The sequence below is a fragment of the Rugamonas brunnea genome (assembly GCF_014042345.1).
GTDB classification, from domain to species: domain Bacteria; phylum Pseudomonadota; class Gammaproteobacteria; order Burkholderiales; family Burkholderiaceae_D; genus Rugamonas; species Rugamonas brunnea.
On sequence record NZ_JACEZT010000001.1, the window covers coordinates 1 to 57,671 of the forward strand.

Sequence of the window (57,671 nt, forward strand, 5' to 3'; positions counted from 1 at the left end):
CGTGTTGCTGCCCGCCGTGCCGGCCGCGCCGGCACCGCCCGCACCGCCGGCAGCACCGCTGCCACCGGCGCCGCCCGTGGCGCTGCCGCCGGTACCGTTGCTGTCACCGGTGCTGGCCGCACCGCCCGTGCTGGCGCCCGTTGATGCGCTGGACGCCTGGCTCGGTGGCGTGCCTGGCGTCGATTCACCCGACGTGCCGTGGTTGTTGGTTGACGTGGCGCCGCTGGAATTGGCGCCGCCGCCGGCGGGCGAATTGCCGGCCGTGGACGTGCCGCCATAGCCATCGCCGCCGGCCGCGCCGCCTCCGCCCAAGCCACCCATGCCACCTGCCCCGCCCGCGCCACCCGAGGCATTACCGGTGCTGCCGCCCATGCCGCCATTGGCGCCGTTGGCGATACCGCTGCCGCCGCCGGCGCCGCCGGTCGAGCCACCGGCATTGCCGCCTGCGCCACCCGTGGCCAATCCGGTGGCGCCACCCATGCCACCGGCGCCGCCGATGATGTTGCCGCCAGCGCCACCGGCACCGCCGGCGCCACCCGCCGCGCCCGCGCCACCGGCGCCACTGGTGGCGTTGGCGGCCGCACCGCCAGCCCCGCCCATGCCGCCACTGGCGCCGCCGCCAACCGCGTTGCCGTTACTGGCACTGCCGTTGGTGGCGGTGCCGCCGATCCCGCCGGCCGCACCATTGCCGCCAGCAGCGCCACCACCGGCGCCGCCCGTCACGGTGGCCACGCCGCCTGTGCCCATGCCGCCCGTGCCACCGGCCGCTGCGCCACCGGTGGTATTGCCGGCGTTGCTGGCCGTGTTGCCGATGTTCTGGACCGCGTTGTTGCTGACCGAGCCATTCAGGTTGCTGGTGGCCGTGGCGTTGGAATTGTTGAACGAGTTGCTGAATGTGGAGGTGGCGGTGGCGCCGTTGTTGGCGGACACGGCGCCAACAGCGCTGGCGGCAGCGCCGCCCGTGCTGTTATTGTTATTGTTCCTGTTGCTGCTGTCGTTGTTGCGGTTGCTGCTGCTGTCCTGGGTGGCGCTGGCATTGTCGTTGGCGATCGCTCCGGCGCCCGATTGGGCGGTCGACACAGTAGGCGGTGTCGTCTGGGCATACGCGCTGACGCTGAACGCGAGCGCGATGGCTGTACTGATCAGAGTTCTGTTCATGGCTGTTTCCTGGCTTCCAAGGGGTTGATCGGTAATTGCGTGGCCGGGCCAGCATGTGCCCGGCCTGCCAGTCATCGCAAGCTTGATGCCACCTGCCGCGCGACAAGGGCAACTCCTTGAAAAACAAGAACAAATAGTCGCTGGACAAGTGCGTTGGCGCTGCCGCCCCCCGCGCCTGGCCTCGCTGTTCGTCTCATCCATGTGACAAACGCTGGCGGACGGAACGGCGGGCGCCTACCGGGCCAGACCCCGACAACGCAGCGCCGCGTTCAACCCAACGGTAAAAAAATGTCCTGGCGCAAGCCGTAACACGACAGTGACACGCCTGTGACACACGCCGATGACACACGCCGATGACACAGGCCCAGGACACAGGCCTTTGCCGCGCTACGGCTGGCTGGCCCGCGATGGTGGCGCGATACCGTGCTTGGCCAGCAGCCGGTACAGCGTCATGCGCGAGACGCCCAGCTCGCGCGCGGCCACTGTCATGTTGCGCCCGGCCCGCAGCAACGACGCGTCGATGGCATCGCGTTCGGCGCGGCTGCGCGCGTCGCCCAGCGGCGCTCCGTCAGACTGCACGGCGGGTTCGGCCAGCCCCAGGTCGGCGGCCGAAATCAACCGCCCTTCCGCCATCACCATGGCGCGCCGCACCCGGTTGATCAGTTCGCGCACATTGCCAGGCCAGTCATGCTCGCGCAACATCTGCATGGCGCGGCTGCTGAAGCCGCGCAGGCGCGGCGCGCGCTCGGCCCCGTACAGCTGGAAGAAGTGCCCGGCCAGCGCCGCCACATCATCGCGCCGGTCGCGCAGCGGCGGCACGTCCAGCGCCAGCACGTTGAGGCGGTAATACAAGTCCTCGCGGAAGGCGCCACGTTGCACCGCCTGCTGCAACTGCACGTGCGACGCGGCAATCACGCGCACGTCCACTTCCACGCTGCGGGTCGCGCCCACCCGGCAGATGGTCTTCTCCTGCAGGAAACGCAGCAGGTTCGCTTGCAACTCCATCGGCAGATCGCCGATTTCGTCGAGGAACAGGGAGCCGCCGGCGGCCGACTCGATCAACCCTTGCTTCTCGCGTGCCGCGCCGGTGAACGCGCCCCGTTCATACCCGAACAGTTCCGACTGGATCAGGCTGGCCGGCATGGCGCCGCAATTGACGGGGACGAACGGCCCGGCCGCGCGCGGCGAATGCAGGTGCACGGCCTTGGCCACCAGTTCCTTGCCGCTGCCGCTCTCGCCCCAGATCAGCACGGGCGCACTGGCCCCCGCCACCTTGCCGATCTGGCCGCGCAGCCGGACGATGGCCGCGCTGCGTCCGGTCAGCGCCGCGTCCGGCGCGCAGCACGGCCCGTCCGCCGCTTCAGGCGTACCGGACCCGCACTGGCCATCGCCGCCTGACGGCGCGCCGCGCAAGGCCGCCATGCCCTGGGCATGACCGATTGTGTGATGCAGGCGAGCCGCATCGAGCGGCCAGGTGTGGAAGTCCCAGCAGTGCTCGTGCACCAGCGCGCGCCACGCGGGCACGTGCAGCGCCGGCGGATGGAACACCGCGATCCACAACATGTACCAATGCTCGCGCAGGAAGGCGTCGAGCGCCTCCTCGCCGCGCGGATCGGCATCGAACAGCAGCAGTCCGACCGGGGCCGGCTGCACGCGCAGTGCGCGGCGCGCCTCGGCCAGCCCGGCGGCCCGGCACAGCGTCCAGCCCGGCAATGCGGCCGCCGCCGCGTCCAGCACGCCTCGGTCGCCCACGGCCAGGCACAGGATGGGTGTTGGGTTCATAGGCTACCCGATCAGGAGCTCCGCCACCCACACTGAGCGGCGAAACTTGTTTTGACCGGGAAAGCGTCCTATTGTTCCCTTGGAAAGGCAGGCCCGGCAATATCAGGCCGTCGAATCGCTTGCCGCTCCGGCCGCACCCGGATAGAATGCGGGCGGATTTTTTGACTAGCGATATGCCAGCCTGTCAATAGTGAAAAGAAAACAAAACTATAATAACGACGGGGTGATGAGCATGACCGACTATCTGTTGCGGCCGAGTGATCTGCCCACCTGGCGCCAGCGCACCTCGCTGCGCCTGCTGGGCCTGTTTGGCTGGCGCATGTTGTACCGGCCACTGCCGGGTCCGCGCGGCATCGCCGTGATCTATCCCCACACATCGAACTGGGATTTCCCGATCGGCTTACTGGGCAAATGGGCGCTCGACCTGCCCTTCCGCTGGCTGGCCAAGGATAGTCTGTTCAAGTCGCCGCTGGGCAAGTGGTTCCGCTGGCTGGGCGGCGAACCGGTGGAGCGCGGCACACCGAGCGGCACCATCAAAACGCAGGCGGCGCGCATGAACGCAGCCGACTGGTACTGGGTGGGCATCACGCCCGAAGGCACGCGCAGCCATCGTCCCAACTGGAAGAGCGGCTTTTATCACCTGGCGCTGGAGGCGAAGGTGCCGCTGGCCCTGGTCTACATCGACTACCCGAACAAGACGCTGGGCCTGGTCGACCATGTGCACCTGACGGGCGACCAGGAGACCGATATGGCCGCCATCCGCGCCGGCTACGAAGGCCACCTGGGCCTGTACCCGGAGAAGGCGGCGCCCATCGTGCTGTCCGAGCGCCGCCAGGAACCGCGCGACAAATAAAGAGCGAAAAACGAACGTGCGCGTGGCACGCCCGGAAGGGCCGCGCCGCCCGCTCAGGCGATACCGGACGCCGTGGCCGACGCGGCCAGCATCACCCCGGCCGCCGCGATCACCGCCCCGGCCAGCTTGAGCAACAGCGCCGGGCTCACGCGCCCCAGCAAACGCCCGGCCTCCACCAGCAGCGCGCTGCCTGCCAGCAGCCCCATGGCGCTGGCGACCGCCGGCATCTCGTGTCCATGCGCATTGCCATGCAGGATGGCGAACACCGCCAGCATCAGCGCGCCCACGGACGCGGGCAAGCGGGCCGCGACGAAGATCAGTACCCCCATCACCGCCACCGACAGCGCGATGCCCGTCTCCAGTTCCGGAATCTCCAACCCGGCCACGCCGGTCACCACGCCGATGAACAGCATGGCGAGGAAGGCGAGCGGCAGCGCGCGCGCATGCGGCTGGCGCACGCTCCAGATGCCCACGGCCAGCATCGCCAGCACATGGTCCAGCCCCGTGAACGGGTGCATGAAACCGGCCGCGAAGCCATGCCCGTGGACGACTGCGGCGGGATGGGCCAGCGCAGGCACGCACGCCAGCGCCAGCGCGCCGGCCAATAGTGGCTTGAGGTTCTTCATGTCAGCTCCTTTGCAATGTGATGATCTGGTCCCAGCAATCCCTGTTCGCGGATGAAGTCGATCACGGCGGCCACGCCGTCCCCGCTGCGCAGGTTGGTGAACAGGAAGGGGCGCGCGCCGCGCATGCGTTTGGCGTCCTGCGCCATGACGTCGAGGTTGGCGCCCACGTGGGGCGCCAGGTCGGTCTTGTTGATGATGAGCAGATCGGAACGCGTGATGCCGGGGCCGCCCTTGCGCGGGATCTTCTCGCCGCCGGCCACGTCGATCACGTAGATGGTCAGGTCGGACAGCTCGGGGCTGAAGGTGGCGGCCAGGTTGTCGCCGCCCGATTCCACCAGGATCAGGTCCAGGTTGGGGAAATCGGCCTGCATGCGCGCGATCGCTTCCAGGTTGATGGAGGCGTCCTCGCGGATGGCCGTGTGCGGACAGCCGCCCGTCTCCACGCCCATCAGCCGCTCGGCCGGCAGCGCGTCGGCGCACAGCAGGATCTCCATGTCTTCCTTGGTGTAGATGTCGTTGGTGATGACGGCCATGTCGTACTGGTCGCGCATGCCCTTGCACAGCATCTCGCACAGCGCCGTCTTGCCCGAGCCTACGGGGCCGCCTATGCCCACGCGCAGCGGATTGGAAGTGGTTGTCATGTCGGTTCTCTCTTTCACAAATCAGGATCGGTACAGCCGGCTGTACTGCGCCTCGTGGCGCATCGACAGCAGCGACAGGCCGGGCGCCCAGTTGCCCATGTCGTCATCGGCCACGGTTTGCGCATGCTGCGCGGCCGCCTCCAGCTCGGGACGCAGCGACAGCAGCATGCGCTGCCCCGCCACCTGCCCCAGCGGCACGGACTTCACGCACACCAGCACCTGGTTCTCGGCCCAGGCGAACAGCATCGCTTGCAGCGCCGCCTCGTGCGGCAGGTCCAGCGCGGCCACGGCGCAGGCGTAGGCCGCTGGCAGCGGCACTTCGGGCGTTTGCCGCAACAGCGCCAGCAAGTCCGCGTCCGCGATCTCCAGTTGCGCGATCAACTGGGCCAGCGAATAGCCCATCTGGATGGTCTCGGCGCGGAACTCGGCGCTGTCGCGCGAAGCGACGAAGCGTTCCGTCCATACGGCCACGGCGTGCGCGTCGCGCCGCGCGTAGGCCTGCATCAGGCGCCAGCACACGGGCGCTTCCCACTGCGCCATCACCTCGTGCAGGTGGCGCGCGATCCACGCGCGCGCGCTGGCCGCGTCGCGCACCATGCCGCTTTCCAGCGCCGCCTCCAGCCCTTGCGAATAGCTGTACGCGCCAATCGGCAAGGCCGGACTGGCAAACTGCAGCAGATGCAACAGGGCGGAGGCGGAAATCATGCGCTGTCGCCCGGACGGTGTATTTTCTGGCGCAGCGGCACGGGCGCCAGCGGATGGTGGTCATGGTGGCCATGGCCGCCGCCGTAGGCGCCGGACTCCGGCTCGAACGCCGCCATCTCCTCCTCCACCCGCGCGCCCAGGCCGGCCAGCATCTCCTTGAGCACGGCGTCGGCGCGGATGCGCAGGAAGCCATCGCCCACCTGCGCCTGCGTGTGCCGGTTCCCCAGGTGGAAGGCGCAGCGCAGCAGCGCTTGCGCATCGGCGCAGGTGACCTTGTAGGTCGGCTCGTCGGCGGCCACCACCTGCACCACGCGCGCGTCTTCACCCGTGAGCAGGTCACCGTCGCGCAGCACGGTGCCGCGCACGGTGTACACGGCCACATCTTCGCCCGTGCTCAGGGTGGCGCGCAGGCGGCACTTCTCACGCAGCTCATACGGCAGCACCAGCTGGGCGGCGATGGCGCCGATGCCGGTGGCGGACTTCGGCAGTTTCGTGTGCAATGTCAGCATGGATTCCTCGACAGGTTCAGAACAGGAAGTAGCGCTGCGCCATCGGCAGCTCGGCCGCCGCCTCGCACACCAGCAGCTCGCCGTCGGCGCGCACTTCATAGGTTTCGGGATCGACTTCCATCTGCGGCGTGGCGCCGTTGTGGATCATGTCGGCCTTGCGCAGCGCACGCATGTTTTTCGCCACGATCAGCGTCTTGTTCAATTTCAGCTGTTCACCGATGCCCGCGTCGAACGCGGCCTGCGAGACGAAGGTGAACGATTTTTTCAGCCCGCCGCCGAAGGCGCCGAACATCATCCGGTAATGCACGGGTTGCGGCGTGGGGATGGAGGCGTTGGGGTCGCCCATCTGCGCCGCCGCGATCATGCCGCCCTTCAGGATCAGCGACGGCTTGACGCCGAAGAAGGCCGGCTTCCACAGCACCAGGTCGGCGATCTTGCCCGGCTCCAGCGAGCCGACCGCGTGCGCGATGCCGTGCGTGATGGCGGGGTTGATGGTGTACTTGGCGACGTAGCGCTTGACGCGGAAGTTATCGTTGCGGGCCGTGTCCGGCGCCAGCGGGCCGCGCTGGGTCTTCATCTTGTGGGCCGTCTGCCAAGTGCGCAGGATCACCTCGCCCACCCGGCCCATGGCCTGCGAATCGGACGACATCATCGAGATCGCGCCCAGGTCGTGCAGGATATCCTCGGCCGCGATGGTCTCGCGCCGGATGCGCGACTCGGCGAAGGCCACGTCCTCGGCAATGGCCGCGTCCAGGTGGTGGCACACCATCAGCATGTCCAGGTGCTCGTCCAGCGTGTTGACGGTGAACGGGCGGGTGGGATTGGTAGACGATGGCAGCACATTGCCCTGCCCTACGGCCGCGATGATGTCGGGCGCGTGGCCGCCGCCCGCGCCTTCCGTGTGGAAGGTGTGGATGGTGCGGTCCTTGAACGCGGCCAGCGTGTGCTCCAGGAAGCCGCCCTCGTTCAGCGTGTCGCTGTGGATGGCCACCTGCACGTCCATGCGGTCGGCCACGGACAGGCAGTTGTCGATGGCGGCCGGGGTGCTGCCCCAGTCCTCGTGCAGTTTGAGGCCGATGGCGCCGGCCCGCACCTGTTCTTCGAGCGGCGCGGGCAGGCTCACGTTGCCTTTGCCGAGGAAACCCAGGTTCATGGGGAAGGCGTCGGCCGCGCCCAGCATGGCGTGCAGATGCCACGGGCCCGGCGTGCAGGTGGTGGCCGAGGTGCCGGCCGCCGGGCCGGTGCCGCCGCCTATCATAGTCGTCACGCCGCTCATCAGCGCTTCCTCGATCTGCTGCGGGCAGATAAAGTGGATGTGGGTATCGACGCCGCCCGCCGTCACGATCATGCCCTCGCCCGCGATGATCTCGGTGGCGCCGCCGATGGCCATCGTCACGTTGGGCTGGATGTCCGGGTTGCCGGCCTTGCCGATGGCGGCGATCATGCCGTCCTTCAGGCCAATGTCCGCCTTCACGATGCCCCAGTGGTCGACGATGACGGCATTGGTGATGACGGTGTCCATCACCTGCGCATGCACGCGCTGCGACTGGCCCATGCCGTCGCGGATCACTTTGCCGCCGCCGAACTTCACTTCCTCACCATAGGTGGCGTAATCGTGCTCGATCTCGATGAACAACGCGGTGTCGGCCAGCCGGATGCGGTCCCCTGTGGTGGGGCCGAACATCTCGGCATAAGCCTGGCGCGAAATGGTCGCCATGTCATCAGCTCCTGGGTGGCGTGGATTTCAGTTTGCCCTGCACCGCGCCGTTGAAACCATAGACCTCCTGGTCGCCGGCCAGTTTGACCAGTTCAACGGTGCGTTGCTGGCCCGGTTCAAAACGGACAGCGGTACCGGCCGCGATATTCAACCGCATGCCGTAGGCCTTCCAGCGCTCGAACGCCAGCGCGGGATTGACCTCGAAAAAATGGAAGTGCGAGCCGACCTGTATCGGCCGGTCGCCTTGGTTGCGGACCACCACGGTGGCCGTCTCGCGTCCCGCATTCAAATCGATTGCGCCCTCTTCGAGCAGATATTCGCCTGGGATCATGAAGGGCTCCTTAAAAACAATAAAAATTTTGCACATCGGCGGCCGGATGGGCCGCCTTGCGCGGGAAGTACACCGAGATCGTCGGCGCACTCACGGAATCGGGTGATGCACGGTCACCAGCTTGCTCCCGTCCGGGAACGTGGCCTCGACCTGGATATCGGGGATCATTTCGGGCACACCCTCCATCACGTCGGCCCGGGTGAGGATCTTGGCGCCGTCCGACATCAGCTGCGCCACGGTCTTGCCATCGCGCGCGCCTTCCAGGATGGCGCAGGTGATCAGCGCGATGGCCTCCGGATAATTAAGCTTCAGGCCGCGCGCGAGGCGGCGCTCGGCCAGCAGGCCGGCCGTGAAGATCAGCAGTTTGTCTTTTTCGCGTGGGGTCAGGTCCATGATGGTTCCAGTTCAGGTTTGCCAGATGCGCGGCGTGACGGCCTCGCGTCCCAGCAGATGGGGGCGCACGCGGCGCCACACGGCGAGAATGACGCGGCGCGCGGCCTCGCTGTCGTCGCCCAGGTGGCGCGCCACCAGCAGGCCCCTGGTTTGCGTGACGCCGAAGCCCGGATCGTCGGCCAGGTCGGCGCGCAGTTCCGTCAGCACGGAGGCAGGCAGCGGCGGGCCGACGGCGATCAGCGTGGCGCAGACGGTGTGGCCGTTGAGCGTGAGCGGGCTATCGAGCCGGCCGCCCAACAAAGCGCCCTGTTCCCACCAGATCAAGGTGCCGTCGCGGTGGATTTGGGTGCGCTGCGCCACGCGGCCCGTGGTGTAGGTCTCGCCCGAGGCGCGCCGGCCCATGCACAGGATGTCGCAGCCGATGTAGCGGGCGTCCGCCGCCAGGGTGATGGTCTGATCCAGCGCCACGTCGGCCTGGTCGAAGAAGATGGTTTCCTGCGGCAGCCATTCGAGCGATGCGCCCTGCTCCACGTCCAGCCGCAGATGCTGGCGCGAGCGCTTGCCGTTGGCCTTGTACCATTTGGCCGCGCCGGGTGTGGTGAGCAAGGCATGCGCGTTACCGCCCACCGTGGCGGTGATGGAGAGCTGGTCGCCGCCCACCACGCCGCCGGGCGGATGGACGATGATCGCGTGGCACACGGCCCCGCCTTCCGGGTACAGCGCCTTTTGCACCCGCAGCGGGCCGCAGTGCGTGTTGTCGATCAGGCGGGTGGTGCCGGCATCGTCGGCAAATCCGAGCGCGAGACTGGCCTGCCAGGCGCTTTGGCTGGCGGCCAGTCCGGTCGGTGCGATGCAATCAGGCATGGTGGGGCAATCAAAAGTGACAACCCTTACTGATGAGCAATATGCGTGCCAGCGTTTATGTTCAGTTAACCATGCTTAGAGTTAACTTTTCGCACTGGCTTGGCTATTTTGCACCAATTGCGTGCGGAGGAGCTCGTTCTATCGCTTGATCATTTGCGGAGACGACCTATTCGAAGGCCTCCACCGGTTCCTGCAACCGGGCGGGCTGGATAGCCGGTGCCCGTACCACTGGCCGCGCACGCTGAGCCAGTGGCGCGGGCGCCGCCGTCACCGGCCCGGCCAGCTTGAACACGCTGACCATCTGCGCCAGGTGGGTCGCCTGCTCGCGCAGCGCGTCGGCCGCCGCCGCAGCCTGCTCAACCAGCGCCGCATTCTGCTGCGTCACCTGGTCCATCTCGGTGATGGCCTGATGCACCTGCCCGATGCCCAGGCTCTGCTCGTGGCTGGCCGCGCCGATCTCGCCCATGATGTCGGCCACGCGCTTGACGCTGTCGACGACGTCGGCCATCGTGCTGCCCGCCCGCTCCACCAGCTTGCCGCCCACATCCACCTGCTGCACCGAATCGTCGATCAGCGCCTTGATCTCCTTGGCCGCCGTAGCGGAGCGCTGGGCCAGGCTACGCACCTCGCCCGCGACCACAGCGAAGCCGCGTCCCTGCTCGCCCGCGCGGGCCGCCTCCACCGCCGCGTTCAACGCCAGGATATTGGTCTGGAAGGCGATGCCGTCGATCACGCCGATGATGTCGACGATGTTGTTGGACGCGACGTGAATGGCCGCCATGGTATCGACCACCTGGCCCACCACCGCGCCGCCCTGCACCGCGACGGCCGAGGCCGACGCCGCCAGCTCATTGGCCAGCCGCGCGTTGTCCGTGTTCTGGTGCACGGTCGCCGTCAGTTCCTCCATCGACGACGCCGTTTCTTCCAGCGAGCTGGCCTGGTGCTCGGTGCGCACGGACAAGTCCTGGTTACCCTCCGCAATGTCGGCAGTTGCCGCGGCGATGGCGTCGGCGCCGTGGCGCACCTCGCCGACCAGCCGCGTCAGGCTGGCGTTCATGTCGTGCAGCGCCTGCATCAGCTGCGCCGTTTCATCGCGCCCATGCACGTCGATGCGACTGCTCAGGTCACCGGACGCCACCGTGCGGGCGATCTCCACGGCCCGTCGCAGCGGCCGCGTGATGCTGTTGCTGACCATGTAGCCAAAGCCGGCGGCCAGCACCATCGCCAGACCGGCCAGCGTCAGCATGATCGTCGCGCCACTGCTGTATTCGCGCGCCACATCGGCGCCGCCCTGCTCCATCAGATGACCACCGAGCTTGATGAGGTTCTCGACCTGGCTGAAATACAGTTTCTGCTTGCGCAGCAATTCACCGCGCAAGATCGCGTTGGCCTGTTCCTTGTTGCCTGCGGCGACCTGTTGCAAAAACGCATCCTGGCTGACGCGGTAGTCGGCGCGCGCCTGCACCAGCTGGGCAAAAATCTCCCGTCCCTTGGGCGTGGACAGCAGTTTGTCCAGCAAGGCGATATCGGCGCTGACCTCGACCCGGATCGCCTCGATGGAATCCAGATCCTGCTTGATTTGCTGCGGGTCATCCGTCAGCAGTAATTCGCGCAGCGTGATCGCGCTGGCGCTGATGCCCTGCAATATCTTGTTGGCGATGGCGACTTTGGGGTAGCGGTCCTTGACGATCAGTTCCGTGCTCTCGTTAAGCGCGCTCAACCGCGTCACCCCCAGCACCGTCACGCCGGCCAGCAGCAGGATCAAACCAAAAAAGCCGATGGACAAGCGGGTGCCCACTTTAAAGTTACTTAGCAACATATTTTCTACTCGATCAGTTCTTGAAGGTGCGCCTAAGCGGCATGCACAGGGGCGAACAGCTGCCGCAGGCGCATGGATGGCGCGTGCGCCACGCTGGGTTGGACGCGTTGGTACGGGATGGTCGCGGAGGCAACGGAGGGAGCGTCGGTAGCCTTGTGAACTACTAATATATTAGTGATTACAGCATGTTACTTGCTCTCAGTCAACTGATATACTTGAGCAAAACATTCGACTTTAGATGGAACGCCGATGAATAACCCGCTCCCGTTTCGCGATTTGCCTCAGCTCATCGGACGGACCAGGGAAAGCCTGATGCAATATTTTCGGCCGCTGTTGCACCAGTTCGGCATCTCGGAACAACAGTGGCGCATCCTGCGCGGGCTGGCCGAACACGGCGAGCTGGAACCGCGCGAGCTATGCCAGCAATGCGGCATGGTCAGCGCCAGCATGGCCGGTGTGCTGGCACGCATGGAAAAAAGCGGGCTGGTGCTCCGCCACCCGGTGGCCGGCGACAAGCGCCGCGTCATGGTGAGGCTGGCTGCCCATGGCAGCGCGGTGGTGGAACAGATGCTGCCGTTGGTGATGCGGCAGTACGAGCACATCGAGCAGGCATTTGGCGCGGAACGGTTCCAGACGCTGATTGACATGTGCGAGGCGTTCGTCGAACTGGACGCGGACACGCCGACCGCCAACGTTTGAAGATAGAATCGGAAACTCAATCGATAATCGGGAGACCAGCAAATGAACGCGATACGATCGGCCCTGCTGCTCACATGCAGCATCGTTGGCATGCTCGCCCATGCACCTGCTTTCGCCCAGGACTCGTCCGCACGCACCGAGCTGAAGCGCGTTGAGCTGAGCGGCGCGCCCGGCATGGAGGTGATCAGTTCCATCGTGGAGTTCAAACCCGGCGAGGACGTTCCCCCGCACTTCCATCACGGCGTGGAAGCCGCTTACGTGCTGCAGGGGGCGATGCTGCAGACGCCGGGCAAGGCGCCGTCCCTGATCGCCACCGGCACCGCCGTCATGAATCTGCGCGACGTCGTGCATGGCGGCGCCAAAGTCGTGGGCGACACCTCGTTCAAGCTGTTTACGGTCCACGTCGTCGACAAGAACAAGCCGCTGTACGATAGCCCGCATTAAACCGGATTGCGGGGCATAAGACAGGCCCTGGGCTACTTCACCCGCTGCTTTTCCAGCTTGCGCGCCAGCGTGCGCCGGTGCATGCCGAGGCGGCGGGCCGTTTCCGAAATATTGAAGTCGGCTTCGGCCAGCACGGCGTGGATGCGCTCCCACTCCAGCGTCTTGATCGAGGTGGAACGGGCCGTCACTTCGATCTCGGCGCTGCCGGCCACGTGGCCGAAGGCGGCTTCGATGTCGTCCGTGTTGGACGGCTTGGCCAGGTATTGGCAGGCGCCCAGCTTGATCGCTTCCACCGCCGTGTTGATGCTGGCGAAACCGGTCAGCACCACGATCAGCATGTCCTCGTCGTGCTGGTGCAGCATCTGCACGCAGGCCAGGCCCGAGGAATTGCCCTTCAGTTTGAGATCGACCACGGCATAGCCGGGATTGTGCTGTTCCAGCAGCGCCGCCGCTTCTTCCTGGTTGGCCGCCAGCAGCACCGTGTAATCGCGGCGCTCGAACGAGCGGCTCAGGGTGCGCGCGAATGCCGCGTCGTCTTCGATGATCAGTAACAGTCGTTCATTCGGCATCTGCCGACTCCTCTTCCAACACCAGCGCGGCCAGCGGCAGCCGCATTTGCACCGACGCGCCACCTTGCGGCCGGTTGCGCGCTTCGACCGTGCCGCCCAGCGTGCGGGCCACGTTCACGGACAGGAACAGGCCCAGCCCGCCACCGGGCCGGCCCTTGCTCGAATTGTAGGGCTTGCCGAACTGGGCCAGGATCTCGGGCGCGAAACCGGGGCCGCTGTCGGACACGGACATGACCAGCATGTCGTCCTCGCGCGTGGCGACAAAACTCAGCCACTCGGGCGACGCTTCGAGCGCGTTGTCGAGCACATTGCAGATCATCTGCTTGAGGGCCGAGTCGAACACCACCGGCAAGTCCTCGCCGATGCGGTTGTAATAGTCGAACGCGGCCACCGGGCGGCTGGCCCGCCATTCGGCCGTCAGTTGATCGAGGAAGGTGTGGATGGTGGTGCGCACCGACGATTCGCCGCGCGCTTCGCCGGCCGACAGCAAAATGCCGCTGACGATGGATTTGCAGCGCTGGAGCTGGGCCTGCATTTCCGTGATGTCCTCCAGCAGGTCGGGGTTCTTGCTGACGGCCGGCATGCGGCGCCAGTCGCCCAGGATCACGGACAGGGTGGCCAGCGGCGTCCCCAGTTCATGGGCGGCGCCCGAGGCGAGCAGGCCCATGCGCACGATGTGCTCCTCCTCGGCGGCGCGCTGGCGCAGCGCGGCCAGCTTGGCGTCGCCGGCGCGCAGGTTGTTGGTGATGCGGCGGATGAAGAACACCAGCAGCGCCGCGTCCAGCGCGAAGCACAGCAGCAGCCCTTGCACGTAGAGGCTGAAGATGCCGCGGCTGTGGTCGAGCTGCAGCGGCAGCGGCTTGGCGAACAGGGCCAGCCCGGCCAGGCACACGCTGGTGGCCAGCACGATGATCCAGGTGGCCCAGCCGCGCAGCAGCACGGCGCTCAGGATCACTTGCAGCAGGTAGAGGAAGGCGAACGGGTTGTTGGTGCCGCCGCTCAGGTAGAGCTGGGCCGTGAGGCTGATCACGTCCACCAGCAGCGACAGGAACAGTTCGCTGTTCGTCACTTCCTGCTGTTCGCTCCAGCGCAGATGGCTGGCCACGTTGAAGCCGACCAGGCAGGCCACCACTTCCAGCATGTAGGGCAGCGGCAGTTGCACGCCGAAGACGATGGCGGCAATGACGATCGTCGTCACCTGTCCCGCCACGGCGATCCAGCGCAGCTGGATCAGCAACAGCATGTTCTTGTGTCCGGGCGCGCGGCCACCGCTCACGGCGGCGTTCCAGCGCTCGGTCAAGCCAGTGTCCCTGGCCGGACCGTCATTGTGTTTCTCCATCACGGCGTTTCCATTTGTCTCGCGTCAGCAACAGGCAGGCGCCAGCCGCCATCAGGGCGAGCGCGAACCAGGTGAGAGCATAAACCAAATGGTTGTTGCGGAAGGAAACCACGGTCAGCCCGCCCACGGGATGCTCGCCATCGGGCGACGCGGCTCCCGGCCCGGCCTCGGCATCGACGAAGTACGGCGCCACGCGGCGCAGGCGGTGCGAGAAGCCGATGGCGTCCACATCGCGCGAGTACCAGCGGCTGGTGGCGGCGTCATTGTAACGCACCACGCTGCCACGCGGCTCGGTCAGCCGCAGCAGGCCGGTGACGGTGGCTTCATCGGGGCCGCCGGCCGCGTGCGGCAGGCAGGTGTTGGGCTGGGCGCGCAAGGGCGCGACGGGGGTGTAGTCGCCGGGACGCGCGGGTACGAAGCCGCGGTTGACCAGCAGGATGCTGCCATCAGGACGGCACAAGGGGGTGAGCAGCCAGAAACCGGTGCCCTGTTCGGTGGAAGCTTGTACGCGGGTGGAGTAGTTGGGCAGCCAGTTGCCGGCCGCCGTGATGCGCAAGTATTCGTCCGCCGTGGCCGACAGGTGCGGCCACAGGGACGGACCGGGCGCGGGAACCGGCGCGGCATGCACGCGCTGGTTGACCCGTTCGATGAGGTCCAGTTTCCATTGCAGGCGCCACAACTGCCAGCAGCCCAGCGCCAGGAAACCGGCCAGCATCAGCGCGGCGCCGGCCAGCCATGCGAGGCGCATGGCGGGCCGGCGCCGCCGTCCGGCCGATTCCATCATGGCATGTCGCGCATTTTCTGCACGACCGTGCCCACGTCCTGGGCCATGCCAGGCATCATGTTGTGGTTCAGGTGGTACATGACCCAGATCGAACCGCTCAGCATGACCACCAGCAGCATGGTCGTGAACAGCAGCGCCAGCATGTTCCAGCCGCCTTCCGATTTCGCGTTCATGTGCAGGAAGTAGACCATGTGGACCACGATCTGCACCGCGCCGATGGCCAGGATGACGAAGGCCGTGGTGCTCGACTTGTCGAACACCTTGTGCATCACCATCCAGAACGGGATGGCCGTCAGGATCACGGACAGGATGAAACCGATCGCGTAGGTCTTCAGGCTGCCGTGGCTGGCGTGGTCGTCATGGCCGTGGTGGCCGTGGCCGTGGTCGTCGTGGCCGTGGCCGTGGTGATTGTGGTCGCTCATGGCAGCACTCCCATCAGGTAGACAAAGGTAAACACGCCGATCCAGACCACGTCCAGGAAGTGCCAGAACATCGACAGGCACATCAGGCGGCGGCCGTTCTCAGGCGTCAGGCCGTGCTTGACGACCTGGAACATCAGCGTGACCAGCCATACGATACCAAAGGTCACGTGCAGGCCGTGGGTGCCGACCAGCGCGAAGAACGAGGTCAGGAAACCGCTGCGCTGCGGACCGGCGCCTTCGGCGATCAGGTGCGCGAACTCTTGCAGTTCCAGGGTCAGGAAGCAGGCACCGAGCACGCCGGTGATGGCCAGCCACACCAGGGTGGCGCCCTTCTGCTTCTTGGCCATGGTCAGCATGGCGAAGCCGTAGGTGATCGACGACAGCAGCAGGAACGCCGTGTTCAGCGCCACCACCGGCAGTTCGAAGATCTCGGCGCCCGACGGGCCGCCCGCGTAGTTGCGGCCCAGGACAGCGTAGGCGGCGAACAGGCAGGCGAAGATCAGGCAGTCGCTCATCAGGTACATCCAGAAACCGAGCAGCGTGCCGTTTTCCGGGTGGTGCTCGAGCACGTAGTAACGCGCGCTCGGGTCGGCGCTCATGGCGCCGGCAGGGATATTAGCGTTCATCTCAGGCAGCACTTTCCAGCAGACGGGTGCGATCGTTCTCAACGCGGGTCACATAGTCCGCCTTGATGTAGTAATCGCGGTTGTAATTGAACGTGTGGGTGATGATGGCAGCCATCATCGCGACGAAGCCCACGCCGGCCAGCAGCCACATGTTCCAGATCAGGGCGAAGCCTACCACGGCGCTCAGGGCGGCGATGATGAAGCCGGCGCCGGTGTTCTTCGGCATGTGGATGTCGACGAAGCCCTTCAGCGGACGCTGGTAGCCGTTCTTCTTCATGTCGGCCCAGGTGTCGTTGTCGTGCACCATCGGCGTGAACGCGAAGTTGTAGTCCGGTGGTGGCGACGAGGTCGACCACTCCAGCGTACGGCCGCCCCATGGGTCGCCCGTCACGTCGCGCAGCGCGGCGCGGTTCTTGAAGCTCACGTAGAACTGCATCAGCATCGAGCCGATACCGCCGGCGATCATCACGGCGCCAATGGCGGCCAGGATGAACCAGATGCGCAGCGAAGGATCTTCGAAGTGGCTCATGCGGCGGGTCACGCCCATCAGGCCCAGCACGTACAGCGGCATGAAGGCCAGGTAGAAGCCGATGCTCCACAGCCAGAACGACCACTTGCCCCAGTAGCTGTCGAGCTTGAAGCCAAACGCTTTCGGGAACCAGTAGTTGATGCCGGCGAACAGGCCGAACACCACGCCGCCGATGATGACGTTGTGGAAGTGGGCGATCAGGAACAGCGAGTTATGCAGCACGAAGTCGGCCGGCGGCACGGCCAGCAGCACGCCGGTCATGCCACCGATGACGAAGGTGACCATGAACGACACGGTCCACATCATCGGCAGTTCGTAGCGGATACGGCCGCGGTACATGGTGAACAGCCAGTTGAAGATCTTGGCGCCGGTCGGGATCGAGATGATCATCGTGGTGATGCCGAAGAACGAGTTGACGCTGGCGCCCGAACCCATGGTGAAGAAGTGGTGCAGCCACACCAGGTAGGACAGCACGGTGATCACGACGGTCGCGTAGACCATCGAGGTGTAGCCGAACAGGCGCTTGCTGCAGAAGGTGGACACCACTTCCGAGAAGATGCCGAACACGGGCAGCACCAGGATGTAGACCTCGGGGTGGCCCCAGATCCAGATCAGGTTCACGTACATCATGGCGTTGCCGCCCAGGTCGTTGGTGAAGAAGTTGGTGCCGAACATGCGGTCCAGCGACAGCATGGCCAGCACGGCGGTCAGCACGGGGAAGGCAGCGACGATCAGCACGTTGGTGCACAGCGCGGTCCAGGTGAACACGGGCATCTTCATCATGGTCATGCCAGGGGCGCGCATCTTGATGATGGTGACGATCAGGTTCACGCCCGACAACAAGGTGCCGACACCGGCGATCTGCAGCGACCAGATGTAGTAGTCCACGCCCACGTCGGGGCTGGCCAGGATGCCCGACAGGGGCGGGTAAGCGAGCCAGCCGGTACGGGCGAATTCACCGACGAACAGCGACACCATGGTCAGGCCGCCGCCGAACACCGCCATCCAGAACGAGAAGTTGTTCAGGAACGGGAAGGCCACGTCGCGCGCGCCGATCTGCAGCGGCACCACGTAGTTCATCAGGCCCGTCACCAGAGGCATGGCGACGAAGAAGATCATGATCACGCCGTGGGCGGTGAAGATCTGGTCGTAGTGGTGCGGTGGCAGGAAGCCGTTGGCATCGCCGAACGACAGCGCCTGCTGGGCGCGCATCATCAGTGCGTCGGCGAAGCCGCGCAGCAGCATCACGAGGCCGAAGATCATGTACATGATGCCGATCTTCTTGTGGTCGATGCTGGTCACCCAGTCGCGCCACAGGGGGCCCCACAGGCGGAATTTGGTGATCAGGCCGAGGACGAGCGCGCCGCCCAGCGCCACCATGGCGAAGGTGCCGAGCAGGATGGGCTCGTGGAACGGAATTGCATCCCAGCTCAGCCGGCCGAGTAGGAGCTTGGTCAGGTCAGTATGGTCTTGCATTGTTGGTCTTCTGCGAATTTTGAGGGGTAACGCAAATCTCTGCGCCGTTCAGGGCCACGCGGCCATCCTTTTCAGGGGCGGCGTTCTTTTGCGCGTCGGCGGCCATCTGGGCGGCGATGCAGGTGCTGCCATCGGCCACGCAACGGTTCACGACCTTGCTGAACAGTTCAGCATCGACGGCGCCATAGTGACGCACCGGCTCGCGCTCGCTCGGCTCGGCCAGTTGCTGGTAGCCGGCACGGGTCAGTTCGCCACCGGCGGACTTGGCCGACTTGATCCAGTCGCCGAACTCGGCCTGGCTCACGCCGCGGTACTTGAAGCGCATGTGCGAGAAACCGGCGCCGCTGTAGTTGGCCGAGAAGCCTTCCCACTCGCCGGGCTTGTTGATCACGGCGTTGAGCGTGGTCTGCATGCCGGGCATGGCGTAGATCTGGCCGGCCAGCGCGGGGATGTAGAACGCGTTCATCACGGTCGAGGCGGTGATTTGGAAACGCACCGGCACGTCGACCGGGGTCACCAGCTCGTTCACGGTGGCGATGCCCTGCTCCGGATAGATGAACAACCATTTCCAGTCCAGCGCCACCACCTGCACCACCAGCGGCTTGACTTCAGCGGCCACGGGGCGGTTGGCGTCGATGCGGCTCAGCGGACGGAACGGGTCGAGCAAGTGGGTGCTGATCCAGGTCAGCAGGCCCAGCACGATGATGATCAGCAGGGGCGCGCCCCAGATCACCAGTTCCAGCTTGGTGGAGTGGTCCCAGTCCGGGTCATACTTGGCCTGGGTGTTGCTCTGGCGATAACGCCAAGCGAAGAGGAGGGTCAGTGCGATTACCGGAACGATAATCAGCAGCATCAACAGCGTAGCGACAACGACAAGGTGTCCCTGCTGAGCAGCAATGTCACCGGAAGGATTCAGCACCACCGTATTACAGCCAGCCAGGGCCAGCAGGGGGAGCAGCATCAGTCCGCGACGAACGGTCGGAGATATCATGCGGTTTTATGCGTTACACAAAGTGGAGAACATGCTACTGTAACGGTAACGGCTCGCTCTGGCGATTGGACACTTTGCCCCACCCCCACGGGCGTGACCGTCTATCAAAACGACATAGAGACGACAACCATGGCAAATACGACTACCTTCGGCGGCAATGGCCGCGTCGACTATCCACCGCGTCATACCGACAGCGGCGCCCGCAACATCAATTCGCGCGACGGGCATATCGCCCCCGGCGAGATCGCCATCGGCGTCGTGATCGGCAGGGCCTCTGAATATTTCGACTTTTTCGTCTACGCCATCGCATCCGTGCTGGTGTTCCCCTCCATCTTCTTCCCGTTTGACGGTCGTCTCGAAGGCACGCTGTACGCCTTCACCATCTTCGCCTTCGCCTTCATCGCCCGCCCGTTCGGCACGCTGGCGTTCATGTACATACAACAACGGTTCAACCGTGAGACCAAGTTAACATTAGCGCTCGTGCTGCTGGGCGCCTCCACGGCCGGCATTGCCTTCCTGCCCACCTATGCCACACTGGGGCCGCTGTCCATCGTGCTGCTGTCGGTGGCGCGCGTGGGCCAGGGCGTGGCGCTGGGCGGCTCGTGGGACGGCCTGCCCTCGCTGCTGGCGCTGAACGCGCCGTCCAACAAGCGCGGCTGGTACGCCATGCTGGGCCAGCTCGGCGCGCCGGTCGGCTTCATCCTGGCCGCCGGCTTGTTCTCCTTCCTGCTGTCCACGCTCGACAATACGGACTTCCTCGACTGGGGCTGGCGCTATCCGTTCTACGTGGCGTTCGCCATCAACGTGGTGGCCCTGTTCGCCCGGCTGCGCCTGGTGTCGACCACCGAATACTCGCGCCTGCTCGATGAACGCGAGCTGGAGCCGACCAACGTGATCGAGATGTCGCACAGCCAGGGCCGCAACATCCTGATCGGCGCACTGGCCGCGCTGGCCAGCTATGCCCTGTTCCACCTGGTGACGGTGTTCCCACTGTCGTGGATCAACCTGTATTCGAGCCGCTCGATCGCCGAGTTCCTGCATCTGCAAATGGGCGGCGCGGCGCTGGCCGCCGTCGGCATCGTGATCTCGGGCCTGATCGCCGACCGCTTCGGCCGCCGCAGCACGCTGGGCGCCCTGGCCGTGATGATCGGCGTGTTCAGCGGCTTCGTGCCGATGCTGATGGATGGCGGCGCGCTGGGCCAGAACGTGTTCATCCTGACCGGCTTCTGCCTGCTGGGCCTGTCCTACGGCCAGGCCGCCGGCGCCGTGACGGCCAACTTCGAAGCCAAATACCGCTACACGGGCGCGGCCCTGACCTCGGACCTGGCCTGGCTGGTGGGCGCCGCCTTCGCGCCGCTGGTCGCGCTGGGCCTGTCGGCCCACTTCGGCCTGGCCTATGTCAGCCTGTACCTGCTGTCGGGCGCCGTCGGTTCGCTGGCCGCGCTGAGCCTGAACCGGGCGCTGGAAATCCGCGACTGACCGGCATACAGACCGCAACACGGGGAGGGTCGCCTGGCGGGCACCCTCCCCGTTTTTCGTCGGGCGCCGTTCCGACGCCACAGCACAACACAGCACCAAGCTGCAACGTTGTTTATGCGCAACAGCTTATCCTATATCAATTTCTTGCCGCATAAGCAATTACGGGCGTACCGCCCTCCTCCAGCATTCATGTAATTAAACAATCCGGAGGGCCACCTCACCCACTTTTTGATTGCAAGTCAGTGGCTCGTGCACCACCGATTCGCGCGGGAAATCAGATACACTGTCAGGTTTCGCCGAATCGCCACCAACAGGCAACACCCCCGCCGGTGCCCCAAGATGACCAAACCCTTGCCCTCGCCTGAGCAGCCGATGTTCTTTGTGCGCCCGTCGCAACTGGAACAGATGCGCGACCCGCTGCAAGCGAGCTGGAACCGCGAACTGGCGGCCAGGGAGGCGCCGCCCGCGTCGGACTTCAACCTGGCGGAACTGATCGACTTCAGCAAGATGAACGAGGTGTTCGCCAGCTACCTGGAAGTGATCGGCTTGCCGGTGGCGATCATCGACTTCAACGGCGTGGTGCTGGCCTCGTCGCACTGGCAGCGGCTGTGCACGGAATACCACCGCGGCAACGAAGGCACGCTGAGCCGCTGCCTCGAGAGCGACACCAGCCTGTCACGGCAAATGCAGGAAGGCACCAATTACGCCATCTACCGCTGCAGCAACGGCTTAACGGACTGCGCCTCGCCCATCGTCGTCGACGGCCAGCACATCGCCAACCTGTTCATCGGCCAGTTCTTCCTGCAGCCGCCCGATCAGGCTTACTTTGAAGCCCAGCGCGCCAAATTCGGCTTCGAGCGTGAAGGCTATTTCCGGGCGCTGGCCGAAGTGCCCATCGTGGCCGAGGAGCGGGTGCCGGCCATCCTGAAGATGCTGGTCGGCTTCGCCAACCTGCTGGCCAAGCAAAGCCTGGCCGAACACCGCGCGCGCACCGCCTACCTGGACGTCGAACAGCAGGTGATCGAACGCACCCAGGCCCTGGCCCGCAGCGAGCAGCGCATGCGCTCCATCATCGAACTGTCGCCCATCCCGAAGGCGCTGTGGACCACCGATGGCCACACCTCCTATGTCAACGCGGCCTTCGTCCGCAGTTTCGGCTACACGCTGGCCGACGTCGCGACGGCGGACGCGTTCTGGGAGCGCGTGCTGCCCGAGCCGCAGGCACGGGCGGCCGCCGTGGCGACCTGGCGCCAGCGCCTGCACGAATCGGTCGCCAAAGGTTTGCCATTCCAGCCGACGGAACTGACGCTGACCTGCCAGGACGGCGACGTGCGCACCGTGATCGCGGAAACCGTGACCATCGGCGGCGACGGCGATGGCGCGCCCGTGGACAGCCGGCTGACCGTGTTCTACGACATCACGCAACTGAAACGGACCGAATCGGCGCTGCGCGAAGCCAAGGAACGCGTGGAGGCGGCCGCCTCGGCCGGCATTGTCGGCATCTGGGACTGGGACGTGGTCAACAACCGGCTGGTGTGGGACCAGGTGATGTACAAGCTGTACGGCCTGCGCGAAGGCGATTTCGGCGGCGCCTTCGAAGCGTGGGCCGCCTCCATCCATCCCGATGACCGCGCCTACGCCGAGCGGGAAATCCAGGCCGCGCTGCGCGGCGAGCATGAATATGCGATCGAATTCCGGGTGCGGTGGCCGGACGGCTCCATCCATTACCTGAAGGCCGTGTCGCAGACCACGTTCGGCGCGGACGGCAAGCCGCTGCGCATGATGGGCGTGAACTACGACACGACGGCGCAAAAAGAGATCCAGCTACAACTGGACAAACTGGCCTATTACGACCTGCTCACGGGCCTGCCCAACCGGCGCCTGCTGGAAGACCGGCTGCAGCAGGCGATCGCGCTGGCGCAGCGCAAACGGCGCAAGGTGGGCATGCTGTTCATCGACCTGGACCGCTTCAAACCGGTCAACGACCGGCACGGCCACGAGGCCGGCGACTGGCTGCTCAAGGAAGTGGCCAAGCGCGCCAAGGCTTGCCTGCGCGCGTCGGACACGCCGTCGCGGCTGGGCGGCGACGAATTCGTCGTGCTGCTGCCCGACGTGCTGAACGTGGACGACGCCATCAGCGTGGCCGAGAAGATCCGCGCCAGCCTGGAACTGCCGTTCAGGATGGAGAACGGCCAGCTGCTCGATATCTCGTCGAGCATCGGCGTGGCGCTCTACCCTGACCACGCGGACGACGCCCGCAAGCTGCTCATGTGCGGCGACCAGGCCATGTACAAGGCCAAGCAAGGCGGCCGCAACGCCGTCGTGGCCTGCGCCTGATCTTACCCCGCCTGGGTGGTAATCCGCCCAGTGTTTGCGCTCAGGCATCGGCCCGGGCCACCCGCCGTTGCGTGCCGTACCACTGGAAGTTGTTGCGCCCGCGCTCCTTGGCGCGGTACATGGCCACGTCCGCGTTCTTCATCATCGTCATCAGGTCGACGCCATCGTGCGGATAGCAGCTGATGCCAATGCTGATGGTGACGCTGATCTCGTGCCGGTCGAAATGGAAGTTGGGCGCCATGGCCGCCATGATGGCGCGCGCCGTCTGGTTGACAAAATCCGTGTCCGTCTTCTCCGTCACCAGCACCACGAATTCATCGCCGCCCAAGCGCGCCACCAAGTCCGTCTCGTGCACGCTGGCCGTCAGGCGCGCGGCCACTTCCTGCAACAGCTTGTCGCCGGCATCGTGCCCCAGTTCGTCGTTGATGATCTTGAAGCGGTCCACGTCGATGAACATGAGGGCGAAGGTGCCGCCGTCAGCCGCGTTGCGCGCCAACTGGTCGTCGAGCGCCTCCATGAACATGGCCCGGTTGGGCAGGGCCGTCAGTTCGTCGTAGAAGGCGCGCCGCTGCAACTCCTGCTGGTTGCGCTTGCGCAGTTCGATGTTGTTCAGGGCCGTCAGCACGCATTCCTGGCCGTCGTAGCTGATGCACTGGCAGGACATCGAGGCCCAGAACGGAATCCCGTGCGCGTCCTGCATGCGCACCTCCCAGTCCGACACGCTGCGATGCTGGCGCAGATGGGCGAACAGCGCCTCGCGGTCCTCGTTGCGCAGATAAAAGTCGGCCGGGCGCGAGATCGCCAGCGAGGCTGCCTCCAGCTTGAATTGTTTGAGCGCGTGCTCGTTGGCGAACAGGATGGTGTTGTCGCTGCTGCGCACGATCACGATGGGCAGGGGCGCGAACTGCAGCAGCCGGCGCAACTGCTGCTCGCCCTGGCGCAGCGCGCGCTCGACCTGCTCGCTCTGGCGCACCATGCGGCGCGAGAACAGGATGGCAGCGCCCAGCAGCAAGGCTGCGCCCATGAACAGGACCGCCAGCAAGATCACTTTCGTGGTGCGCGCCGCCCGGCCCAGGGTGGCGGAAAAGTCATCCTCCAACGGCCGCAGGCGTTCATTGATGGCATTCAGTTCGCGCAACTGCGCCAGCACCAGCCCATTGTCCACCTGCCCCGCCTGCGCCGAGGCCCGCACCCGCGCGGCCAGCGCCATCAGCTGGTCGATCATGGCGTCGGCCCGGGTCCAGATGTCAATGGCCTGGTCGATGTCGGGAATATGGCGGAAGTGGCGGAACAGGCCGATCATGCCATCGATGTCGTCGGGATGGTTGCGGCCCCGGAGGAAACCGTCCCGGGCGCGCGCCAGGTCCGGCGCGGCCTTTTCCAGCTCCAGCCGCGCCTGGCGGTCGCCGAGGATCACGTCCAGTGCGGCGCGGTAAGTATCGAAATCGGACTCCTCGTGGTAGCGCGTGTAGCGCCCCAGCGCGAACACGGCGTCCTTCTGGGCCTTGGACCACAAACCTTCGCCCCCCACGTAGGCGCGCCCGGCTGACAGCAAACCGATCCCGTAATAGGTGAACAACAGGACCAGCACGATGATGGCCGAGAACAGCCAGGCGATCAGGATCAGCCGCCGGCTCTGGACGCCGGTGGCCTGCGCTGGTTCAATGTGCAGCGGTTCCGCCATGTGGTCACTTTGTCTGTTACGCAGCGTGCGGGCCATGCGCGCCTGGGGCTGCCCAGCCCACATGCTACTCCGATCACGTCCGGCGCGCTGTGAACAAAAAGTACCCGTGAATTAACGACTAGCAATTTGAGCATACCAGTTGACCATCGGGCGAATATACACACATTCTCACTGTTTCCCGTTTGCAACACGCACCTGCTGGCGCCATGCCGCCAGCACGGCGACCACGGCGTCGGGCCGTTCCACGTGCAGGAAATGGCCGGTGTCGCTGAAGATCACGCGCCGCACACCCGCCTCGCGGGCGATGCTGTCCTGGTTCAACTGCCAGGCCACGCGCATGGCGCTGCTTTCCAGTCCGGGCGGAAAATCGCGCATCACGCTGCTGCTGAGCACCACGGTCGGCACGCGCGGCAGCGGACCGGCCTGGCGCGCCTGCGCCAGCATGGCGTCGAAACCCGCATTCTCCGCGCGCAGCGCCGTGTACTGGCGCGGCCGCTGGCTGAAATCGACGGCGCAGTCCCGTACGTCGGCCGGCAGGCGCGCCGCCACCAGCGAGGCCGGCTGGCCCAGCGCCTGCGGCAGGCCCAGCGGCGCCAGCGTATCGGCCACGGCCAGCAGGCGCCCCAGTCCGGCGCGAAAGTCCCGGTAAGCCTGCGGCGGAAACTGGGCCGCGTAATCGCGCCCCACGGCGTCCACGAAGGCCAGGCCAGCCACCTCGCGCGGGTGGCTGCGCGCGTACAGGCCGACCAGCAAGCCCCCCATCGAATGGCCGGCCAGCAGATAGGGGCCGTCGACATGCGCAGCCGCCAGCGCCTGGCGCAACTGTTCCACCATGGCGCGGCCGTCGCGCGTGGCCGCGCCGTCGCCGGACCAGCCATAACCGGCCCGGTCGTAGCTGCACACCCTGCCCTGCGTGGCCAGCCGAGCCTGCACCAGCGACCAGTCCTGCGACCACCCGCCCATGCCCGCTTCCAGCACCATGGTCGGACCGCCCGCGCCCATGCAATGCACATGCAGCCGCAGCACACCGGCCGCGACCAGTTGCCCCGGCGCCGGCCAGCGGGCCGCACGCGCCGCGTCCACCTGGCGCTGCACCAGCCTGGCGGCCCCGGCAGCGACGACCAGCAGGCCCAGCGCCACCAGCGCCGTGCGCAGCAACGGCGGCGCGCCGCCCGGCGCCGGTCCCTGCGGGCCGGGCTGGCCCGCGCCGGCCAGGCGGCGGCCGGTGATGGCCTTACTTTCAGCAAGATAGATCGCGTGATCGGGCAGCATGGATGCTCCTTTGGCAATGTTCGAATACGCACAATATAGCAGAGTTCGAACATTGTGGCACGGATGGAGTCCGCCCGTGAAAAAACTTGCCCTACAGGCATTTTTGGGCAAAACTGGCTGCGCTTCATTTTCCACCTATTGAAAAGGACGCCCATGCGCAACCCACCCGCACGCCCCCAGACGCTCGCCAGCCTGATCCTGATTGGCCTGTTCAGCCTGGGTTTGCACGCCCCCGTCCACGCCCACGCGGCGGACACCAAGCCGGATGCCAAGCCGGAAGCGAAAGCCGACGCCAAAAGCGACATCGAGCTGCCGCCGCTGTCTGAAGACAAGAAAGTCCACCAATCCATCACCCTGAACGGCAAGGTGCTCAACTACGACGCCACCGTGGGCGCCATCAAGGTGCGCGACGCCAAGGGCAAGGTCACGGCCGAAGTGGTCTACACCGCCTACGTGGTGCCGGGCGCGGACGCCAAGCGGCCCGTCACCTTCGCCTTCAACGGCGGGCCGGGCGCCGCCTCCGTGTACCTGAACCTGGGCGCCATCGGCCCCAAACGCGTGCAGTTCGGCGACGCCGGCAACGTGCCGTCCGACTCGTCCGAGCTGAAGGACAACGCCGCCACCTGGCTCGACATGAGCGACCTGGTGTTCATCGACCCGGTCGGCACCGGCTTCAGCCGCTCGCTGGAGGACGCCGACAAGACCAAGGCCGATTTCTACGCCACCGAACCGGACATCAAATACCTGTCGCGCGTGGTGTACGACTGGCTGGTCAAGAACGGCCGCCTGCGCTCACCCAAGTTCGTGATGGGAGAATCGTACGGCGGCTACCGCGCGCCGCGCATCGCCTACCACCTGCAGACGCAGTTGGGTGTGGGCGTGAAGGGCCTGATCATGGTGTCGCCGTATCTCGACCCGGCCGCCATCGGCGACGACACGGCCCTGTCGCCGCTGCCGTGGATGATCAACCTGCCGTCGATGGCCGCCGTGCAGCTGGAAACCCAGCGCCGCCTGACGCCGGGCGCCATGCAGGAAGTGGAATCGTATGTGCGCCAGCAGTACGCGCTGGACCTGTTCGCGGGCCGCTCCGATCCGGCCGCCATCGCGCGGCTGGTGACTAAGGTGTCGGGCCTGACGGGGGTGGATGCGCAAGTGGTGGGCCGGCTCGACGGCCGCCTCGACATCGGCACCTTCCTGCGCGAAGTGCACCGCGCCGACAAGAAGATCGGCTCCATCTACGACGCCAACGTGACGGCCTGGGACCCGTTCCCGGAATCGGCCGACCGCAAGTCGGGCGACCCTATCCTGGACGCGCTGATCGCGCCCACGACCAGCGCCATGGTGGACTTCATCACGCGCGAAGTGGGCTGGAAGACGGAGGCGCGCTACAACGCGCTGTCGTATGACGTGAACAACGCCTGGGACCGGGCGGCCACCAAGCAGGACAAACCCGTGAGCGACCTGCGCAAGGCCATCGCCAACGATCCCAACATGGGCGTGCTGATCGTGCACGGGTATAACGACCTGGCCTGCCCCTACTTCGCCTCGCGCCTGATCATCGACCAGATGCCGAAGATGGGCAGCTCGCCGGTGCGGCTGTCGGTCTACCCGGGCGGCCACATGTTCTACAGCCGCGACGCCTCGGCCCAGGCGTTCAAGCGCGACGCGCGCGCGCTGTACGGCCTGTAACGGCGCCGTTCAGCGCAGTTCAGCGCAGTTGGCGGGCCGCTTCGGCGGCCGGCACGTGATCGAGGTCGGGCCGGCGCCACGGGTCCACATGGGTCATCAGATTGAGCACACGGTGGCGTTGCAGCACACGCTGGCGCGCCACCACGGCGATGTCGTGGCCCTGCTCCACGGTCAGCATGGCGTCCACCTCCAGGTGGGCGTCGACCACGATCAGGTCGCCCATCTTGCGGGTGCGCACGTCATGCACGCCGCTCACGCCGGGCGTGTCGAGCAGGGTGCGGCGGATCGCCTCCACTTCCAGTTCATCGGCGGCGCGGTCCATCAGGTCGTGCAGTGCGTCCCAGCCGAATTCCCAGCCCATCTTCGAAATCAGGAAGCCGACGATCAGCGCGGCGATCGGGTCCAGGATCGGATAGCCCATCAAATTGCCCGCGATACCGATGCCGACCACCAGCGACGACGCGGCATCCGAGCGCGCATGCCAGGCGTTGGCCACCAGCATGCTGGATTTGACGCGCGTGGCCACGGCCAGCATGTAGCGGAACAGCGTCTCCTTGGCCACCAGCGCCACGGCCGCCACCCACAGCGCGGCCACGTGCACCTGCGGGATCGCCTCCGGCTTTTGCAGCTTGGCGATGGCCGACCACAGCATGCCCACGCCCACGGCCAGCAGCAGCAGACCGAGCGCCAGCGAAGCGGCCGTCTCAAAACGCTGGTGGCCGTAGGGGTGATCCTCGTCCGCATCCTTCTTGCTGTGGTGGCTGGCGAACAGCACCACGAAGTCGGCCACCAGGTCCGACAGCGAGTGGATACCGTCGGCGATCAAACCCTGGGAGCGGGAGAACAGGCCCACGCCGACCTGGGTGCAGCTCAACACCAAATTGATGGCGACACTGACCCAGGTGCTGCGGCTGGCGGCCGCCGCGCGCTCCTGCACGCTGTGCAGGGATTCTTCCTGGTCGTCTTCAAGCTGGTCAAATTTCATGGGCAATGGGCTTTCTTGTTGTTCGGGCTACAGTGACACAGCCGCCATTTTACGACGGGATGGCCCGCCGCGTGGCGGCCGCCGTCATTCCTGCAGCAGCACCGAGGCGCCGCGTGCCAGCGCGCCCGCCACGGCCAGCGCATCCCAGTTGGTCAACCGGATGCAGCCGTGCGACTGGGTCTTGCCGATGTTGCCCGGCTCCGGCGTGCCGTGGATGCCGTAATGCTTCTTGCTCAGCTCTATCCAGACCACGCCGACCGGGTTATTGGGACCGGCGGCGATCATGGCCTTGGCGTCGTTCTGGCGGGCGTCCCAGAACAGCTTGGGGTCGTATCGGTAGACGGGATTGCGCACCACGGCCGTCACCTTCCACTGGCCGTACGGCAGCGGATCGTGCGCGCTGCCGGTGCTGGCCGGGAACTGGGCGAACGGCGTGCCGCTGGCGTCGAGCAGCGTGAGCGTCCCGTCGGCCCGCCCCACCATCAGGGCCGTGGCCTTGGGCAGCGGCGCGCCCGCCAGCACGTTGGGCACCACCACCTGCTCGCCGGCGCGGTTCATGCGCTTGCCGGGATTGAGCCGCTTGAGCAGGGCCGGACTGCAGTGGAAGCGTTCACCGAGCGCTTCCAGCACGTTCGCATAGCCCAGCGCGGGCAACTTGGCCTTGTCGGCCATGCTGGCCGGCGCCACAGCATACGGCCCGGCCACATCCTCCGCTGTGATGGTGTAGCTGCCCAGCACAGGCGCCTGGTCCTGCGCCAGCAGCGCCCAGGTGGCCGCGTCGATCGCGCCCGTCACCTTCAGCTGGTGCAGCTTCTGGTAACCACCGATGGCGAGGCGCAGGTTGCGGCTGTAGCTGCCGTCGATCTCGCCGGACGAGAAGTGGGCGCGATCCAGCAGCACCTGGGCGCGCAGCACGTTGGCGCCGCGCGTGCGGGGACCGACGGTGGCGGTGGCGGGCAACTGGTTGATGGCGACGGGATCGGGCGCGGCGGCCGCCTTGGCCGGCGCGGCCGGGGCAAGGCCCAGCAACACGAGCCAGGCCGCCAATGACAACAAAAAACGAGGTGTTCTCAAGCGGAGTTCTTCTTGGTGGCCAGGCGCGCAGCGGCGCCCGCATATTCTGATGACGCAAGATTATGACACCGGATCTCCGGCCGGTGCCAGCGCGCGCGGCAATCGTGCGCCCCCTGCTCAGTTTCAGCCCACCTTCAGTTAACTTTCAGTCTACATCGCGGCCATGCTCAGGGCTTCAGGCCAGCCTGCTTGTCACGGAAGAATGACCACGCCTCCTCCGCGATCTCCACGTCGCCATTCTGCGGCCCCAGCATCATGCGGTACATCCATTTCAGACGTTTGACCTTGCTCGGCTCCGTGTGGCCGCCCTTGTCCACGCGGATCAGCGCCACCTGCAGCTTGCGCGGATCGGCGCCCCATGTGATGCGGGTGGCGCGCGTCACGTCGGCCACGTCGCGGTGCGGGAATTCCAACGTCTCCCCGGCCGCAGGCAACCTGGCCAGCTGGCGCCATCCGGCCGCCGCCTCCTCCACCGGCACCACCGAGCCACGCTGGCGCAGCATGGCAAAGCGGATGTCGCCGCCCGCGTAGGGCACGATGGGATCGGCGGTGCCGGCCACGATCAGCGCCGACACGGGCATCGTCGGCGCGGCGCAGCTGCTCTTGGCCGCCATCGACGCGCCCACCGTGGCAAACGCCGCCAACCGCGCCGGACTCTCGGTGGCCAGGCGGAACGCCATGATGCCGCCATTGGACATGCCCATCACGTACACCCGGGCCGGATCGGCATGGTGCTCGGCCACGGCCTTGTCGATCAGCGCATTGATAAAGCCCACATCATCAACATGGGGATTCGAGACGGCGTCGGAACGGCAGTCGTTCCAGCCGGTCTTGCCGTCGCTGCCCAACAAGCCATCCGGCGCCAGCACCAGCAACTGCTCACGGTCCGCGATGTGCAGCCACATGGACAGCGGCGAGGCGATGCGCTCGCGCCCCAGCACCTGGGCCGCCGAACCGACATGCCCGTGCAACAGGATGACGAGCGGATGGCGGCCCGGCGCGGGCTGGTCCGGCGTGGCCAGCAGGTAGTGGCGCGCCCCGTCGGGCCGCGCCATGTCGTAGGAAGTGATCTGGGCGGCGCCAGCCAGGTGGGCCACGCCAGCCAGCAGCAAGCCGGTGGCGGCTCGGAACAGAATGGATTTCACGGGGGTACGCGCCTTTCCTTGGTCCATATGCTCCGGCGATACTGCCACAGAACGCCGGGGCCGGCAATCCGGCGCCCCCTGCCCGGCGGCCAAGCGGAGGCCCGGGCCAACACACCAATCGGCGGCCAAACGCAACACCTGATCGGCGCCCACTTGATCCGGCGATGGTTGCGGCGCCCGGTCGCGCAACTGCGCGCTGCTATAATCGGCCGATGGGAATGACACGTACGACTCGCCTTTTCGCTGCCTGGATCGCCTGCCTGGCCATCCTGTTCGCCGCGTTCGCGCCGTCGATTTCCCACGCGCGCGCCGCCGCGCGCGGCGCGGCCTGGATGGAGATCTGCAGCACGGCCGGCGCCAAACTGGTGGACATGGATGCGGGCCAGGGCCCGGACATGCAGCAACCGGCCACCGGCGCCGGTGTCGACACCTCCCACCTCGATCACTGCCCGTTCTGCTTCACCCATGGCGGCGCGCCACTGGCCCTGCCCGGCGCCCAACTGACGCTGCCCACCTTCACCGCCCAGGATTCCCATCCCTTCCTGTTCTACCACGCGCCACGCCCGCTGCCCATCTGGACGGCGGCGCACCCGCGCGCGCCACCTTCCGCGACCTGCTGATCCCCACGAACGCTGGCTGAGCGCGCGCATCGCGCCGCCGGCCGCCCGTGCGCGCCCGCCCTGCGTGCCCGCCCCGTGCCCGCGCCGTGCCCGACCTGGCACCGGCGGCGGCAAGCGATCCGGCCCGCGTCCCCGCGTTCCAGACCAAGAACAAAAACGGACCAAGTCCAAGGAAGGTTTCATGAAGTCGCACCACACCCCCATCGCCGCGGCCCTGCTCGCGGCCTTCGCCTGCGCCCCCGCCCTGGCGGACGACGCCATTTTCGACAGCGGCCTGCAGGAAGTCGTGATCAAAGGCGAAAAGCGCGCCACCGTGGCGCCCGTCGTCACCACCGAATCGATCACGGCCAGGCAGATCGAGGCCAGCATCAACGCCGTCACCACGGCCGAAGTACTCAATTACCTGCCCAGCATGCACGTGCGCGAGCGCTACGCGGGCGACCGCAACGGCATCCTCGTCATGCGCGTCAACAGTTCGATTTCCAGCGCCCAGACCACGGTGTACGCCGACGACCTGCTGCTGTCGAACTTCCTCAACAACAGCTTCAGCACGGCGCCGCGCTGGGGCATGGTGGCGCCGGTCGAAATCGAGCGCGTGGACGTGCTGTACGGCCCGTTCTCCGCGCTCTACCCCGGCAACTCGGCCGGCGGCGTGGTGATGATGACCACCCACATGCCGGAACGCTTCGAAGCCCACGCCGGGATAGACCTGATCAGCCAGGACTTCAAGCTGTACGGCACCAGCCAGCACTACAACGGCAGCCACGCCAGCGCCGCCATCGGCAACCAGGCCGGCCCCTGGTCGTACTGGATCACAGCCGACCACCTGGACAACCACGGCCAGCCGCAAACCTTCGGCGCGGCCGCCAAGGCCAGTCCCAAGGCCGGCACGGCCTACACCGCCGTCAGCGGCGAACTGCGCGACACCGACACCAGCGGCAACGCGCGCATCATCACGAGCGCCATCGGCGCCGACCACACGGTGCAGGATACGGACAAGATCAAGCTGGCCTACGACTTCAGCCCCACCGTGCGGGCCATGTACACGCTGGGCGTCTGGCAGAACAAGTCCACCACCGACGTCGCCGCCTACCTGCGCGACAGTGCCGGCAATCCCGTCTACAACACGGCCGCCAGCGGCGCGGGCAAGTACGTCAAGTTCAACGGCGACAGCAACTACTACACGCTGGCCGGCACCTCCCCCGGCTACAGCGAAAGCCGCCACCTGATGCACGGCCTGTCGCTCAAGACCGACACCGGCGGCACGTGGGACTGGGAAGCCATCGCCAGCCTCTACACGCAGGACATGGACCGCAGCCGCAGCGCCGCCAACACGGCCAGCCTGAACGACTCGGGCACAGGCGCGCAGCGCCCCGCCGGCACGCTGACGGTGGCCGACGGCACCGGCTGGCGCAACCTCGACCTGCGCGGCACCTGGCGCGCCGACGGCACGGCCGCCAGCGCCCACATCCTGAGCTTCGGCTATCACACGGACCGCTACACGCTCAAGTCAGTCACCTCGGCCGTGCCCTCGGATTGGCGCTACGGCGACGGGGCGGCCACGCCGTCCAGCAATTCCTACGGCAAGACGGAGACGCAAGCCCTGTACCTGCAGGACGCATGGCGCATGGCCCCGGCCTGGCGCCTGGTGGCGGGCGCGCGCGCCGAACACTGGCGCGCCTTCGATGGCAGCAACTACAACGCGGCCAACGTGCCGGCCTACCAGCAGCTGAACTACGCGGCCCGCAGCAGCACCGACATTTCGCCCAAGCTCGGCCTGTCCTGGCTGGCCAGCGCCGACTGGACGCTGCGCGCCGCGCTGGGCAAGGCCGTGCGCTACCCGACCGTGGCCGAGATTTTCCAGGTCATCAGCCTGCCCAACAACGTCAAACAGAACGACCCCAACCTCAAGCCTGAGCGCGTGGTGTCGGGCGAACTGGTGGCCGAGCGCCACTTCCAGCGCGCCAGCCTGCGCTCGTCGCTGTTCTGGGAAGCCAAGCGCGATGCGCTGATTTCGCAGTCCGACGTCACCGTCACGCCCAATATTTCCAGCATCCAGAACGTGGACAAGGTGCGCACCTACGGCGTCGAGGAAGCGTTCGACGCGCGCGACTGGCTGGTGCGCGGCCTGGACGTGAACGGCAGCGCCACCTGGACCCATTCCACCATCACGGCCGACAGCCGCAACCCCGGCCTGGTGGGCACCGACCAGCCGCGCATCCCCGACTGGCGCGCCACGCTGGTGGCCACCTACCATGCCACCGAACGCATGGCGCTCAGCCTGAGCTACCGCTTCAGCGGCCGCCAGCACAATGCGCTTTACAATACGGCCACCCACCAGTACAACGACGTCAACCCCGACGTGTACGGCGCCGTAAGCCATTACAGCGTGTTCGACGCCAAGCTTCTCTACAACGTGAACGAACGCTGGTCGGCGGCGCTGGGCATCAACAACATTGGCAACTTCAAGTACTACGTGAATCCGAACCCGTACCCGCAGCGCACCGTGTTCGCCAGCCTGAAATATGACCTTTGAGCGGAGCCCTGCGATGCGACCACTATCTTTCAATACCGATGCCATGCAACAGACCGTGCATCCCCTCCCCGCGCGTGGCTGGACCGTGCTGGCGGCGCTGGCGCTGGGCGCGCTGGGCGCCAGCGCCAGCGTCGGCGCCAACGCGCAGGCCATGCCGGGCCACATGATGAAACCGGCCAGATCGGCCGAACTGGGCACGGCCGCCGCGATCGACGCGCGCGGCACCATCTGGACCGTCAGCAAGGAGGTCGATGGCACGGCCCAGTATCTGGTGCTGAGCAAGTCCGACGACGACGGCGCCCACTGGTCGGCGCCCACGCGCATCCTGAGCGAGCCCGAAGCCATCGCGGCCGATGGCGAGAGCCGTCCCAAGCTGCTGTTCGGCCCCAAGGGCGAGTTCTACGTCAGCTACAGCAAGCCGCTGGCCAAGCCCTACACAGGCGACGTGCGCTTCATCCGCTCGCTCGACGGCGGCCACACCTTCTCGGCCCCCGTCACCGTGCATGCCGACCGCGCCATCATCACCCACCGCTTCGACGCCCTCACCATCGACCCGCAAGGCCGCATCTACGTGGCCTGGATCGACAAGCGCGACCTCGAACAGGCCCGCGCACGCCAGCAGGACTATCGCGGCGCGGCCGTCTACTACGCCGTTTCCGATGACCGCGGCGCCAGCTTCCATGGCGACTACAAGGTGGCCGACCATAGCTGCGAATGCTGCCGGATCGCCCTCGCCACCGGCCCGGACGGCAAGGTCATGGCCCTGTGGCGCCACGTGTTCGCCCCCAACGTGCGCGACCACGCGCTGGGCGAGCTGACGCCATCGGGCGCCGTGGCCACACCCGCCCGCGCCACCTTCGACGACTGGCACGTGGACGCCTGCCCGCACCAGGGCCCGGCCCTGGCCTACGCGGCCGACGGCACGCGCCACCAGGCCTGGTTCACCGTCAAGGGCGAGGATGGCGGCGTCTATTACGCCAGCGCGGCGCCGGGCCAGCCGCTGGGCGCCCCGGTCAAACTCGGCTCCGACCAGGCCGACCATACGGCCATCGCCATCGATGGCCGCACCATCGTGCTGGTGTGGCGCCAGTTCGACGGCAAGGCCACGGTCATCATGGGCCGCGTCTCGCGTGACGCCGGCCAGAGCTGGCGCGAAGCGGTACTGGCCAGCACGGCGCAAGCCTCGGACCACCCGCAACTGCTGCACGGCCGCAACGGCATCGTGCTCGTCTGGCGCACGGCGGCCGAAGGCGTGCGCGTGGTGCCTGTCAAACTGGAGGAAAAACAATGAAGCGCATGATGACAACCGCCCTGCTATCGCTGTCCCTGTGGCTGGGCGCGGGAGCGGGCGCCCAGGCCGCCGAAGCAAAGCTGGCGGTGGCCCCGTTCGAAGCGGACAGCCTCGCGCAGATCGTGCGCGCGCACGCGGGCAAGCCGTTCGTGCTGATCCTGTGGTCGCTGGACTGCGTGTACTGCCAGGCCAGCTTGAACGTGCTGGCCGAACAAAAGCGCACGAATCCGGCACTCGACATCGTGACCCTGTCCACCGACGGCGTGGGCGATCCACAAACCGACGCGCTGGTGGAGCAACGGCTGCGCAAACTGGCCCTGACCAGCAACGCCTGGGGCTACGGCACAGCGCCGGCCGAACAGCTGCGCTACGCGATCGACCCGAAGTGGCATGGCGAAATGCCGAGGAGCTACTGGTTCGACGCCCAGGGCCGCCGCACGGCACATTCGGGCGTGCTCACGCCGGCTACGATCGAACGACTGACAGGCAAGGGCCAGCTGTAACGCGAGGTTTCGTTCAAGCAAAAGCCTCGCATTTTGGACCAATCGCGGGCTCAGGCGCTGTGCGCAAGTGCTGCCGGCAGCCCGCCAAGGCCGGTCAGTTCAAACAGCCCGGCCAGCGTCACTTCGTCGTTCCAGGTCTGGCCCACGGCCAAGCCATATCGCTGCCGCAACGACGCGGCCAACTCGGCCAACTCCGGCGAGTCGGTACTGCCCTCGCCCGGATACAGGGCGCGATGGATACCCAGCACCCGGTCATCCGGACTAAGCAGCTCCTTCTCATACCGGCGCAGCGCGAACGCGGCGCAGAACATGGCCAGAAAATCGTCCATGGCCTCGCGCGGGGCGTCGGGGAAGCGGCGTTGCCACGCTTTGAGCTGGGAACTGCGGGCACTGAACGGCAGCGGCAGCAAGGGGCCGCTACGGCTGGCCCACAGCAGCGAGGCGACGCCGGCGACACTCAGCAGGACCGCGGTGCCGATCATGGACACCCCAGCGTAAAGGCAAGTCGGACGACGGAAAGATGCATGCGGTTCCTCAATAACAATCGAGATGGGACGGGCGGGCCGCGTTGCGGGCCGTGCCTGGACGGCACGCAATGCTGCCAAGGCGCAAATGTTATCGAAAAAATCACCCTACAAATGCGTGGATTGTCACCGCCGATTCTGTGTTTTTGCGCCGATTCTGGACTAAGATAAAGCGAGGAGCGCGTTCCGCCCCACGGAGGATGCTATGAAGACAACTCGGATCAAACTGGCGCTGGGTATCCTGCTGGCCGCCATTGCCGCCGCCGTACTCACTTCCACCTTGCGCCTGCCGCTGGAACAAGGCTTGCAGCAGGCGTCCATGCTGCTGCTTGGGCTGGCCGCTATGGCGGCGCTGGCCAGTTTCGCTGGCACGGTGGAAAGCAGCGCCAATGCGCCGCTGGTGCAGTTTCCATCCAATGACAGGCGGCTGAATCCACCGGGTCAGGCGCGCGCCGCCGACAACATCCCGGATCGCCGCGAGCGGCGCCAGAGCCCGACGCTGTGGGGCCCTTCCACCGATGACTTGCTGGAGGAGGACCCGGCACTGGCCCTGGCCAAGCTGCGCATCGACCTCGAAGGCGAATTGCGGCGCATCGCCCAGGTGCGCAAGCTACCGCTGGAAGCGCGCCACGCCCCCATCCATCAACTGGTGGACGCGCTGCTGCTGGCCCATCTGCTGGACCCGGATCAGGACAAGGCGCTGAATGGCGTGCTGCGCGACTGCAATGCGGCCATCCATGGCACCGACATGACGGCCGAAGCGGCGGGCGCCGTGATCGAAACGGGCGCCCGCCTGCTCGGCACGCTGCGCCACCTGTAACGCGCGCCGCCGCGCTTATGGCTGCGGCGGATACGGGCTCTTGCCGCCGTCCGCGATGAAGGCGTCGATGCGCGCCTCCAGCACCGGCAGCGGTACGGAGCCCAGTTGCAGCACCGTGTCGTGGAAATGGCGGATATCGAAGCGCGCGCCGAGCGCCGCCTCGGCCTTCTTGCGGGCATTGATGATGGCCATCTCGCCCAGGTAATAGGACAAGGCCTGACCCGGCCAGGAAATGTAGCGGTCCACTTCCGTCTCGATCTCGTGCTCCGACAGGGCCGTGTTGTCGTGCAGGTAGGCCTGCGCCTGGGCGCGGGTCCAGCCCTTGGCGTGGATGCCCGTGTCCACCACCAGCCGCGCCGCGCGCCACGCTTGGTAACTGAGCATGCCGAAGGTCTCATACGGCGTCTCGTAGATGCCCATCTCGGTCCCCAGCCGCTCCGAATACAGGGCCCAGCCTTCACCAAAGGCCGAGATATAGGCTTGCCGGAACGGGGGCAAGCCCTTCTGCTCCTGCGCCACTGGCATCTGGAACGCGTGACCGGGCGCCGATTCATGCAGCGTGAGCGCGGGCAGGCTGTAGAGCGCGCGCGACGGCAAATCGTAGGTGTTGACCAGATACACACCCGGCCCGCCCCGGCCCGACGTATAGAACGGCGCCTGGTCGGCCGGCACCGGCGTGATGGCGAAGCGGCGGCGCGGCAGATAACCGAAATACTGGCCAGCCTTGCCGTCGAATTTCTTGGCGATCCAGGCCGCCCGCATCAACAGCTCCTCCGGCGTTTTGGCGTAAAAGCGCGGGTCCGTGCGCAGGAAATGCAGGAAGGCCGGCAGCTCGCCCTGGAATCCCGTCTGCGCGATGGTGGCCTGCATTTCGGCCCGGATCTTGGCCATTTCGTCCAGGCCGATCTGGTGGATCTGCTCCGCGCTGAGCGCCGTGGTGGTGAATTCCACGATCTTGGACTGGTAGTAGGCCTTGCCGTCCGGCAGACTCTCGGCCGCCAGCGCCTCGCGCGCGTTGGGCACGTACTGTGTGCGCATGAACGCCAGCAGCGCGCGGTAGGCCGGCTGCACCGACGTGGCGATGGCCTGTGCGGCGGCGTCCCGCAACACCTGCTGGGTGGCGGCCGGGATGGTGGCCGGCATGACCTTGAACGGGGTGTAGAACACGGTGTCCTGCGGCGTGGCCGCTTCCGTCACCGACGTCAACGAACTGTCGCGGCCCACCAGCGTGACCCGGGGCGGCGTGAAGCCGCGCGCCAGGCCGGCGCGCATATTGGCCGTCTCCTCGGCGAAGTAGCGCGGCACGTCGGCCAGTTGCTTGAGGTAGTCGCGGTATTCCTTCTCCGTGGTGAAGTGCTTGCGCCCGTCGTCGGCCATGTTGGACCAGAACGCGGTGTCGGCGTTGAGCGGCTTTTCGTATTCGCGGAAGCGCTGGCCGGCCACCAAGGCGGCGATCTGGGCGCGGTACACGGCGTAGTTGATGCGCTCGGGCGCCGACAGCCGGGCCGGCGTGATGCCGTCCAGTTTCTTCAACACGTCCTGCCAGTAAGCCAGGCGCGCGTGCTGGGTGGCCGGATCGACATGCGGCAGATCGGGCCGCACGCCGCTGTCGTCGTCCTCGTCATCCTCCAGGCGCTGGGTCAGGCGCCACTTCCATTCCTGCGTGTAGATGGCCTTGAAACGGGCATCGTCCGGGCCGGCGGCCGGGCGGGACGCCGGCCTGGCCACGGCCGCCGTCGCGGCGGTGGCGGGCGTGGCCAGGCCGGCGGCGCTCAGCAGACAGACAAACAAGCAGGCAGGCAGGCGGGCGCCGGCGGCGCGGGTCTTCTTTTCCATGACACTCCAGGAGGGTAAATTGATTGAGTACTCAACCATCACAGGTCGGGCACGCAGCGCTTCTCGCGCAGCAGCGCGGTGAACGCATCCGCGCCCACGGGACGGCTGAAGTAATAGCCTTGCATCTCGTCGCAGCCGCGCTGGGCCAGGAAGTCCACCTGCTCGCGCGTCTCCACCCCTTCTGCGATCACGCGCAGATTCAGGTTGTGGGCCAGCGAGATCACCGACAAGGCGATGGCCGCGTCGTTGGGATTGGTGGTGACGTCGTCGACGAACGATTTGTCGATCTTGAGCACGTCGATCGGGAAGCGCTTCAGGTAGCCAAGGCTGGAGTAGCCGGTGCCGAAGTCGTCAAGCGAAATGGAGACGCCGATATCCTTCAGGCGCTTGAGCGCGGCCACCGCCTTGTCCGGGTCGCCCATCACCGTGCCCTCCGTAATCTCCAGCCCCAGGCAAGCGGGCGGGATGCCGAAGCGGCGCAGCGTGCCTTCCACGAACGGCACCGTGCTGTCGTGGCCGAACTGGCCGGCCGACAGGTTGACGGCCACCTTGATCTGCCCCAGCCCCTGGTCGTGCCACACCTTGATCTGGGCGCACACGCTCTCCAGCACCCATTCGCCAATCGGGTTCACCAGGCCGTATTCCTCGGCCAGCGGGATGAAGCGGTTGGGCGGCACCTTGCCCAGCACCGGATTATCCCAGCGCAGCAGCGCCTCGGCGCCCACCATCTGGCCCGTGCGCAGGCAGATCTGCGGCTGGTAATGCACCTCGAATTCGTCGCGCGCGATGGCGCCGCGCAGCTGGCTCTGGATCGCCAGCTTGTCGCGGATCTCGGCGTCCATGCGCTCGGTGAAGAAGGCGTAGTTGTCGCGCCCCGTCTCCTTGGCGCGGTACAGGGCCGTGTCGGCGTTGCGCACCAGTTCATCGAGGCTGTCGCCGTCGGTGGGGCTGACGGCCACGCCGATGCTGGAGGTCAGCGAGATGGGATGGCCATCGATCACCAGCTCCGTGCGCAGCCCGGCCAGGATGCGCTGGGCCAGCAGCAAGGTGCCGCCGCACTTGACGTCGTCCTGCAGGATGATCTGGAATTCGTCGCCGCCCTGGCGCGTCACCGTGTCGCCCTCGCGCACCGTGTCGTTGAGGAAGCGGGCCACGGCCTGCAATGCCTTGTCGCCCATTTGCGGGCCGTAGGTGTCGTTCACGCTCTTGAAGCGGTCCAGGTCCAGGCACATCACCGTCACGCACTGGCCCTCGCGTTTGGCCGCGCCCTGAAGGTGCTCGAAGCGCTGGCGCGCCAGCAGCCGGTTGGGCAGTCCCGTCAGGGCGTCGTGGTTGGACAGGAAGTCGATCAGGTGCTGCTCGGCCTTGCGTTCCGTGAGGTCCATGAACACGGCGACGATGTTGAGCAGCTTGCCGTCGGCGTCCTTGACGACGGAAATACTGAGCAGGCCGGGATAGGTGTTGCCGTTCTTGCGCCGCGCCATGATCTCGCCGGACCAGTGGCCGGCCGCCGTCAGCGATTGGGTCAGCGCCTGGAAGCCGGGCGCGTCCTGGCCGCCCGCGTGCAGCATGGCCACGCCGCGCCCCACCACTTCCTTGGCGCCGTAGCCGGAAATGCGGGTGAAGGCGGGGTTGGTGGCCAGGATGTCGCCCTTGTCGTCGGTGATCACGATGGCGTCCTGGGTGGCCTCGAACACCTGGCTGGCCAGCCGCAGGAATTCCTCGTTGGCGCGGCGCTGGCGCACCTCCTGTTCCAGCGAGTCGGCCAGCTTGGCCAGTTCCGCCGTGCGTTCGCTGACCCGCTGTTCCAGCAGCGCCCGTTCGTCGGCCAGCGCCTTCTGCGCGCGCGACAGGCGCACATGGGCGTCGGTGCGGGCCAGGATTTCCTCGGCCTGGAATGGCTTGGCGATGAAGTCCACGGCGCCCAGCGCGAAGCCGCGCACCTTGTCGTCCGTGTCGTGCTGGGCCGACAGGAAGATCACCGGCACGTGGCGCAGGTCCGGCGACTCCTTGAGGCGGCGGCAGACTTCGAAACCGTCGATGCCGGGCATACGGATATCGAGCAGGATCAGCTCGGGCGGGCGCGACTGGGCCGTCCACAGGGCCAGCTCGCCGTTGGGCGCCTGGCGCACGTAGTAGCCGGCCTCCGTCAGCAGGTCGCTCAGCAGCTTGAGCGAGGCCGGCGTGTCTTCCACGATCAGCACTTCACCCTTGGTGTGTTGTTCCGCCATTTCCCCGTGCATGCAAACTCTTTCAGCCTTGTTCATTTCCAGCGCTGCGCGATCATGCCGCGCGCTCCCCTATCATATACCACGGCGTTGCCGGCCTGCGGCACGCCGTTCAGCGCGGCGCCAGCGCCTCGTCATCATCCTCCAGCAGCGCGCACAATTGCGGATACTGGTGCTGGCTTACCATGTGCTCGATCCGCTCGACCACGGCCCCCTGCTCGCGCGCCAACGGCCGCAGCAACTGCGCCACCCGCACCAGGTTCAGTTCCTGCACGGCGGAGCGCAGCGTGGCCCGCAACTGCGGCGACAGGCAGGCCACGTCGGCGCGCGACAGCGGCGCGCGGCCATCGTCGCTCTCGTCCAGCACCACGATATGGCGCTCCTGCGGGGCTTCCGCCACCCCGTCGGCACCGCCGGGCGCCGGCAGCGCGGCCGCGCTGGCCAGTTCAGTCGTCACCGTGAACTGGAAGGTGGCGCCCGCGCCCGGCGCCGACTGCACCGTCAGGGTGCCGCCCATCAGTTGCACGAATTCGCGCGAAATGGTCAGGCCCAGGCCCGTCCCTTCCTTGGCGCCGGGGCCGTCGGCCTGGACGAACGGTTCGAAGATGCGGACCTGGTCCGCCTCCGCGATGCCCGGCCCGGTGTCGATCACGGCGAAACTGAGCTCGCAGTGCTCGCCGCGCGCCACCCCGCGCGCGCGCAGCGTGACCTTGCCGCGCGTGGTGAACTTGACGGCGTTCGACATCAGGTTCAGCAGCACCTGGCGCAGCTTGGTGCCGTCCACACGGGCCGCCGCCGGCAGGCCCGCGCTGTCGAGCACCAGCGCCACGCCGCTCTGGCCGGCCCGCATGCTGACCATGTCCATCACCTCCTGCAGCATCTCCTGCGGATTGAGCACCTCCGTTTGCAGCACGGCGCGGCCGGCCTCGATCTTGGACAGTTCCAGGATGTCGTTGATCAACTTGAGCAAATGCTGGCCGGAGCGGTGGATGATGGCCAGGTTGCGCTTCTCCTCGGGCAGCATGTGCTTGGAATCGGCCATCAGGCGCGAGAAGCCGATCACGGAATGGAGCGGCGTGCGCAGCTCGTGGCTCATATTGGCCAGGAAGATGCTCTTGGCCTGGTTGGCCGCCTGCGCCTGCAGCACGGCCACCGACAGCGCCTCGGTGCGCTCGGCCACCAGTTCCTCCAGGTGGATGCGGTGGCGCCGCAGCTCCTGCTGGGCCACCTTGTGTGCCGTGATGTCGTAGTTGACGCCCACCATGCGCGCCGGCCGCCCTTCGCTGTCGCGGAAGATCATGGCGTCGCCCTTGATGTGGTGCACGCTGCCGTCGGGCCAGACGATGCGGAACTCGGCGTCGAATTCGCCGTTGCCCTGCAAGGCCTGGTCCAGCAGCGCCTGCACCGGCAGCGCGTCGTCCGGATGGAGCATGGCCACCCACTGGGCCATGTCGCGTCCACCCTTGCCGCCCTCCATGCCGTGCAGGCGGAACATCTGTTCGTCCCACACCACGTCGCCAGTCAGGATATTCCAGTCCCAGATGCCGATGGCGGCCGCGCTGCTGGCGATCTGCAGCCGTTCCTCCGAGGCGTGCATGGCCACGTAGCGGCGCTCCAGCAGCGCCACCATGTCGCGGATGGCCGCGTTCAGGGTGTCGAGTTCACCGAAGAACCAGTCGCTGGGCGGGGCCGCACCCGGGTTCATGCCGGCCTTGACGTTGACGGCGTAGCGGCCGATCGAGCTCAAGGGCTTGAGGATGAGATGCCACAGCAGCAGGTACAGGCTGAACACGAGCGTGGCGTCCAGCACCACGATCATGCCGATGATGGTGATCAGGCGCTGGCGCAATTGCTCCAGCATCAGCGCCGGCGTGGCGTACACGCTGATGGTGCCGATATTCTGGCCATTGGCCGTGATGGGGCGCGTTTCCACCAGTTGGTCGGGCTGGGCCGGCAAGCTCTCGGCCGCCCGCAACTGGCCGTCCGGTCCGCGCAGCAGGATGTAGGGATGGCTGGTGGCCACCGGCGCCACGGCGCTGGCGTACAGGTCGCGGTTGCTCAAACCGCTTTTCATGATGGTGAGGATCTGGTTCTCGTCGAAGTTCCAGGCCGGCAGCGCCACGGCGGCCGACAGTTCGTCGGCGCTGGTGGCGACCGTCTGGTGCAACTGCTCGCGGCGCTGCTCCTTCTCTTCCTGGTAGAAATACCAGGCGAACGCCGCCAGCACCACCGTCACCACGGCCGTCATCGCCACGCTGACGAACCACGCGATCGACGCGCGTCCGGTACGGCTGACCCACTTGCGCACCATCGTAAGAACCCCGGATTATATAAACAGCAAGAAAATCATCTCGCGCACGGTCCCATCATAGGGGCGAACGCCGGTCGAGCGCAACAATTAGTTGCTCAAAGGAATTATTTGTCAGGCTGTGGGTGAACACGACATATCCAAGAAAGCGGGTATCCATGCGCCGCTGGTGGCGCATGGAGGGAATTCAGGCACTGCCTGGATTCCCTCCTTCGCGGGGACCACGGTCGGATGGGCCGGCCTCACTGCATCGCCAGTTCCACGCAGTTGCGCCCGGCGCGCTTGGCGCGGTGCAGGGCCGCGTCGAGCCGGTCGAGCACGGAGATGGCGCCCTCGTCCAGCCCCACCTGGGCCACGGCCAGGCTGATGGTGACCATTTCGCAACCCGGCAGCGTAGTCTCGGCGATGGTCTCGCGCAGCTTTTCGGCCAGCTTGAGCGCGTCGATGGCGCAGGTGTGGGTGGCCACCACCATGAATTCCTCGCCCCGCATGCGGGCCAGCGTATCGGAGCCGCGCAGGCGCGCCTGCACCGTTTCGGCCACAATGCGCAGTGCCTGGTCGCCGATCGGGTAACCATATAAATCGTTGACGGAGCGGAAGTTGTCGATGTCGAAAGTGATCAGGGCTAGCGGCAAGGCGTAGCGGCGCGCGCGCCGGATTTCCGTCTCCAGGATATCCTCGCCGCGGCGGCGGTTGACGGCGCCCGTCAGCGCGTCGATGGTGCTGATTTGCAGCAGCTGGCCGGCCAGCGCGTCATTCTGGTGTTTGAGCTCGCTCATGCCGAGGCCGAAGCTGATGAACTGCGCCAGGCTGGTGAAGCAGGCGAACTGCTCGCGCGAGAACTGGATGTGGCGGTCGAACATCAGACAGACGGAACCCTGCACCGGGCCGCCCGCCTCGCTGCGCAGCGGCAGCGCCAGCACCATGCGCACCTCGCGGTCGTGCAGGCTAAGCGCCAGCTCCGGGTCGCCGGCCTTTTCCGGCGCGTCCAGCAGCACCAGTTCGCCGCCGCTTACGGCCAGCAACGGCGGGAAGATGTCGCTCAGCGGCACCTGCAGCAAGCGGTCGCGCCGCTCCAGCAAGCGGCTCAGGTCCAGGTGGTTGCGCGACTCCTGCGCCACCAGTTGCAAATCACCGCGCTCCTTCATGTGCAGCAGGGCCGTGTGGCGCACGCCGGGGAAGCTGCACAGGGCCAGGCAAACCTGGGCCGACATGGTGGCAATATCGTCCACGCTGCTCAGCGCCCGTTGCAGGCTGCGCTGGATGGTCAGCAGGTCGCGCAATTCCTTTTCCTTGTCGAGCAGGGTCTGCTGGGCCGCGGCGGCCGGGTTGACCGAGGTGGACAGGCATTGTTCCACCGCCATCTGCAATTCATCGTTCAGCATGGGGCAGATGCGGTATTGCAGCGGGCCGCAGGCCATCAGTTCCGGTATCCACGCGCTGCTCACATATGGGCACAGCAGCAAGGTGGGCGCGCCGGCGCGGCTGCGGATCAGGGCGCCAATGCCGGCCATCTCGCCCATGCTGGAAAAACCGCTCAGGTCCAGCACCAGCAGGTCGACTTTTTGTCGTCCCACCGCAACAGTGGCTGCGTCGATATTATCCACAAGCAATAACCGCGAGAATTGCTCGCCGCAGCAAGCCTGGAATTCGGCGCGCCGCTCGCCGGTTGTGGTTAAAAACACCCCAACTATGTCCTTGCGGCTATCAAGATCAGCCATCACGCATGCTCCCCACTATCATTGTATTTATAAGAATTGCTATTCTATTAGTGTGCCATAAAGTTCATAATTAGCAATATTATTTGTAACACAGACTCATACTATTTATCAGGTCCGCCCCCTCAGGCGTCACGGAACACGGCGTAATCGTTCTTGCCGGTGCGCTTGACACGGTACATGGCCTGGTCCGCATGGTCGAGCAGCATATCGCTGGTCTGGCCATGGTCCGGGAAGAAGGAAATGCCCACGCTGGCGCCGATGCGCAGGCGCCGGTCCTGATAAAGGATGGGTTCGGCGATGGCGGCGATGATCTTCTGCGCCGTGCGGATGGCGACCGCCTCCGCCTCCACCCCGTTCAGGATCACGAGGAATTCATCGCCGCCGATGCGAGCCGCCGTATCGGTCGTGCGCACGGCGTCCATCAGGCGCTGGGCCACGGTGCGCAGCGCCAGGTCGCCGGCCAGGTGGCCGTGGCTGTCATTGGCGCACTTGAAGCCGTCGAGGTCGATGAACAGCACGGCGACCCGGGTGTGGGTGCGCAAGGCGTGACTGCAAGCCATTTCCAGCCGGTCGCGCGCCAGTCGCAACGACGGCAGGCCCGTCAGCGCATCATGGTTGGCCAGCGCCGCGATCTGGTCGCGCTGGCGCTCCACCTTGTGCAGCAACAACCCGGTCGAGCGCTGGTAGTCGGCGATGGCGGCGGACAGATAGACCGTCAACAGCACCGTGGTGGTGGTGGTGCCGACCCAGTTGACGGCGCTGCTGGCGAACTCGACCCCGAATGGCGCCTGCAGCACGCCCCGCATGTAGCAAAGGGCGATTACGATCACAGCCAGCCAGATCAGCGACAGCGCCGCCACGCCCACCCGCAGCGGGGCGACGGTGATCGCGCACACGCTGCCGAAGATCACCGCGATCATGCCGCTGCCTTGCAAACCATAGGAATAGAGCCCGGCCAGCCCGCCCAGCGCCAGCAGGGCCGGCGGCATGCCCAGTCGCACCACCTGCGGCAACCTATTCCGGACCGGGGTGACGGCGATGGCCAGCACGGACAGCGCGGTAACGGGCGCCACCCGGGCCATGCCGCCACCGAGCGTCAACTCGCGCCATATCACGATCGGTATCACCACCACGCAGTAGCTGCACACGCACAACCACATCCGGTCGACGAATTTGTCGCGAATCTGGCGCTGTGGCAGCGCGGCATTATCGGGGCCGATCTGTTCCATGTCGCATCTTTTATTGCAAAAGCGGCTACAACTGGATAACCAAGTGTTGCTTTCAAATTGTGAGCCAGTCAGGCCATCTTAATTCTATCCAATTGTCACGCAATGGCAAAAACAGGCCATTGTGTGAAGCAGCGCACGGCCCCTTGCCGCCGCCACCGGCATGATGCGGGTAGGGAGGACAGCGTCATGGCACGTGCATTATGGAAAGGCGCGATCAGCTTCGGACTGGTGCACATCCCGGTCGAACTGCACACGGCCGTGCGCCCGGACGAACTGAACCTGACCATGCTGGACCGGCGCGACTTCTCGCCCGTGGGCTACCGCCGCTACAACAAGCGCACCGGCGAGGAAGTGACGTGGGACGACATCGTCAAAGGTTACGAATACGAGGAAGACAGCTACGTGGTGCTGACGGACGAGGACCTGCGCCAGGCCAACGTGGCGGCCACGCAGACAATCGACATCCTGTCGTTCGCCGCCGCCGAGGAGATTCCCCTCACCTACTACGAGCAGGCCTACTACCTGTCGCCCACGCGCGGCGGCGCCCGCGTCTACGCGCTGCTGCGCGAAACGCTGCGCAAATCCGGCAAGGTGGGTGTGGCCACCGTGGTGATCCGTACCCGCCAGCATCTGTGCGCGCTGATCTGCCTCGATGACGCCATCGTGCTCAACACGTTGCGCTACCCGGCCGAGATCCTCGATACGGACGACCTCGATCTGCCGTCCACGCGCACCGGCGAACTCAAGCCGAAAGAGTTGTCGATGGCGCTGGAGCTGGTGGAAGGCATGGCCGAGCCGTGGCGCCCGCAGCAATACCACGACAGCTATCGCGACGACCTGATGGCGCTGATCGAGAAGAAGGTCAAGGCGGGCAAGACCCACGCCATCACCAAACCGTCCCGCGAAACGCGCGAACCGGGCGCCAGCAATGTGGTGGACCTCGTGGAGCTGCTTCAACGCAGCCTGCGCGGCCACGATGGCGGCGGCAAGCAGGACAAGGGAAAACAGGAAACCAGCCACGTCCGCCGGTCTGGCAGCACAAGCAGGACCAGCCAACACAGTAAGAGCGACAGCGGCGCCCGCAAGTCGCCCGCCAAGCGCGCCACGTCCAGCACTTCAGGCGCGCGCAGGGCTTAACCTGGCTCAGTCCTCCGCCTCACCGGTGCCATCCGGCGCATAGCCCAAGCGGCGCATCGGACCAGCAAGGCCACGTGCGCTGCGCGCGTAGTCCTTCCACGGCGCATTGCCCACATCAAGCCGCTGCTCTATCGTGCGCACGGTCCAGTGGTCGCCGCCATCGAGCCGCTCCAGTTCATCCCATTCCACCGGCACGGAAATCCCCAGCCCCGGTCGCGCGCGCGCGGACCACGCGCACACAGTGGTGGCGCCGCGCCCATTGCGCAGATAATCGATGTAAATGCGGCCGACCCGGTTGCGCGGCCCGCTCTTGGCCGAGAAGCGCTCAGGAATCAGGCGCGCAATATGCGCCACGACGGCTTGCGAGAAGCCTTTCACGTCGTCCCAGCCATAATGGGGACGCAGCGGCACCACCAGGTGCAAGCCCTTGCCGCCGCTGGTCTTGAGAAAGGCCGGCAATTCCAGCTCATCGAGCATGCTGCGCACCAGCAGCGCCGCCTCGCGCACCTGCGGCCACGTCACGCCCTGCCCCGGATCAAGGTCGAACACCAGCCGGTTGGGATGGTCATACGTGCGCGCCAATGCGTTCTGGGTGTGGATCTCCACCACGTTCCACTGCGCCGCCGACAGCAGGCCCGCCGCGCCGTCGATGGTCAGCATGGGCGGGTGATCGGGGTCCAGCGCCTGATCCAGCTCACGCACGCCCGCCATGCGGCCGCCCGCGTGCTTCTGGAAGAACAATTCGCCTTCCACGCCGTCCGGCGCGCGCAGCAGCGCCACCGGACGCTCCTTGAGGTGAGGCTGCATCAGCACGGCGACCTGCGCGTAATAGCGCACCAGCGCCAGCTTGGTGGTGCCACTCAGCCGGTCCACCACACGGTCGGGATGGGTCACGTGCAGCCGCGCCGGCAACTTGCTGGCCACGGCGGGCGGATCGGGCGGCGCCATGCGCGCGCTCGCGCTGGCGCCGGCGCTGGCACGGCCACCGCCACGGACATTGGCGCCGCCTGGGTCAGCATCATCGTCATGGCCCGGGGCCGGCCGCCGCACGTCCTCGCGCCGGATGGCGCGCGCTGGCTTGTCCTCGCGCAGGCCGTGGAATACCGAATGGCGCAGCGAACCGTCGCGCGTCCATTCGCCGAAACTCACTTCGGCCACCAGTTCCGGCCGCAGCCAATGGGGCCGCCCCGCGACGCGCCCGGCGTCATCGAACGGACTGTCGTCCACCGCCAGCTTGCGCATGCGCGCCGATAGCGTCTTCAGCTCGGCGGCATCGAAGCCCGTGCCGACGTTGCCCGCGTAATGCAGCCGTCCGTGCTCGTCGTACACGCCCAGCAGCAGCGAACCGAAGCCGCTGCGCGAACCCTGCGGATCAGTGTAGCCACCGACGACGAACTCCTGCCGCTGGCCGCATTTGAGTTTGATCCAGTCGCGCGTGCGGTGCGATACGTAGGGAGCGTCGCGCCGCTTGCCGATGATGCCTTCCAGCCCAAGACGGCACGCGGCCTCCACCGCCCGCTCTGGCGCCGCATCGAGCGCGGGACTGAAGCGCACGCGCGACGACGGCCCGCATGCGTCCAGCACGTGTTCCAGCAACGCGCGCCTTTGTTCCAGCGGCACATGGCGCAAATCATAGCCGCCACAGTAGGGCAGATCGAACAGGTAGTAGATGATGTCGGCCGTATGCTTGCCATCGAACGCCTGCTGCAACAGGCCGAAATCGGGACGGCCCTGCGCGTCGGGCACGACGATCTCGCCGTCGTACCAGCCGGGCGGCAGATGCATGTCCCGCAGGACTGCGTGCAAGGGACCGAGCTTTGCCGTCCAGTCCGCGCCGCTGCGCGTGGTCAGGCGCACTGCGTCGCCATCCACCCTGCTCAGCAAACGATAGCCGTCGAATTTCGTCTCGTAGATCCAGTCGCCGGCCGTGGCGGGCGGCTGCTCCGCCAGCGTGGCCAGTTGCGGCGCCAGCTTGTCCGGCAACGCCGCCTTGCGGACACCGGCGGGAAGCTGGTCCGGCAGCGCTGGGTTGCCCTGGCCGGACGCGGCCGACAGCGCTGCCTTGGCCTGGCTGGACGCCGCTGGCGCGGCCCGGCCCGCCCGCTTGGCGCCACGGCCGGACGGGCGCGCAAGCACGCTGTCGGGCAGTTGCTCCACCACATCGAACTCGCTCTCGGGCCGCGCATAGTCGTCGTGTTCCTTGATCAGCAGCCAAGCGGTCTGGCGCTGTTCGCCGCGCCGCATCCGCACCAGCGCCCACTTGCCACGCAATTTTTGGCCATGCAGCTCGAAGCTCAGATGGCCCTTCGCGTAGCCCGCATGGGGTTCGCCCAGCGGCAGCCAGCTGCCCCGGTCCCAGACGATCACCTCGCCCGCGCCATATTCCCCCTCCGGTATCGTGCCCTCGAAGCCGCCATAGGCCAGCGGATGATCTTCCACTTCGATCGCCATGCGCTTCACGTGGGGATCGTAGCTGGGCCCCTTGGGCACGGCCCAGCTCTTGAGCACCCCATCGAGCTCCAGGCGGAAATCGTAGTGCAGGTGGCTGGCCCAATGCTTCTGCACCACGAACGACAGCGCATCCCCGCCCTCCCCGCCGTCGGCCGGTTCCGGCGTTTTGGAGAAGTCGCGTTTCGATCGGTAGTGGTGCAGTGGGTCCGCCATGCCAGACAGGATAGCGCGCCCGGCGCCCGTCCATCGTACGCCAGCGCACACGGGGCCCAAGTTGTAAGCAATTGGACGCGCTTGTAAGCGGATGTAAAAGCCGTCAACTGCTCCGGCCCGCGCTTCGTTTCTTGCTCACTGACACGGGAATTGTCCCGGCTGTATAAACCACCTGAAGGAATCACATCATGACCAAGATTATCGCCACCCTGATCGCCGGCCTGTTCGCTACCGCTGCCTTCGCCCAAGCCCCCGCCGCCAGCGCCACCACGGCCAGCACGCCTGCCGCCGTCAAGTCGGAAGCCAAGCCTGCGACGCCCGCCAAGCCTGCCGCCAGCGCCAGCGCAAGTGCCAGCGCCAAGGACACCGCTGCCAGCGCCAAGACTGAAGAGAAGCCTGCTCCCGTGAAGACCCACAAGAAGGCCAAGCACGCCAAGGCTCACAAGGAAGCCGCGAAGACCGAAACCCCGGCCGCATCCGCACCTGCCGCTTCCAAATAAGGCTTCCCCAGCCTTCCCCCTGCGAGCGGGACGCGGCCAACAGACCGCGTCCCGCTCGCCGCTTTCCCCTCGTGCCTCTGGTTGGCCCCTGCGCCCGCTGCTGGTGCGCCAGCCGTTCCCCCACCACCGCACCAAAATCGCGCATTTCCGCTGGCACAGTTCTTGATTACCAATCAAGCGTGCTCAACAGGGAATGTACGATATGGCTACCTATTTCAATGAAATGACCGCTGACGGCCTGGCGCACGATGCCAGTGCCGATGTACGAGAACACTACCGCGAGTTCTGCGGCTGGCTGCAACGCCAGTCGGCCGACGTGATCGAGCGCAAGCGCGCCGAAGCCGATCTCACGTTCAGGCGGGTCGGCATCACCTTCGCCGTCTATGGCGACGATGCCGGCACCGAGCGGCTGATCCCTTTCGATACCATCCCGCGCATCATCCCGGCGGCCGAATGGAAGCAACTGCAAACCGGACTGGTGCAGCGCGTAAAAGCGCTCAACATGTTCATCCACGACATCTACCACGAGCAGAACATCGTCAAGGCCGGCATCATCCCGGCGGAACAGATCTACAAGAACGCCCAGTACCGGCCCGAGATGCAAGGCATCAACGTGGTGTCCGACATTTACGCCCACATCGCCGGCGTCGATATCGTGCGTGCCGGCCAGGGCGAGTTCTACGTGCTGGAAGATAACCTGCGGGTGCCGTCCGGCGTGTCCTACATGCTGGAAGACCGCAAGATGATGATGCGGCTGTTCCCCGAGCTGTTCGCCCGCAACAAGGTGGCCCCGGTCGACCATTATCCCGACCTGCTGCTCGACAACCTGCGCTCGGTCGCCCCCATGGGCATCAACGATCCCACCGTGGTGGTGATGACGCCGGGCATGTACAACTCGGCCTACTTCGAGCATGCCTTCCTGGCCCAGCAAATGGGCGTGGAGCTGGTCGAGGGCAAGGACTTGTTCGTCAGCGATAACACGGTGTTCATGCGCACCACGCGCGGGCCCAAGCGGGTCGATGTGATCTACCGCCGGCTGGACGACGACTTCCTCGATCCGCTGGCCTTCCGCGCCGATTCCTCGCTGGGCGTGCCCGGCTTGCTGTCGGTGTACCGCGCCGGCCGCGTGACGCTGGCCAACGCCATCGGCACCGGCGTGGCGGACGACAAGTCGATCTACCCCTATGTGCCGGACATGATCAAGTTCTACCTGTCGGAAGCGCCGGTGCTGAACAATGTGCCGACCTACCAGTGCCGCAAGAAGGAGGATCTGGCCTACACCCTGGACCACCTGCCGCAGCTGGTGGTCAAGGAAGTGCATGGCGCCGGCGGCTACGGCATGCTGGTTGGCCCGGCGTCGACCAAGGCCCAGATCGAGGACTTCCGCCAGCGCCTGCTGGCCCGGCCCGACGGCTATATCGCCCAGCCCACGCTGGCCCTGTCGGCCTGCCCGACGTATGTGGAGAACGGCATCGCGCCGCGCCACATCGATTTGCGGCCGTTCGTCCTGTCCGGCAAGACCATCGCCATGGTGCCGGGCGGCCTGACCCGCGTCGCGCTGCAGGAAGGTTCGCTGGTGGTCAATTCGTCGCAGGGCGGCGGCACCAAGGATACCTGGATACTGGAACGTTGAACCAACCGCATTGAGCCACCATTGAGGGAGAGACTATGCTGAGCCGTACCGCCGACCACTTGTTCTGGATGGCCCGCTACACCGAGCGCGCCGAAAACACCGCGCGCATGCTGGATGTGAATGTGCAGACCTCGATGCTGCCGCAATCGGAGGAAGAAAACGCCCATGGCTGGCGCGCCCTGCTCGGCATTTCGGAGCTGCAGGCGGCGTTCGACCAGAAATACCAGTCGCTCGAAGGCCGCGAGGTGATCGACTTCATGGTGCGCGATCCGGCCAACCCGTCTTCCATCGTCGCCTGCCTGACCGAGGCGCGCGAAAACGCCCGCGCCGTGCGCGGCACCCTGACGACGGAAGTCTGGGAAATCCAGAACCAGACCTGGCTGGACATGCAGCGCCGCCTCCAGAGCGATCTGCTGGAGACTGATCCCAGCAAGTTCTTCGAATGGGTGAAATACCGTTCCCACCTGTCGCGCGGCGTGACCGTGGGCACCATGTTGCGCGACGAGGCCGTGCATTTCATCCGCCTCGGCACCTTCCTGGAGCGAGCCGACAACACGGCGCGCATCCTGGACGTCAAATACCACGGCGATCACGGCGGCGTAGCCGACGCCCAGCAAGGCATGAGCCAGCGCGATTTTTACTATTGGGGCGCGATGCTGCGCTCGCTGTCCGGCTTCGAGATCTACCGCAAGGTCTACCGCGACGTGATCACGCCCGCCCGCATCGCGGAACTACTGATCCTGCGCGGCGACATGCCGCGTTCCCTGCTTGCCTGCATGGACGAGGTGGTGCAGAACCTGCACGAGGTGCGCAACGACGTCTCGGCCGACACGGAACGCTTCGCCGGACGCCTGCGCGCCGAGCTACAGTTCGGCAAGATCGACGACATCCTGGCGCACGGCTTGCACGACACGCTGACCCGCTTCCTGGCCGACATCTACGAACTGGGCAACCGGGTCAGTCGCGATTTCCTGGTGCCGCTGGCCGCCTAGACGGAAGACAATGCGATGCGACTGACCATACGCCACGAAACCCGCTACACCTACAGCCAGCCGCTGGCCTACACCATCCAGCAGTTGCACCTGACGCCGCGGGTGGAGGCGCAGCAGCATGTGCTGTCCTGGCAGCTGGCCACGCCCGGCCATCTGCACGCCTACTCCGACGCCTACGGCAACCTGTCGCACACGCTGACGATGAATGCGCCGCACCAGGCGCTGTCCATCGTGGCCCACGGCGTGGTCGACACCAGTGCGCCGGACCGTGGCCGCATTGCCCACGGCGGCACGCTGTCGCCGCTGATCTTCACCGTGCCGACCCGGCTCACGGCGGCCACGCCCGGCATCCTGGCGCTGGCCGCGTCCTGCCTGCCGGAAGGCCGGGCGATGACCCGTGACCTGATGCGGCTGGCCGAGCACATCTTTGGTGCAGTCCGGTATCAAAAAGGGGCGACCGCCGTCGACACCTCGGCCAGCGATGCACTGGCGCTGGGCCAGGGCGTGTGCCAGGACCATGCGCACCTGTTCCTGGCCTGCTGCCATGCCCATGGCGTGCCGGCGCGCTATGTGTCGGGCTACATCGATCCGGAAAACAGCGGCCACGCGGCCAGCCACGCCTGGGTCGACGCCTGGGCCGAGGACAGCGATTACAGCGGCTGGGTGAGCATCGACATCACCCACGCGCGCCTGATGACGGACGCCTATTGCCGGCTGGCCGTGGGCCGCGACTACGACAGCGCGGCGCCGGTGCGCGGCGTGCGGCGCGGCGGCGGCACGGAATCGCTGAACGTGGATGTCCAGATCATGCAGCAGTGATCTGTGCCTTGCTGTGTAAAATGACCGTACTTTCAACCCAAAACAAACGACGATGACTTATTGTGCTGCCATGCGGCTGAACGCCGGGCTGGTGTTTTTATCGGATTCGCGCACCAACGCGGGCGTCGACCAGGTCGGCACGTTCCGCAAGATGAGCGTGTTCGAGGCGCCGGGCGAGCGCGTGATGGTCATGATGACCGCAGGTAATCTGTCGATCTCGCAATCGATACGCGAACTCGTCAATGAGTTGCGCACCGACGACGGGCTCAGTATCTGGACCGCGCCCAATATGTACGAGGCGGCCCGCATCCTGGGCCAGGCCGTGCGCCAGGTGCATGCGCGCGACGCGCAGTCGCTGGCCTCGTTCGGCATCGAATTCAACGTCAGCATCATTTTCGGCGGCCAGATCAAGGGCGAGCGCTGCCGCCTGTTCCAGATCTACTCGGCCGGCAACTTCATCGAGTCGCACGACGAGAACACCTATTTCCAGATCGGCGAAGCCAAATACGGCAAGCCCATCATCGACCGCGTGATCACCCCGGCCACCTCGCTCGATGACGCCGCCAAGTGCGCCCTGATCTCCATGGATTCCACGCTGCGCTCGAATATCTCGGTCGGCCTGCCGCTGGACTTGCTGGTGTACGAGACCGACAGCCTGGCTGTGACCCGTTTCGTCACCATCGACGAGCGCAACGAATATTTCCAGATGATCCGCAGCACCTGGGGCCGCCAACTCAAGAGCGTGTTCGAAGGGCTGGACGCGCCAGTCTGGAACGCGGCCTCCGGAACGGCCGGCAACGTCCTGCACACGGCGAACGCGGGCAGCCAGCCGGTGCGGGTCACGCCGCCGGGCGCCGTGGCGCCGGCCGCCTCCCGCTCGCCGCTGCAAACCCTGTCGCAGCAATTCTCCGACGGACAACAGTAACCGGATCACCGCGCGCATCAAGCAAGACCGGCAAAACAAAAAGGCAGGGCCCCGTTGAGGTGCCCTGCCTTTTTCCCTTGTTACGCTTGCAGCTTCAGTTGGACGCCTGCATGGCCGCCTGCGGCAGTTGCGCCGTGGCGGGCGCGGCGCCATCCCAGCCACCGCCGAGCGAGCGGATCAACGCCACCGTCGTCACGGCCTGGTTGCCGCGCAACTGCACGGCGTTGCGCTCGACCGTGGCCAGGTTGCGCTGCGCGTCCAGCAGATCCAGGTAGCTGGAACGCCCGGCTGTGTACAGCTTCTGCGCCAGATCGGCCGAACGGCGCGCCGACACGACGGCGTCGTCGATCTGCGCTGTCTGGCCCGACAGGATGCGCAGGCCGGCCAGGTTGTCTTCCACCTCCGCGAACGCGGTCAGCACGCTCTGGCGGTAGCTGCCCACCGATTCCTGCAACGCCGCCTCGCTGCGCACGATGTTGGCGCTGTTGCGGCCACCGTCGATCAGCGGCATCGACATCAGCGCGCCCAGCATCCACGAACGGCTGCTCCACTTGAACACGTCGGCGAAGGTGCCGGCCGCGCCGCCGCCATTGGCGCTGATGGTCAGCGCCGGGAACATGGCGGAACGGGCCACGCCGATGCGGGCGTTGGCCGCTTCCATGTTGCGCTGGGCTGCGGCGATGTCGGGCCGGCGCTCCAGCAGCGTCGAAGGCAGGCCGGCCGGGATCACGGGCAGCAGCGACGAGTCGAGCAGCGGGCTGGCGGCGGCCGTAAAGCTGGCGGCCGATTTGCCCAGCAGGACGGCCAGCGCATGCTCGGTCGTCACCCGCTGGCGCTGCAGGCCGATGGCTTCCGCACGCGCCGTTGACAGTTCCGTCTTGGCGCGCGACAGATCGAATTCGCCGATGTCGCCCAGGTCAAAGCGGCGCTGGTTGACCTTCACACTTTCCTCGCGCAGGCTGACGGTGCGGTTCAGCGTTTCCAGTTCGGCGTCCGTGGCGCGCAGACGGAAATAGGTCTGCGCCACATCGGCCTGCACGGCCAGCAGCACCGAGCGGTACATGGCTTCCACGGAAGCGGCATCGTTACGCGCCGCGCTCACATTGGACGACACGCGGCCGAACAAGTCCACCTCGTAGCTGGCCGTCAGGTTGGCCGAGTAGGCCGTGCCCGGCGCCACCGGCGTGCCGGCCGGAAGGCCCAGCGACAGGGCCGAAGCCCGGTTGCGCTGGGCGCCCACGTTCACGCCCACTTGCGGGATGCGGTCTGCCTCGGCGATGCCGGCGATGGCGCGCGCCTGCTTGACGCGGGCCGCCGCCACTTCCAGGTTGGCGTTGGCCTTGGTTGCTTCCGCGATCAACTCATTCAGGGCCGTGTCGTGGAAGGCCAGCCACCATTCGCCGCGCGGCTGGCGCTCGGCGGGCTGGCCCTGCTTCCAGGTGCTGCCATCGGCCGCCGTGTGCACCTGCGTGTCAACCGGCGTCTGGCTTTCCTTGAACGCGGCTGGCACTTCCATGTGCGGCTGTTTGAATTCGGGCGCGGCGCAGGCGGTCAGCAGCAGCGCCGCCACCAGCGGGGCCACGCCCCTTGCGATCAGATTCGGTTTCATATCAATGGCTTCCTTCCATGTTCGCCACGGCGACTGCGGCCGGGGCGGGTTTTTTCTCCAGGCGCACGGCCAGCATGCGCAGCAGGACGTAGAACACAGGCGTCAGGAACAGGCCGAAGAAGGTCACGCCCAGCATGCCGGCGAACACCGCCACACCCATCGCATGGCGCATCTCGGCGCCGGCGCCGTGCGAGAACACCAGCGGCACCACACCCATGATGAAGGCGATCGACGTCATCAAAATCGGACGCAGACGCAGACGGCATGCTTCCAGCGCGGCCTGCACGATGGTGCGGCCATGGTGTTCCAGCTCGCGGGCGAATTCCACGATCAGGATCGCGTTCTTCGACGCCAGCCCCACCAGCACGAACAGCGCGATCTGGGTGAACACGTTGTTGTCGCCATGGGTCAGCTTCACACCCAGCAGCGCGCACAGGATGGACATCGGCACGATCAGGATCACGGCCAGCGGCAGGGTCCAGCTTTCGTACTGGGCGGCCAGCACCAGGAACACCAGCAGCACGCACAGCGGGAACACATAGACCATCGTGTTACCGGACAGGATGTCCTGGTACACCAGTTCCGTCCACTCGTAGTGAATCCCCTTCGGCAGCACTTCGTTGACGATCTTCGTCATTTCCGCCTGCGCTTCGCCGGACGACACGCCAGGCGCGGGGCCGCCGTTGATCTCGGCCGACACGTAACCGTTGTAGCGCTGCACCCGGTCCGGGCCATAGCTGTCCTTGACGCGCATCAGCGACGACAGCGGGATCATCTCGCCCTTGTCGTTGCGGACCTTGAGCTGGGCGATGTCTTCCGCGTGCGAGCGGAACT

49 protein-coding genes (1 of these 49 running past the window's edge) are annotated in these 57,671 nt (G+C 66.4%); 17 read left to right on the plus strand and 32 right to left on the minus strand.

Annotated features, from left to right (window positions below; translation table 11 throughout):
* Together H3H37_RS00005 and H3H37_RS00010 are read right to left on the minus strand one after the other, a co-directional pair.
* A partial coding sequence (locus H3H37_RS00005; protein WP_182158851.1) for a hypothetical protein occupies window positions 1-1,158 on the minus strand: 1,158 nt, incomplete at its 3' end.
* A gap of 387 nt (window positions 1,159-1,545) precedes the next feature.
* Window positions 1,546-2,940, minus strand: coding sequence for a sigma-54 dependent transcriptional regulator (locus H3H37_RS00010; RefSeq protein WP_182158853.1), 1,395 nt, complete (start codon window positions 2,938-2,940; stop codon window positions 1,546-1,548).
* A 232-nt stretch (window positions 2,941-3,172) separates the two neighbouring features.
* Between H3H37_RS00010 and H3H37_RS00015 the strand changes: the two genes are divergently transcribed.
* Window positions 3,173-3,793, plus strand: coding sequence for a 1-acyl-sn-glycerol-3-phosphate acyltransferase (locus tag H3H37_RS00015; protein WP_182158855.1), 621 nt, complete (start codon window positions 3,173-3,175; stop codon window positions 3,791-3,793).
* Window positions 3,794-3,846: 53 nt separating this feature from the next.
* On the opposite strand, the gene H3H37_RS00020 is transcribed toward H3H37_RS00015, so the two are convergent.
* From H3H37_RS00020 to H3H37_RS00060, 9 genes are all read right to left on the minus strand, one after another.
* The gene (locus tag H3H37_RS00020; RefSeq protein ID WP_182158857.1) at window positions 3,847-4,419 is read right to left on the minus strand and encodes a HupE/UreJ family protein; all 573 of its coding nucleotides are present in this window, start codon (window positions 4,417-4,419) and stop codon (window positions 3,847-3,849) included.
* On the minus strand, window positions 4,416-5,060 hold the full coding sequence (gene ureG, locus H3H37_RS00025) for an urease accessory protein UreG (protein ID WP_182158859.1): 645 nt from the start codon (window positions 5,058-5,060) through the stop codon (window positions 4,416-4,418). Before ureG ends, H3H37_RS00020 begins: the two co-directional genes overlap by 4 nt.
* A gap of 21 nt (window positions 5,061-5,081) precedes the next feature.
* Window positions 5,082-5,762 carry an urease accessory protein UreF gene (locus tag H3H37_RS00030; protein WP_182160250.1) on the minus strand — a complete coding sequence of 227 codons (681 nt, stop codon included), beginning with the start codon at window positions 5,760-5,762 and terminating at the stop codon, window positions 5,082-5,084.
* Window positions 5,762-6,274 (minus strand): urease accessory protein UreE, encoded by a 513-nt coding sequence (gene ureE / locus H3H37_RS00035; protein ID WP_182158861.1) that lies wholly within the window; start codon window positions 6,272-6,274, stop codon window positions 5,762-5,764. Before ureE ends, H3H37_RS00030 begins: the two co-directional genes overlap by 1 nt.
* A 16-nt stretch (window positions 6,275-6,290) precedes the next feature.
* On the minus strand, window positions 6,291-7,991 hold the full coding sequence (gene ureC / locus H3H37_RS00040; protein ID WP_182158863.1) for an urease subunit alpha: 1,701 nt from the start codon (window positions 7,989-7,991) through the stop codon (window positions 6,291-6,293).
* Window positions 7,992-7,995: 4 nt separating this feature from the next.
* Window positions 7,996-8,322, minus strand: a complete 327-nt coding sequence (locus H3H37_RS00045) for an urease subunit beta (protein WP_182158865.1) — start codon at window positions 8,320-8,322, stop codon at window positions 7,996-7,998.
* Window positions 8,323-8,412: 90 nt separating this feature from the next.
* Window positions 8,413-8,715: an urease subunit gamma gene (locus tag H3H37_RS00050; protein WP_182158867.1), complete on the minus strand. Its 303-nt coding sequence runs from the start codon at window positions 8,713-8,715 to the stop codon at window positions 8,413-8,415.
* Window positions 8,716-8,727: 12 nt separating this feature from the next.
* Complete coding sequence (locus H3H37_RS00055; RefSeq protein ID WP_182158869.1) at window positions 8,728-9,579, minus strand: urease accessory protein UreD; 852 nt, start codon at window positions 9,577-9,579, stop codon at window positions 8,728-8,730.
* Window positions 9,580-9,745: 166 nt separating this feature from the next.
* On the minus strand, window positions 9,746-11,398 hold the full coding sequence (locus H3H37_RS00060) for a methyl-accepting chemotaxis protein (protein ID WP_182158871.1): 1,653 nt from the start codon (window positions 11,396-11,398) through the stop codon (window positions 9,746-9,748).
* A 249-nt stretch (window positions 11,399-11,647) separates the two neighbouring features.
* Here H3H37_RS00060 and hpaR point away from each other — a divergent pair, with 249 nt between their 5' ends.
* Together hpaR and H3H37_RS00070 are read left to right on the plus strand one after the other, a co-directional pair.
* Window positions 11,648-12,097 (plus strand): homoprotocatechuate degradation operon regulator HpaR, encoded by a 450-nt coding sequence (gene hpaR, locus H3H37_RS00065; RefSeq protein ID WP_255459110.1) that lies wholly within the window; start codon window positions 11,648-11,650, stop codon window positions 12,095-12,097.
* Window positions 12,098-12,139: 42 nt separating this feature from the next.
* Window positions 12,140-12,541, plus strand: a complete 402-nt coding sequence (locus H3H37_RS00070; protein ID WP_220456292.1) for a cupin domain-containing protein — start codon at window positions 12,140-12,142, stop codon at window positions 12,539-12,541.
* A gap of 32 nt (window positions 12,542-12,573) precedes the next feature.
* Here H3H37_RS00070 and H3H37_RS00075 read toward each other — a convergent pair whose 3' ends face one another.
* The 7 genes from H3H37_RS00075 to cyoA are packed head-to-tail and all read right to left on the minus strand — an operon-like array spanning window position 12,574 to window position 19,277.
* Complete coding sequence (locus tag H3H37_RS00075; protein WP_182158875.1) at window positions 12,574-13,110, minus strand: response regulator transcription factor; 537 nt, start codon at window positions 13,108-13,110, stop codon at window positions 12,574-12,576.
* Window positions 13,100-14,449, minus strand: a complete 1,350-nt coding sequence (locus H3H37_RS00080) for an ATP-binding protein (RefSeq protein ID WP_182158877.1) — start codon at window positions 14,447-14,449, stop codon at window positions 13,100-13,102. Before H3H37_RS00080 ends, H3H37_RS00075 begins: the two co-directional genes overlap by 11 nt.
* Entirely contained in the window at window positions 14,433-15,233 is an 801-nt protein-coding gene (locus H3H37_RS00085) for an SURF1 family protein (protein ID WP_182158879.1), read from the minus strand. Before H3H37_RS00085 ends, H3H37_RS00080 begins: the two co-directional genes overlap by 17 nt.
* Window positions 15,230-15,655, minus strand: coding sequence for a cytochrome o ubiquinol oxidase subunit IV (gene cyoD / locus H3H37_RS00090; RefSeq protein ID WP_182158881.1), 426 nt, complete (start codon window positions 15,653-15,655; stop codon window positions 15,230-15,232). The genes H3H37_RS00085 and cyoD overlap by 4 nt, the downstream gene beginning before the upstream one ends.
* Window positions 15,652-16,281, minus strand: coding sequence for a cytochrome o ubiquinol oxidase subunit III (gene cyoC / locus H3H37_RS00095; RefSeq protein ID WP_229218579.1), 630 nt, complete (start codon window positions 16,279-16,281; stop codon window positions 15,652-15,654). Before cyoC ends, cyoD begins: the two co-directional genes overlap by 4 nt.
* Window position 16,282: 1 nt before the next feature.
* Window positions 16,283-18,286, minus strand: coding sequence for a cytochrome o ubiquinol oxidase subunit I (gene cyoB, locus H3H37_RS00100; protein WP_182158883.1), 2,004 nt, complete (start codon window positions 18,284-18,286; stop codon window positions 16,283-16,285).
* Window positions 18,270-19,277, minus strand: a complete 1,008-nt coding sequence (cyoA, locus tag H3H37_RS00105; protein WP_182158885.1) for a ubiquinol oxidase subunit II — start codon at window positions 19,275-19,277, stop codon at window positions 18,270-18,272. The genes cyoB and cyoA overlap by 17 nt, the downstream gene beginning before the upstream one ends.
* Before the next feature lie 129 nt (window positions 19,278-19,406).
* Here cyoA and H3H37_RS00110 point away from each other — a divergent pair, with 129 nt between their 5' ends.
* Together H3H37_RS00110 and H3H37_RS00115 are read left to right on the plus strand one after the other, a co-directional pair.
* Window positions 19,407-20,756, plus strand: a complete 1,350-nt coding sequence (locus H3H37_RS00110) for an MFS transporter (RefSeq protein ID WP_182158887.1) — start codon at window positions 19,407-19,409, stop codon at window positions 20,754-20,756.
* Between the two features lie 339 nt (window positions 20,757-21,095).
* Complete coding sequence (locus H3H37_RS00115) at window positions 21,096-23,093, plus strand: diguanylate cyclase (RefSeq protein WP_182158895.1); 1,998 nt, start codon at window positions 21,096-21,098, stop codon at window positions 23,091-23,093.
* A 40-nt stretch (window positions 23,094-23,133) separates the two neighbouring features.
* On the opposite strand, the gene H3H37_RS00120 is transcribed toward H3H37_RS00115, so the two are convergent.
* Both H3H37_RS00120 and H3H37_RS00125 read right to left on the minus strand, forming a co-directional pair.
* The gene (locus H3H37_RS00120) at window positions 23,134-24,777 is read right to left on the minus strand and encodes a sensor domain-containing diguanylate cyclase (protein WP_182158897.1); all 1,644 of its coding nucleotides are present in this window, start codon (window positions 24,775-24,777) and stop codon (window positions 23,134-23,136) included.
* 168 nt (window positions 24,778-24,945) lie between these two features.
* A complete protein-coding gene (locus H3H37_RS00125) occupies window positions 24,946-26,049 on the minus strand; it encodes an alpha/beta fold hydrolase (protein WP_182158899.1) in 1,104 nt (367 codons plus the stop codon).
* 153 nt (window positions 26,050-26,202) lie between these two features.
* Here H3H37_RS00125 and H3H37_RS00130 point away from each other — a divergent pair, with 153 nt between their 5' ends.
* Window positions 26,203-27,738 (plus strand): S10 family peptidase, encoded by a 1,536-nt coding sequence (locus H3H37_RS00130; RefSeq protein WP_182158901.1) that lies wholly within the window; start codon window positions 26,203-26,205, stop codon window positions 27,736-27,738.
* Between the two features lie 19 nt (window positions 27,739-27,757).
* On the opposite strand, the gene H3H37_RS00135 is transcribed toward H3H37_RS00130, so the two are convergent.
* From H3H37_RS00135 to H3H37_RS00145, 3 genes are all read right to left on the minus strand, one after another.
* Window positions 27,758-28,723 carry a cation diffusion facilitator family transporter gene (locus H3H37_RS00135; protein WP_182158902.1) on the minus strand — a complete coding sequence of 322 codons (966 nt, stop codon included), beginning with the start codon at window positions 28,721-28,723 and terminating at the stop codon, window positions 27,758-27,760.
* A gap of 84 nt (window positions 28,724-28,807) precedes the next feature.
* Complete coding sequence (locus H3H37_RS00140) at window positions 28,808-29,797, minus strand: L,D-transpeptidase family protein (RefSeq protein WP_311197369.1); 990 nt, start codon at window positions 29,795-29,797, stop codon at window positions 28,808-28,810.
* 167 nt (window positions 29,798-29,964) lie between these two features.
* Window positions 29,965-30,942 (minus strand): CE1 family esterase, encoded by a 978-nt coding sequence (locus H3H37_RS00145; RefSeq protein ID WP_311197370.1) that lies wholly within the window; start codon window positions 30,940-30,942, stop codon window positions 29,965-29,967.
* Window positions 30,943-31,160: 218 nt separating this feature from the next.
* On the opposite strand from H3H37_RS00145, the gene H3H37_RS00150 reads away from it, so the two are divergent.
* From H3H37_RS00150 to H3H37_RS00165, 4 genes are all read left to right on the plus strand, one after another.
* On the plus strand, window positions 31,161-31,562 hold the full coding sequence (locus H3H37_RS00150; protein ID WP_182158906.1) for a DUF2946 domain-containing protein: 402 nt from the start codon (window positions 31,161-31,163) through the stop codon (window positions 31,560-31,562).
* 181 nt (window positions 31,563-31,743) lie between these two features.
* Window positions 31,744-34,098 (plus strand): TonB-dependent receptor, encoded by a 2,355-nt coding sequence (locus H3H37_RS00155; RefSeq protein WP_182158908.1) that lies wholly within the window; start codon window positions 31,744-31,746, stop codon window positions 34,096-34,098.
* A gap of 13 nt (window positions 34,099-34,111) precedes the next feature.
* Complete coding sequence (locus H3H37_RS00160) at window positions 34,112-35,389, plus strand: sialidase family protein (RefSeq protein WP_229218580.1); 1,278 nt, start codon at window positions 34,112-34,114, stop codon at window positions 35,387-35,389.
* A 5-nt stretch (window positions 35,390-35,394) separates the two neighbouring features.
* Window positions 35,395-35,892 (plus strand): TlpA family protein disulfide reductase, encoded by a 498-nt coding sequence (locus tag H3H37_RS00165; protein WP_182158910.1) that lies wholly within the window; start codon window positions 35,395-35,397, stop codon window positions 35,890-35,892.
* 50 nt (window positions 35,893-35,942) lie between these two features.
* Here H3H37_RS00165 and H3H37_RS00170 read toward each other — a convergent pair whose 3' ends face one another.
* Window positions 35,943-36,374 carry a hypothetical protein gene (locus H3H37_RS00170; RefSeq protein WP_182158912.1) on the minus strand — a complete coding sequence of 144 codons (432 nt, stop codon included), beginning with the start codon at window positions 36,372-36,374 and terminating at the stop codon, window positions 35,943-35,945.
* 247 nt (window positions 36,375-36,621) lie between these two features.
* Here H3H37_RS00170 and H3H37_RS00175 point away from each other — a divergent pair, with 247 nt between their 5' ends.
* Window positions 36,622-37,236, plus strand: a complete 615-nt coding sequence (locus H3H37_RS00175) for a hypothetical protein (RefSeq protein ID WP_182158914.1) — start codon at window positions 36,622-36,624, stop codon at window positions 37,234-37,236.
* A gap of 15 nt (window positions 37,237-37,251) precedes the next feature.
* On the opposite strand, the gene H3H37_RS00180 is transcribed toward H3H37_RS00175, so the two are convergent.
* From H3H37_RS00180 to H3H37_RS00200, 5 genes are all read right to left on the minus strand, one after another.
* The gene (locus H3H37_RS00180) at window positions 37,252-39,072 is read right to left on the minus strand and encodes a DUF885 domain-containing protein (RefSeq protein WP_182158916.1); all 1,821 of its coding nucleotides are present in this window, start codon (window positions 39,070-39,072) and stop codon (window positions 37,252-37,254) included.
* A gap of 38 nt (window positions 39,073-39,110) precedes the next feature.
* Window positions 39,111-41,315, minus strand: coding sequence for a two-component system response regulator (locus tag H3H37_RS00185; RefSeq protein ID WP_182158918.1), 2,205 nt, complete (start codon window positions 41,313-41,315; stop codon window positions 39,111-39,113).
* Between the two features lie 97 nt (window positions 41,316-41,412).
* Window positions 41,413-43,611, minus strand: a complete 2,199-nt coding sequence (locus H3H37_RS00190; protein WP_182158919.1) for a sensor histidine kinase — start codon at window positions 43,609-43,611, stop codon at window positions 41,413-41,415.
* A gap of 239 nt (window positions 43,612-43,850) precedes the next feature.
* Window positions 43,851-45,185 (minus strand): GGDEF domain-containing protein, encoded by a 1,335-nt coding sequence (locus tag H3H37_RS00195; protein WP_311197371.1) that lies wholly within the window; start codon window positions 45,183-45,185, stop codon window positions 43,851-43,853.
* Between the two features lie 266 nt (window positions 45,186-45,451).
* Window positions 45,452-46,558: a GGDEF domain-containing protein gene (locus H3H37_RS00200; protein WP_182158923.1), complete on the minus strand. Its 1,107-nt coding sequence runs from the start codon at window positions 46,556-46,558 to the stop codon at window positions 45,452-45,454.
* Window positions 46,559-46,744: 186 nt separating this feature from the next.
* On the opposite strand from H3H37_RS00200, the gene ku reads away from it, so the two are divergent.
* Window positions 46,745-47,695: a non-homologous end joining protein Ku gene (ku, locus tag H3H37_RS00205; RefSeq protein WP_182158925.1), complete on the plus strand. Its 951-nt coding sequence runs from the start codon at window positions 46,745-46,747 to the stop codon at window positions 47,693-47,695.
* A gap of 6 nt (window positions 47,696-47,701) precedes the next feature.
* On the opposite strand, the gene ligD is transcribed toward ku, so the two are convergent.
* The gene (gene ligD, locus H3H37_RS00210) at window positions 47,702-50,359 is read right to left on the minus strand and encodes a DNA ligase D (protein ID WP_182158927.1); all 2,658 of its coding nucleotides are present in this window, start codon (window positions 50,357-50,359) and stop codon (window positions 47,702-47,704) included.
* A 188-nt stretch (window positions 50,360-50,547) separates the two neighbouring features.
* On the opposite strand from ligD, the gene H3H37_RS00215 reads away from it, so the two are divergent.
* From H3H37_RS00215 to H3H37_RS00235, 5 genes are all read left to right on the plus strand, one after another.
* Complete coding sequence (locus H3H37_RS00215; RefSeq protein WP_182158929.1) at window positions 50,548-50,859, plus strand: hypothetical protein; 312 nt, start codon at window positions 50,548-50,550, stop codon at window positions 50,857-50,859.
* Between the two features lie 202 nt (window positions 50,860-51,061).
* Window positions 51,062-52,492, plus strand: a complete 1,431-nt coding sequence (locus H3H37_RS00220; protein ID WP_182158931.1) for a circularly permuted type 2 ATP-grasp protein — start codon at window positions 51,062-51,064, stop codon at window positions 52,490-52,492.
* Window positions 52,493-52,527: 35 nt separating this feature from the next.
* Entirely contained in the window at window positions 52,528-53,484 is a 957-nt protein-coding gene (locus H3H37_RS00225; RefSeq protein ID WP_182158933.1) for an alpha-E domain-containing protein, read from the plus strand.
* A 15-nt stretch (window positions 53,485-53,499) separates the two neighbouring features.
* A complete protein-coding gene (locus H3H37_RS00230) occupies window positions 53,500-54,303 on the plus strand; it encodes a transglutaminase family protein (RefSeq protein WP_182158935.1) in 804 nt (267 codons plus the stop codon).
* Between the two features lie 52 nt (window positions 54,304-54,355).
* On the plus strand, window positions 54,356-55,228 hold the full coding sequence (locus tag H3H37_RS00235; protein WP_182158937.1) for a proteasome-type protease: 873 nt from the start codon (window positions 54,356-54,358) through the stop codon (window positions 55,226-55,228).
* A 94-nt stretch (window positions 55,229-55,322) separates the two neighbouring features.
* On the opposite strand, the gene H3H37_RS00240 is transcribed toward H3H37_RS00235, so the two are convergent.
* Entirely contained in the window at window positions 55,323-56,837 is a 1,515-nt protein-coding gene (locus H3H37_RS00240) for an efflux transporter outer membrane subunit (RefSeq protein ID WP_182158939.1), read from the minus strand.
* A 1-nt stretch (window position 56,838) separates the two neighbouring features.
* Window positions 56,839-57,671 carry the final stretch of an efflux RND transporter permease subunit gene (locus tag H3H37_RS00245; protein ID WP_182158941.1) on the minus strand. It continues 2,350 nt past the right edge of the window, so 833 of the gene's 3,183 nt are visible here — the last part of the coding sequence; the start codon falls outside the window, past its right edge; the stop codon is at window positions 56,839-56,841.

Bases quoted from the DNA above. Each gene is read 5' to 3' on its own strand.
- ureG (WP_182158859.1), bottom strand. From the start codon at position 5,060: ATGACAACCACTTCCAATCCGCTGCGCGTGGGCATAGGCGGCCCCGTA.
- H3H37_RS00165 (WP_182158910.1), top strand. From the start codon at position 35,395: ATGATGACAACCGCCCTGCTATCGCTGTCCCTGTGGCTGGGCGCGGGA.
- H3H37_RS00120 (WP_182158897.1), bottom strand. From the start codon at position 24,777: ATGGCGGAACCGCTGCACATTGAACCAGCGCAGGCCACCGGCGTCCAG.
- ureC (WP_182158863.1), bottom strand. From the start codon at position 7,991: ATGGCGACCATTTCGCGCCAGGCTTATGCCGAGATGTTCGGCCCCACC.
- H3H37_RS00240 (WP_182158939.1), bottom strand. From the start codon at position 56,837: ATGAAACCGAATCTGATCGCAAGGGGCGTGGCCCCGCTGGTGGCGGCG.
- H3H37_RS00190 (WP_182158919.1), bottom strand. From the start codon at position 43,611: ATGGTGCGCAAGTGGGTCAGCCGTACCGGACGCGCGTCGATCGCGTGG.
- H3H37_RS00055 (WP_182158869.1), bottom strand. From the start codon at position 9,579: ATGCCTGATTGCATCGCACCGACCGGACTGGCCGCCAGCCAAAGCGCC.
- ku (WP_182158925.1), top strand. From the start codon at position 46,745: ATGGCACGTGCATTATGGAAAGGCGCGATCAGCTTCGGACTGGTGCAC.
- H3H37_RS00160 (WP_229218580.1), top strand. From the start codon at position 34,112: ATGCGACCACTATCTTTCAATACCGATGCCATGCAACAGACCGTGCAT.
- H3H37_RS00170 (WP_182158912.1), bottom strand. From the start codon at position 36,374: ATGATCGGCACCGCGGTCCTGCTGAGTGTCGCCGGCGTCGCCTCGCTG.
- H3H37_RS00225 (WP_182158933.1), top strand. From the start codon at position 52,528: ATGCTGAGCCGTACCGCCGACCACTTGTTCTGGATGGCCCGCTACACC.
- H3H37_RS00130 (WP_182158901.1), top strand. From the start codon at position 26,203: ATGCGCAACCCACCCGCACGCCCCCAGACGCTCGCCAGCCTGATCCTG.
- H3H37_RS00075 (WP_182158875.1), bottom strand. From the start codon at position 13,110: ATGCCGAATGAACGACTGTTACTGATCATCGAAGACGACGCGGCATTC.
- cyoC (WP_229218579.1), bottom strand. From the start codon at position 16,281: ATGAACGCTAATATCCCTGCCGGCGCCATGAGCGCCGACCCGAGCGCG.
- H3H37_RS00180 (WP_182158916.1), bottom strand. From the start codon at position 39,072: ATGGAAAAGAAGACCCGCGCCGCCGGCGCCCGCCTGCCTGCCTGCTTG.
- H3H37_RS00085 (WP_182158879.1), bottom strand. From the start codon at position 15,233: ATGATGGAATCGGCCGGACGGCGGCGCCGGCCCGCCATGCGCCTCGCA.
- cyoA (WP_182158885.1), bottom strand. From the start codon at position 19,277: ATGATATCTCCGACCGTTCGTCGCGGACTGATGCTGCTCCCCCTGCTG.
- H3H37_RS00110 (WP_182158887.1), top strand. From the start codon at position 19,407: ATGGCAAATACGACTACCTTCGGCGGCAATGGCCGCGTCGACTATCCA.
- hpaR (WP_255459110.1), top strand. From the start codon at position 11,648: ATGAATAACCCGCTCCCGTTTCGCGATTTGCCTCAGCTCATCGGACGG.
- H3H37_RS00045 (WP_182158865.1), bottom strand. From the start codon at position 8,322: ATGATCCCAGGCGAATATCTGCTCGAAGAGGGCGCAATCGATTTGAAT.
- cyoB (WP_182158883.1), bottom strand. From the start codon at position 18,286: ATGCAAGACCATACTGACCTGACCAAGCTCCTACTCGGCCGGCTGAGC.
- H3H37_RS00135 (WP_182158902.1), bottom strand. From the start codon at position 28,723: ATGAAATTTGACCAGCTTGAAGACGACCAGGAAGAATCCCTGCACAGC.
- H3H37_RS00215 (WP_182158929.1), top strand. From the start codon at position 50,548: ATGACCAAGATTATCGCCACCCTGATCGCCGGCCTGTTCGCTACCGCT.
- H3H37_RS00060 (WP_182158871.1), bottom strand. From the start codon at position 11,398: ATGTTGCTAAGTAACTTTAAAGTGGGCACCCGCTTGTCCATCGGCTTT.
- H3H37_RS00220 (WP_182158931.1), top strand. From the start codon at position 51,062: ATGGCTACCTATTTCAATGAAATGACCGCTGACGGCCTGGCGCACGAT.
- H3H37_RS00155 (WP_182158908.1), top strand. From the start codon at position 31,744: ATGAAGTCGCACCACACCCCCATCGCCGCGGCCCTGCTCGCGGCCTTC.
- H3H37_RS00235 (WP_182158937.1), top strand. From the start codon at position 54,356: ATGACTTATTGTGCTGCCATGCGGCTGAACGCCGGGCTGGTGTTTTTA.
- cyoD (WP_182158881.1), bottom strand. From the start codon at position 15,655: ATGAGCGACCACAATCACCACGGCCACGGCCACGACGACCACGGCCAC.
- H3H37_RS00020 (WP_182158857.1), bottom strand. From the start codon at position 4,419: ATGAAGAACCTCAAGCCACTATTGGCCGGCGCGCTGGCGCTGGCGTGC.
- H3H37_RS00185 (WP_182158918.1), bottom strand. From the start codon at position 41,315: ATGCACGGGGAAATGGCGGAACAACACACCAAGGGTGAAGTGCTGATC.
- H3H37_RS00010 (WP_182158853.1), bottom strand. From the start codon at position 2,940: ATGAACCCAACACCCATCCTGTGCCTGGCCGTGGGCGACCGAGGCGTG.
- H3H37_RS00115 (WP_182158895.1), top strand. From the start codon at position 21,096: ATGACCAAACCCTTGCCCTCGCCTGAGCAGCCGATGTTCTTTGTGCGC.
- H3H37_RS00080 (WP_182158877.1), bottom strand. From the start codon at position 14,449: ATGGAGAAACACAATGACGGTCCGGCCAGGGACACTGGCTTGACCGAG.
- H3H37_RS00050 (WP_182158867.1), bottom strand. From the start codon at position 8,715: ATGGACCTGACCCCACGCGAAAAAGACAAACTGCTGATCTTCACGGCC.
- H3H37_RS00150 (WP_182158906.1), top strand. From the start codon at position 31,161: ATGACACGTACGACTCGCCTTTTCGCTGCCTGGATCGCCTGCCTGGCC.
- H3H37_RS00175 (WP_182158914.1), top strand. From the start codon at position 36,622: ATGAAGACAACTCGGATCAAACTGGCGCTGGGTATCCTGCTGGCCGCC.
- H3H37_RS00200 (WP_182158923.1), bottom strand. From the start codon at position 46,558: ATGGAACAGATCGGCCCCGATAATGCCGCGCTGCCACAGCGCCAGATT.
- H3H37_RS00070 (WP_220456292.1), top strand. From the start codon at position 12,140: ATGAACGCGATACGATCGGCCCTGCTGCTCACATGCAGCATCGTTGGC.
- ureE (WP_182158861.1), bottom strand. From the start codon at position 6,274: ATGCTGACATTGCACACGAAACTGCCGAAGTCCGCCACCGGCATCGGC.
- H3H37_RS00125 (WP_182158899.1), bottom strand. From the start codon at position 26,049: ATGCTGCCCGATCACGCGATCTATCTTGCTGAAAGTAAGGCCATCACC.
- H3H37_RS00230 (WP_182158935.1), top strand. From the start codon at position 53,500: ATGCGACTGACCATACGCCACGAAACCCGCTACACCTACAGCCAGCCG.
- ligD (WP_182158927.1), bottom strand. From the start codon at position 50,359: ATGGCGGACCCACTGCACCACTACCGATCGAAACGCGACTTCTCCAAA.
- H3H37_RS00015 (WP_182158855.1), top strand. From the start codon at position 3,173: ATGACCGACTATCTGTTGCGGCCGAGTGATCTGCCCACCTGGCGCCAG.